The following is a 57,671-nucleotide window of genomic DNA, read 5'->3' as shown; positions in this document are numbered from 1 at the left end:
ACGGCGGTGGCGATGAGGGGGTGGACGAATTCCAGTGGGTCGTCGCCGACGAGGATGCGGGCGAGCCGGAGCCGTTCGGCGCAGTCGGCGGCCTCCGCGGGGCCCATCCCGGCGAGAGACACGACGAGTTCGAGGGAGATGTCGGTGCCGAGGATCGCCGCGGCCCAGGCGAAGCGGGTCGTGGTGGTGCCGAGCCCCTCCAGCCTGGCGATGAGGCCGGTGCCTCGGGTCGCGGCGCCGAGCGCGCTGAGGACGTCGGCGGATCTGCCGACGGGGTCGAGGGCTTCGTCCCGTGCCTTGGCGAGCAGTTCGACGGTCTCGTAGGCGTTGCCGCCGGTGACTTCCCACACCTCGCGGCAGAACGGGTCGTCCGCGTGCTCGCCGAGGGTGGCGCGGGCGAGTTTGGCGGTGGCCTCGGAGGTCAGCGCCTTGAGAGTGACGAGCAGTCTGGCGCTCTCGCCGAGGGCCCGCAGGAGGTGGGCGCATTCGCCGATCGCGTCCTCGCTGCGGTACGCGACGACGACCAGGATCGGCGGGCCGCCCGTACGCCGGGCGAAGGACGCGAGCCAGGCGAGGGATTCCAGGTCGGACCAGTGCGCGTCGTCGACGACCACGACGAGCGGGGGCAGTGTCTCGGCGAGCCTGCGGAACAGGGCCTCCAGGCCGTCCCTGACTCCCTGCGGGTCGGCGGGCCGTGCGCCGGGCGGCGCGACTCCGAGGGCGGGACCGACGATGTCGTACCCGTCACCGAGCAGGTCCCGTACGTCGTCGGGTCCGCGCTCCGTCAGGGCGGGCTGGAGCAACTGGCGTACGACATGGAACGGCACGGAGGTCACGGTCTCGCCGCCGCGCGCCGACCACACCGTGCAGCGCCCGGCCGCCATGCGCCGGACCTCGGCGAGCAGCGCGGTCTTGCCGAGTCCCGCGGCGCCCCGGTAGACGAGCAGTCCGCCGGACGGTGTGTCTCCGAAGAGCCCCTCGACGGCGTGCGCGGCCGCGGCGATCTCGGGCTCGCGTTCGAGAAGCGGGAGGCCGGCCGACTCCTCCGGCGGGGGCATCTTCACCCTCCTTAGGGGAACGGGCATGCAGGTCAGGTCACGACCCTAGCCCGCCGGTCCCGCCGGTGGGCAGGGATCGGCGTGGATCCGGACGATTCAGTCCGGCATCGATCGATCGTGTGTACGGGTGTCCGGAGTCTCTATGGTCGCACCATGCGAGACGAACCCACAGAGCGCGCCGCGCCGTTGGTCTGGAAGGGCGTCAACTACGACGCGGGGACGGACTATTCGGGCGTCGGCTCGTCCTCACCGCCCTGGCCGGACGATGTCGTACGGCGCCATATGACCCTCATCCGGGACGAGTTGCACGCGAACTCGGTCACCGTCCTCGGCACGGACATCGACCGGCTGACGGCGTACGCGGGCTTCGCCGCCGAGGCGGGCCTGCATGTCTGGTTACAGCCCCGGCTCATCGAGGGCGACGCGGAGGCGACGCTGACGCATCTGTCGGCGGCGGCCGACGCGGCGGAGGAACTGCGCCGGCGCCACGGGGCGGTGGATCTCAACGTCGGCTGCGAACTGACGGTCTTCGGGGCGGGCCTCATCCCCGGTGACACCTACGGCGACCGCCTGGCCAAGCTGGCGCTCCCGGAGTGGTGGCCGCGGATGCCGGAGTTCAGCGAGAAGCTCAACATGATGCTCGCCCGCGCGGTGGAGGTCGCCCGCGCGCGCTTCGGCGGCCGGCTGACGTACGGCGGCGCGCTGTGGGAGCAGGTCGACTGGTCGGGCTTCGACTTCGTGGGCCAGAACTACTACCGGATGTCGTACAACACCGAGCACTACACCGACGGTCTGCGCGCGCACCTGGACCACGGAAAGCCGCTGCTGATCACCGAGTTCGGCTGCTGCACCTTCGAGGGCGCGGCGGCGGCCGGCCCGTCAGGCTACGACATCATCGACTGGACGGCGGATCCCCCGGTCCTGAACGGCCCCCACGTCCGCGCGGAAGGGGAACAGGCCGACTACCTGACGGACCTGCTCGACCTCTACGAGGCCCACGGCGTCCACGGCGCGTACGTCTACGAGTTCGCCTCGTCGAAGCCGCACTCCCCCGACCCGGCACGGGACTTGGACATGGCGAGCTTCGGCCTGCTGAAGGCGGTCGGCGGCGGCTGGGAGCCGAAGGAGTCGTTCCGGGCGGTGGCGCGGCGCTTCGCCTAACCGCGCTCGTGGGGCCTCCCGCCGCCACGGAGGGAGGAGAGGACCAGACGGCCGTAGCGGGTGGTGAGCGCCGCGGCCGTCGCGGCGATCGACAGACCGAGCGCGACGAGGAGATGGGACACCGATTCGTCGCCGAGCACCTGAAGCACCCCGAGCGCGGTCCCGAGCGGCAGGCCGAGGACGGTCAGGACTCCGAGGGCCCCGCTGATCTGCTGGCTCTCCAGGGTCTGCACCAGCCGGCTGTAGTCGGCGGCCTCCGCGAGGATCTCGGCGAAGCGCTCGGGCAGCCGGTGCTGGTGCTGGAAGGCGAGCAGCAGCCCGTTGGCGGGGCCGTGGGCGGTGAGGTGCTGACGCCAGTAGGTACTGCGGAAGCGGGCGATGTTCTTCTCCAGCGCGGTCACCCGCCGGGTGAGCCGTTCGGAGTCGAAGACCTCGGAGAGCTCCTCGGTCAGTTCATCGATGTGATCGCGCTGGAGCGAACCGAGAAGCAGTGCGTCGAGGTAGACGGTCCGGGCGTGCAGGGCGGCGAAGTCGTAGAAGTCACCGTCACCGGTATCGACACGATGCCCGAGGAAGGCGGCACCGTGCCGCAGTACGAGGGCGCTCCAGTCGGCGGATATCCGCACGGTGGAGGCGTCGTGGTGCGGGGCGCTCTCGGGCGCCACGGGAAAGTCCCCCGGCGCGGACCGAGAGGCGAGCTGCCAGAGCCACCGGTCGGCCGTGGGCGGCAGCAGCGCTTCGGGGTCCGGGCGCAGCGCCGGTGTGTGGTGGGCCTCGGGGGTCACGAACGCCACGGTGTAGGGGCGGGCGAGGGCGAAGGTGCCGGTCCCGTCGCGTACGTCGGCGATCCCGTCGAGGAGCGCCGTGGGGTCCAGGGGGCCGGTGAGCGGTTCGGGTCCGGCGGTGGGGCGGTGGCCGATGGCACGCAGGACCGGGAGTAGTGGCCCGTCGAGGGCGAAGTGCAGTACGGCGAGGGCGTGTTGGGCGTCGCGCGCGGTGGCGGTGCGCAGGATCTCCATACCGACGAGGTGCAGTCCGTCGTGACTGACGGAGAGCGGCCGGTGCCAGCGGCAGGGGCGGTCCGGTGTCCCGTAGAGGACGCGGGCGGCGGCCGGGGCGAAGTACCGGGACCGGGTGGCGGTGTCGGTACGACGGCTGCCGAGTTCGAACGGGTACGGGCCCTGGACCCAGCCGGACCGGGCGCCGGGGGTGCGGCTGAGCCGGATCGGGACGACGACGGTAAGCGTCCCGCGTGCGCCGGTGACGGTTTCGAGGGCGGGGTCGGGGGCGCTCACCGCTGCCGCCGTCCCCTGTCGTGGCATCGCTCCACGGTCCTCCTCGTGTCCTCGGGCCTGACCGGCTCATCGGCAGGTTACCGCGCGGCAGTTGGCGCGCCGGAGCCGATGGGAACCGGTCGCGGGGCTACGGCCGGTCTCGTGGGCGAGCATGTTCTCGTAACCGGCCGTGGTGGGCCGTGTATTCGGTGGGCCGCCGAACGCCTCGCTGATCCGGAGCGCGACAGGGTGCGGATGATTCTCACTCATGCCGGCGAAGAGGGGTGACGGCGATTCGTCATCGACGACCTTTTCGTAGAAGCGGCCGAAAAGACGCTCGAAGGCATCACTGCCACCGTCCCATTCATAAAGGCTCGGCGGTTGTGGTGCGCCGGCGCTGATTCCGACGGCATCCGGCAGGGAGTAGTGGCGCATCTCTTCGATGGCGTCGACGCAGGGGCGGATCTCCGCGAAGTAGGCACGGAATTCCTCGCTGGATCTGAAGTCCCGCAGAAGTTTGTCGACGGACTCCCAGCGGATCCGCAGGATGTAGTGGCCGGGCTCCTCGACGCGGCGGGGGAGCTCGTGGCGTGGCGGACGGACGACCGGGCCGGGAGGCCCGCCGCGCGAGCGTGGGACGCTTCGAATTCGGCCGCGCCGTTCTCGGGAATTCGTTAGCGAATATATTCGAGGATCATGTGGCCCCGACCTCCGGCAGCGAGAACGCACAGAGCATTCCGGCTCCGGGGTACCCGCTTTGGGGTGCGTATCATCGGTGTCGCGGGGGTGTACGGCCGCCAGAGGCGGAAGGGATCGATGCCGGAGCGCGGTCAGCGGTGTGCCGTCGAGGTCACCGCGGAGGTGACCGGCGGCAAATGGACGCCGATGGTGCCGGCGCACCTCAAAGAGAATGAGAGCCTCCGCTTTTCTCGATTCGCCGGTGGTGGCCGGCATCACCGAGAAGATGCTGACGCAGCGGCTCCGCGAGCTGGAGCGACAGGGCATCGTCGCGCGCATGGCGGTCATCGCCACTTCCCGGCACGACGAGTACTCACTCACGCCCGAGGGGCGCTCGCCGGCGCCGGTGCTCCAGACGAGCCGGTCCTCCAGACGATGTGGGACCGGGGACGGGAGCGGGCCGTGGCCGACCAGCTGACGATCCGGCCCCGGGGACAGACATGAACGGCGATCCCTCGCACTGAGCGCACCGCACGACAAACAGGCCCAATCGCGTCGAACCGTAGGGCGACCGGCCGGAAAGCGGCCATTTCCCCCGCGTCCGGCGCAACGCCGTTATGCGTTTATGTTGCCTTCTCCTGGAAGCCGCGCGGTTTCCCCGGAAATACCATGACCAAGCAATCCGCGCGGTCGGCGCCGGGCTTCCCGCCGTCCTCTCCTCCGCCTGTCTCCTTCGACGAATCTGCACACCGAATACGCAGGCGGACACAGTCGGCCGCCAGGTCCGTACCTGTGACGGTGTACACGTACGGCCTTGGTGCGGGAATGTCCACTTCAGGGCGTTCGATCGCGTGAAGAAGCTGCCACGAAGCGATGGACGCCCAGGCACTTGTAGGGGCTCCAACGCACACGTGGGGCCTGATCGTTGGGCGTTCGAGTGGCTACCCGGTCGGCCCCCGTGCTTTGATCCTTCGCACTGCGGGAGTCACCCCGGCGCCATTCGGCGGATTTCCGAATCCTGATACTCGGAAATCCGAAGGAGTCGCCCCGACGACCGCTGCGACGGCAGGTGCGCCAGTACGGCGAGGCCGGTCGTGGCCATTTGAATAGCCATGCGAAGGGAATCTCATATCATGAACCACTCTCCCCAGGTTGAGACCCAGGAAATCTCCGACAGCGACCTCGACAACGTGTCGGGCGGTCTCGTCGGGGGCCTCGTCGGCACCGTCACGGGCACCGTGGACTCCATCGTCCCCGTCTCCAGCACGGTCGGCGGCGTCGTCGGCACCGTCGAGGGTGTCACCGGCATCAACACGTCGGGTGTGACGGGCCTCGCCACGGGCCTGGTCTCCAGCCTCTGAGTTGAGACCCCAGTTCCGCCGCGTCGGCCGTGTGCCCCGGGTCCCGGGCACACGGCCGACGCGGCGGTGGTCGTGGCGGTGGTCGAGGTGAGCCACGGTGTCCGAACACTGAGCAATGAGGGAAGAGCGTCGTGCAGTTCCGCCAACAGGCCCTCTCCAGACTGCAGTCGCCCGAGGAGATCGATCTGCCGGTGCGCTTCGCCCGGCCCCAGGGCTGTCTCGTCCTGGGGGTCACGGTCGTCGTGATGATCGCCGCGGCCGTCTGGGCGGTGACCGGCAGCGTCTCGTCCACTCTCGGCGCCCCCGGCATCCTCACCCACGCGCAGGGCAGTTACGTCATCCAGAGCCCCGTCGCCGGCCAGGTCACGGACGTACTCGCCGAGGAGGGCCGGCGGGTGTCCGCCGACGCCCCCCTCGTCAAGGTCCGTACCGCCGAGGGCAGCACCGTCGTCCGCACCATCGGCGCCGGCCGGCTGACGACCCTGGTCGCCGCCGTCGGCTCCGTGATCACCACCGGCGCCGACGTCGCGGCGGTGGAGCGGGTCGAGAAGGAGGACGATCCGCTGAGGGTGATGCTGTACGCCCCCGCCGAGAGCGGCGGAGGCGTACCCGTGGGCGCGTCCGTGGACGTCACCGTCCAGTCGGTGCCCAAGCAGCGGTACGGCGTGCTGCGCGGCCGGGTCGAAGCGGTCGGCCGCGTCGCCGAGACCAGCAGGCGCATCACGGGGTTCCTCGGCAGTACGCAGCTGGGCGAGCAGTTCTCGCGCGAGGGCCCACCCGTCGCCGTACTGGTGCGACTTGACGAGTCGTCAGCAACCAAGTCCGGTTACACCTGGTCGTCGCCGGACGGTCCGCCGTACGCCGTCGAGTCCATGACCCTGGCCACCGGCTCCATCCGGCTGGCCGAACAGCACCCGATCGATTGGCTGCTCCCGTGAGCCCGCGGCGCCATCAGCTTCCTCCGGCCCCGCGGAAGCACCAGCAACTGCCGCCCGCCGGACGCGGCAGGCACCGGCCCGACGAAGCACCGGCCGCCGGCACCCCTTCCACCGGCGGACGGCGCCGGGCCGCCAAACGCGGCCGCCCGGCCGCCGGAAGCCCCAGGCCCAGGGCTGTCCGCACCCCCACCATCCTCCAGATGGAGGCCCTGGAGTGCGGCGCGGCCTCCCTCGCCATGGTGCTCGCCCACTACGGCCGCCATGTCCCCCTGGAGGAGCTGCGCATCGCCTGCGGTGTCTCGCGCGACGGCTCGCGCGCCTCCAACCTCCTCAAAGCGGCGCGTAGTTACGGCCTCCAGGCCAAGGGCATGCAGATGGAGGCGGAAGCCCTCGCCGAGGTACGGGCGCCCGCGATCCTGTTCTGGGAGTTCAACCACTACGTCGTGTACGACGGGATGCGCCGCGGGCCCGGCCGCCGGGGCGTGCACATCAACGACCCCGACAAGGGCCGCCGTTTCGTCCCGGCGGAGGATTTCGACACCAGTTTCACGGGCGTGGTCCTCGTCTTCGAGCCCACCGACGCCTTCCGAAAGGGCGGCCGGAAGCCCGGAATCATGAGCGCCATGCCCGCGCGGATGCGCGGCACGGCAGCCACTCTGCTGACCGCGCTGCTCGCCAGCCTGCTGCTGGTGGCGGTCGGCGCGGCAGTGCCCGCGCTGAGCCGTACGTACATCGACGTGTTCCTGATCGGCGGCCAGACCTCCCTGCTGGGACCGCTGTTCGCGTCCATGGCCACGATGGTGCTGCTCACCGCCGTACTGACCGGGCTCCAGCAGGCGAACCTGCTGCGCGGGCGCGTCATCTCCTCCACGCTGAGCGGCGCCCGCTTCCTGCGGCATCTGCTGAAGCTGCCGGTCACGTTCTTCGCGCAGCGCAGCCCGGCCGATCTCGTCCAACGGCTCCAGTCCAACGACGCGGTGGCCGAGACACTGGCGCGGGATCTGGCGGCGGCGGGTGTGGACGGGGTCGTGGTGATCCTGTACGCCGCGCTGCTGTGGTCGTACGACCCCCAACTGACCCTGTTCGGCGTGCTGATGGCGCTGCTCAACGTGGTCGCGATGCGGATCGTGATCCGGCTGCGCTCCACCGGTACGCGCAAACTGCGGGCGGACAGCGCGCGGCTCACCAACACCTCGTACACCGGCCTTCAGCTGATCGAGACGATGAAGGCGACCGGCGGCGAGAACGGCTACTTCCGGCGGTGGGCCGGGCAGCACGCGACGACGCTGGAGGAGCAGCAGAAGCTCGGCGTGCCGAGCGCGGCGCTGACGGTCGTCGCTCCCACGCTGGCCACGCTCAACAGCGCGCTGATTCTGTGGATCGGCGGGCTGCGCGCGGTGGAGGGGGCCATCTCGATCGGTCTGCTCGTCGCGTTCCAGGCGCTGGTGGTGCGCTTCACCGCGCCGATCACCCGGCTGAACGGGGTGGCGGGCCGGATCCAGGACTTCGCCGCCGACGTGGCCCGCCTCAAGGATGTCGAGAGCTTCCCCGTCGACCCGCTCTACTCGCGGCAGCAGCCGGACTCCAGTACGCGCCGGCTGCTGGGCCATGTGGAGCTGGAGAGCGTGGTGTTCGGCTACAGCCCGCTGGACGCGCCGCTGCTCGACGGCTTCTCGCTGTCGGTGGGTCCGGGGCAGCAGGTCGCGCTGGTCGGCGGGTCCGGGAGTGGCAAGTCGACCGTCTCCAGGCTCATTTCGGGTCTCTACAGTCCGTGGGAGGGGACGATCCGCATCGACGGGCAGCGGCTGGAGGACATCTCCCGCAGCGCGCTCGCCGCCTCGGTGTCCTTCGTCGACCAGGACGTCTTCCTCTTCGAGGGCACGGTCCGGGACAACGTGGCGCTGTGGGACCCGTCGATACCGGACGACGCGGTCGTCACCGCCCTCAGGGACGCCGCGCTGTACGACGACGTGATCGCGCGCCGCCCCGAGGGCATCCACGGCAGGGTCGAGCAGGACGGGCGCAACTTCTCCGGCGGTCAGCGGCAGCGGCTGGAGATCGCCCGCGCGCTGGTCAGGCGGCCGAGCATTCTGGTGCTCGACGAGGTGACGAGCGCGCTGGACGCGGAGACCGAACGCCTGATCATCGACAACCTCCGGCGGCGCGGCTGCGCGTGCGTGGTGATCGCGCACCGGCTGAGCACGGTGCGCGACAGCGACGAGATCGTGGTCCTCGACCACGGCACGGTCGTGGAGCGCGGCAGGCACGAGGAACTGGTCGCCGCCGAGGGTCCGTACGCGCGACTGGTCAGGGAGCACTGACATGACCTCCACGACGGCGGGAGCGGGGACGGGCGCGACGGCGGGCGTCGACCCGGTGATCCATGCGCTGGGCGCCCTGGGGACACCGGTCGACTGCGCCGGTGTGCGCAATGTGCCGCTGGAGGGCCCGCACGTGCTGTGGCTGGTCGTCGGCGGCACGCTCGACCTCTTCGCCGTGGACGCGGTGGGGCAGGGGCACTGGCACTTCCTCGGGCGCCTGGAAGCCGGAACGCTGCTCCTCGGTCCGGTCGAGGGGCCCCGGCACACGTTGCTGAGCAGGCCGTCGCAGGACTGCGCGCTGCGCCGGATCGCCCTGCGGGAGCTGTACGCTCCGCCGCCCGAGTCCGGGGACCCGTACGCCCAGCCGTACGGCCCCGATCCGTACGGCCCGGACGCGTACGGCGCCGCCCACACGTCGTCGTCCGCACCCCCGGTCCCGACCGCTCTGGAGCACGCCTTCGCCCTCGGCGCCGCGCGCGGACTCGGCGCGCTCTTCCAGACGCCCCTCGATGCCCGCCCGTCCACGGACGGCGCCGTCTCGGACGACGACGTGCTGTGGATGCCGGTCTCCCCCGGCAGCGTCCAGTACGGCGCCTCGTACAGCGCGGACGCGGCCGGCGACCTGCTCGTCGACGGCGCGATGTGGCAGCGGATGGTCAACCAGCAGCACCGGCTGCTGTCGGCCGTCGACCACTGGATCGAGCGGCAGGAGCGCGCGCACGAGGACCGGACGGCCGCCGGAATCAAGGCCGGCGAGGCGGTACGGGCGCGGGCCGACGAGGCGTTGGTGGCGTCGATCGGCCGCCCCGGCACCGGCGCCGACGAGGGCGGCGCGGCCGAGGGCGCGACCGGCGACGCCGCCCGGGACGCGACGTTCGCGGTCTGCCGCCTGGTCGCGGCGGCCTCCGGCATCACCCTGTCCGACCACTCGCGCAGCGCGGGCACCCCGCTCGACGACCGCGTCGGCCCGGTCGAGCGCATCGCGATCGCCTCACGGGTCCGCACCCGCGCCGTCCGGCTCGGCGGCCCCTGGTGGCGGACCGACGCGGGCCCGCTCGTGGGCCACCGGGCCAAGTCCGGCGCCCCGGTCGCGCTGCTCTGGCGGCGCGGCCGTTACGAGGCGGTCAACCCGGCCACCCAGGCACGGCTCCGTGTCGGCGCGCACAACGCCGACGACTTCGAACCGCGCGCGGTGATGTTCTACCGCCCGCTCCCCGAAGAGCCCCTGACCCCTTGGCGGTTGCTCCGCTTCGGCCTGCGCGGCAACGGTGTGGATCTGCGTAATCTGGCCCTGACCTGCCTCGTCACGGTGGGGCTCGGAGCGCTGGTGCCGATCGCGACCGGACAGGTGCTCGGCGAGTACGTACCGAGCGCCCGGACGGGGCTGATCGCCCAGGTCTCCATCGCCGTCATGATCACCGGCATCGTCTCGGCCGCCTTCATGCTGACGCAGAGCCTGACCATCCTGCGGATGGAGGGCCGTATCGAGAGCACGCTCCAACCGGCCGTGTGGGACCGGCTGTTGAGACTGCCCACGAAGTTCTTCGCCGAACGCTCCACCGGTGAACTCGCGAGCGCGGCGATGGGCGTGAGCGCGATCCGCCGGGTGCTGTCGGGCATCGGTCCTGTGATCGTGCAGTCGGCGGCGGTCGGCGCGATGAGTCTGGTGCTGCTGCTCGTCCACAGTGTCCCGCTCGCGCTGGCGGCGATGGGGATGCTCGTCGTGATCGCCGCCGTGTTCCTCGGGCTGGGACTGTGGCAGCTGCGCTGGCAGCGGCAGTTGGTCGAACTCGGCAACAAGCTCAACAACCAGGCGTTCCAGACGCTGCGCGGGCTGCCGAAACTGCGGGTCGCGGCGGCCGAGGGCTTCGCGTACGCGGCCTGGGCGCGCGGCTTCGCCCGCTCGCGCGAGCTCCAGCAGCGGGCGGGCCGGATCAAGAATGTGGCGACGGTGCTGGACGCGGTCTATCTGCCGTTCTGCTCCCTGGTGATGTTCATGCTGCTGGCCGGACCGGCGCGCGGCAGCATGACGGCCGGCGAGTTCCTGACCTTCAACACCGCCGTGACCATGCTGCTGACCTCCGTCACCCAGCTCACCGGCGCGCTCGTGTCGGTCGCCGCCGTGCTGCCCATGTTCGAGCAGATCAAGCCGGTCCTGGACGAGGCGCCGGAGGGCGGCGACACGGGCGCCCAGCCGGGTGTGCTGACCGGCCGGATCGAGGCCCGGAAGCTCTCTTTCCGGTACACCGACGACGGCCCGCTCGTGCTCGACGACGTGTCGCTGCGGATGGAGCCCGGCGAGTTCGTGGCGGTCGTCGGGCCGAGCGGCTGCGGCAAATCGACGCTGCTGCGGCTGCTGATCGGCTTCGACCGGCCGGTCACGGGCGGCGTGCTGTACGACGGCCAGGACCTGGCGGCCCTCGACCGCGCGGCCGTACGGCGGCAGTGCGGTGTCGTCCTGCAGAACGCGCAGCCGCTCACCGGTTCCATCTGGGACTGCGTCTGCGGCGCCGAGACGTTCTCGCAGGAGGAGGTCTGGGAGGCCGTCGAGATGGCCGGGCTGGCGGAGGACATCAAGCGCATGCCGATGGGTCTGCACACCATGATCGCCGGAGGCGGCGCCATCTCCGGCGGCCAGCGCCAGCGCCTCATGATCGCCCAGGCGCTGGTCCGCCGCCCGCGCCTGCTCTTCCTGGACGAGGCGACGAGCGCGCTGGACAACGAGACCCAGCGCATAGTGATCGAGAGCACCCGGGGGCTGAACGCGGGCCGTCTGGTGATCGCCCACCGCCTCTCCACGGTCCTCGACGCGGACCGCGTGCTGGTCATGGACGCGGGACGCATCGTCGAACAGGGGCCGCCGGCCGACCTGTTGGCGGACAAGGGCGGCAGGCTGCACGAACTCGTACGGCGTCAGCTGGCGTGAGTCCGACCACGGCTCCGGGGGGTGCTGTTGAGGATCACCGTGCGACCGGCGCATACTCCAGACTCGGAGCGGACTCGGACACCGCCGTACCAGGTCACAGCGGGAAGAGGGCGGACAGTTGACGGAGACGGTGGCCGACGGGCCGGTGGCCGGCGGCGCGGGGACCAACTGGGCCGGGAACATCGTCTTCTCGGCCGACCGGGTGCACCGCCCGGCCACGCTCGACGAGCTGCGCGCGATCGTCGCGGGCAGCCCGCGCGTACGGGCGCTCGGCAGCGGGCACTCGTTCAACCGCATCGCCGACACCGACGGCGCCCTGGTCTCGCTCGCCGGGCTGCCCCGGACCGTGGACGTCGACACGGCGGCCGGTACGGTCCGCGTCGCGGGCGGCGTACGGTACGCGGAACTCGCCCGGAAGGTGCACGACCAGGGGCTTGCCCTGCACACCATGGCGTCCCTCCCGCACATCTCGGTGGCCGGGTCGGTCGCCACCGGCACGCACGGTTCCGGTGACACCTCCGGTTCGCTCGCGACCGCCGTACGGGCGGTGGAGATGGTCACCGCGGACGGCGACCCGGTGACGTTGGACCGCGAGAAGGACGGCGGGCGTTTCGCCGGTTCGGTGGTGGCGCTCGGCGCGCTGGGCGTGGTCACCTCGCTCACCCTGGACCTCGTTCCGGACTTCGACGTAGCGCAGTTCGTCCGCACCGGGCTGCCCCTGGCGGTGCTGGAGGAGCACTTCGACGCGATCACCTCGGCGGCGTACAGCGTGAGCCTGTTCACCGACTGGCGCGCCCCGCGCTTCGGGCAGGTCTGGCTCAAGCACCGTGCCGGCCCCGCGTCGGGCCCGGCCGAGCCGGACTTCCCCTGGGGCGCCCCGGCCGGTGAGCCCATGCATCCCGTGCCCGGCATGCCCGCGACGCACTGCACCGAGCAGGGAGGGGTGCCGGGGCCCTGGCACGCCCGACTGCCGCACTTCCGGGCCGAGTTCACCCCCAGCAACGGGGAGGAGCTCCAGTCGGAGTATCTGGTCCCGCGCCACCACGCCGTCGCGGCGCTGCGGGCGGTGGCCGCGCTGGGGCCGGTGATGGCGCCCGTGCTCCAGATCTGCGAGGTGCGCACGGTGGCCGCCGACGGGCTGTGGCTGAGCCCGGCCGAGGGACGGGACACGGTCGCGCTGCACTTCACCTGGGTCAAGGACCCGGCGTCGGTCGTGCCGGTGATCGCCCGGCTGGAGGCGGCGCTGGAGGGGCTCGACGCACGGCCGCACTGGGGCAAGGTGTTCACGACGGCGCCGGCCGAACTGCGGGGCCGTTATCCGCGTATGGCGGACTTCCTGGAGCTGCGGGAGTCCCTGGACCCGGCGGGCAAGTTCACCAACGGCTTCCTGCGGCGCCTTCTGTACGAGGACTGACCCCGACAGGGCCCGTCCGGCGGTTGTTCCTGGCCCAAAGCCCGTCGGACCGTGGCCGGAACAGCGTCATTTCGCCGACTCCGCCGCGCGATGCCTCGCCGGGAGGACCGGCCGGTGGTATCTACAACATGGCCGCCACTCACCCCCCGCACCTCCCTCCACGCGCGCACGCATCACCGGACACATGACGCGCTCCCCCCATTCCCCGGCGGCCCCTAGGAAGGACCCGTCTTGCGAAGAACTGCCTCACGCCGTGCGCAAGCTCTCCTCAGCCTCCTGGTGTTCGCCGTCACGGCGGCCCTCATGACGCTCACCCAGACCGCCGCGAACGCGGCGACCGCCGCTCCCGCCGAGTCCAACGGCGGAGTCCGGATCATGCCTCTCGGCGACTCGATCACCGACGGCCACAACATCCCCGGCGGCTACCGCGTCAACCTCTGGCAGCACCTCACCACCGGCGGCTACACCGTCGACTTCGTCGGTTCACAGTTCAACGGCCCGCCGGAGCTGGGCGACCACGACCACCAGGGCCACTCGGGCTGGCGTATCGACCAGCTCCGTTCGAACATCGACGGCTGGCTGGCCGCCAGTGACCCGCGCACGATCATGCTCCAGATCGGCACGAACGACGTGAACCAGAACTACGACCTGGCGAACGCCCCGGCCCGGCTCTCCGACCTCATCGACCGCATTCTCCAACAGAAGCCGCAGATCGAGCTGTTCGTCACGACGATCACGCCCGAGGCGAGCCCCGGCCTCGAAGCCCGGGTCAAGACGTTCAACGCGGCGGTGCCCGGAATCGTCAGCAGCAAGGGTCCGCGCGTCCATTTGGTTGACATGTACAAGGCATTGACGGTGGCCGACCTCGCCGACGGCGTCCACCCCAACGCCGCGGGCTACGCCAAGATGGCGGCCGTCTGGTACAACGCGCTGCGCTCGGTGCCCGCCAGCCTCGTCCCGCTCGGCGGCGCCGCTCAGGGCACACTCGTCAACGCGCGGTCGGGCCGCTGCCTCGACGTCGACGGGGCCGTGGCGACCGCGGGCACCCGGACGATCGTCTACGACTGCCACCGCGAGGCGAACCAGCAGTGGGCCCGTACGGCCTCCAACGAGCTGCGCGTGTACGGCAACCGCTGCCTGGACGCGAGCGGCGCCGCCACCGCCGACGGCACCCCCGTCATCATCTGGGACTGCCGCGGCACGGCCAACCAGCAGTGGCGCGTCAACGCGGACGGCACCGTCGTCGGCGTCGCTTCCGGTAAGTGCCTGACGCCGGTGGCCGGCGGAACGGCCAACGGTACGAAGCTCGAACTCCGCACCTGCGACGGCGCCTCCGGCCAGCGCTGGACCATGGCGGCGTAGTTCACGGGGGGTCCCCGGCCCGGGACCGACCGACCCCGATATCGCCGGGCGCGCCGAAAACGGCCGCCCGGCGATGTCGTACCCCCGTGGAATCATGTCGCTCGACCGGATGTGATGGACCACGAGAGGCGTCATGGGCGAGGGAGCGGGGCCTGAGCGGAGACCGGTGCCGGTGGGCGGCGTCGCGCGCGCCGTGCTCGACCGGGCCGACAGGCTTCTCGCCACGGCGCGCCGCGTGACCGCCGATCACGCCGAGGTGCGGGGCGGTGTCCTCAAAGCCATCACCCCGCTGCGCGACGCGCTGGTCCGACAGGAGTTGGAGGGCATCCCCCTCTCGCGGCTCGCCGACGTCACCGAGGGCCGGCTCCGGCTGGGCGCGCTCGAACAGGCCGGGTACACGAACGTCAGGAAGGTGCTCGACGCGACGGCGTACGAGCTCCGCCACATCCCCGGCATCGGCACACAGAGCGCCGGTCACGCCATCGCCGCCGCGCGGCGGCTCGCGGAGGCGATGGAGGAGCACGTGGCCGTCCGCCTCGACGCCGACGACATCGGCGATCCCCACGCCACCGCCCTGGTCGTCGCGTTGAACCGGATGGTGAACGCGGGCCCCGACATGCCCCGCGCCCTCGCCGCGGCGGCCGGGACCGACGCGGACCTCGCCCCGCTGCTGCCTCCGGCGCGCCCGGCCGGGGACCGGCTGCGCATGCTGCTCACCGGGAAGCGGCGCCGGCAGCAGGCGCGGCGGGCGGTCCGGTCGGTCGACGCGTTCCTCGACGACGCCGCCGATCGCGAGGTCCCGCTGCTGCTCGCCCAGGCGGCCACGGATCTGCTGCGGCCCGCCGTTTCCGAGGACGAGGCGTGGCTCGACTTCCAGGTCCGCCCCGCCGACTACCTGGTCCTCCTCGCCGAACTCTCCGACGTCACCCCGGACGTGGACGCGGCCGAGGGCTTTCTGCCCGGCGACATCTCCGAGCGTGTCCGTACGCAGCGGCTGGACGACACCCACCGGCGGGTGTCGCTCCGTGGCTACCAGGCGTTCGGCGCCCGGTTCGCGCTGGCCCAGCGCCGGGTGATCCTGGGTGACGAGATGGGTCTGGGCAAGACCATCCAGGCCATCGCCGCCCTCGCACACCTCAAGTCCGAGGGCCGTACCCACTTCCTGGTGGTCTGCCCGGCCAGCGTCGTCATCAACTGGATCCGGGAGATCGAGTCCCGCAGCACACTGCGCGCGTACCGGGTGCACGGCCAGGACCGGACGGTGGCCCTGGGGCAGTGGACGCGGCACGGGGACGTCGCGGTGACCACGTACGACATACTCGGCTCGCTCGCCGTGCCGGACGACGTGAGCGTCGGCATGCTCGTCGTGGACGAGGCGCACTATGTGAAGAATCCTCAGACCCGGCGCTCCCGGACCGTGCGGAGCTGGGTGGAACGCACCGACCATGTCCTGTTCCTGACCGGGACCCCCATGGAGAACCGGGTCGAGGAGTTCCGCAGCCTGGTGCGCCATCTCCAGCCCGCGCTCCTTCCCGCCGTCCGCCACGGCGACGCGGCCATCGGCTCGGAAGCCTTCCGCAGGGCCGTCGCGCCCACGTATCTGCGCCGTAACCAGCAGGACGTCCTCACCGAGCTGCCGGAGCTGCAACAGGTGGACGAGTGGGAGGAGTTCAGCCCCGCCGCGCGCGCCGCCTACCGGCAGGCGGTCGCGGCAGGGAATTTCATGGCCATGCGCCGGGCCGCGTACGCCGATCCCGCCACGTCCGCCAAGCTCCGGCGGCTGCGCGAACTCGTGGGCGAGGCCGCGTCGAACGGTCTGAAGGTGGTCGTCTTCTCCTTCTTCCACGACGTGCTGGCGGCCGCCGAGGAGGCGCTCGGCCCGGCCTCCGGGGCGGGCACCGATCCGCGTACCGTCTTCGGTCCGCTCACCGGCCGGGTGCCCGCGGCCCGACGGCAGGAGTTGGTGGACGGCTTCGCCGAGGCGTCCGGACACGCGGTCCTGCTGAGCCAGATCCAGTCGGGCGGCACCGGCCTCAATCTCCAGGCCGCGTCGGTGGTCATCCTGTGCGAGCCGCAGGTCAAACCCACGCTGGAGACCCAGGCGATCGCCCGCGCGCACCGGATGGGGCAGATACGCCATGTCCAGGTCCACCGGCTGCTGACCGCCGACAGTGTCGACCAGCGCGTTCTGCGCCTGCTGGGTACGAAGAAGCGTCTCTTCGACGCGTACGCCCGCCACAGCGACGTCGCGGAGTCGACGCCGGACGCGGTCGACATCTCGGAGCAGTCGCTGGCCCGGCAGATCGTCGCGGAGGAGCAGGAGCGCATGGCGCTCCTGCCGGGACCCGCCGCTCCGGCTCTCTGACGCGCCGTCAACAGCCGTTCCGCGCCCCTGCCGTGACCGGCAGGGGCGTCTGCCGTGCCCCGCACGGCTCCCGTGATAGCTGTGCGAAAACCGTTGACAAGCCGTTGACATGATTGCAACCTGTGAATCGCAAAAAAGTAAGCAAGTGGCTCAATTTCTTAAGGCTCTTCTCGCAACTTCATGGCAGCGCACGGCCTGCCCCCTCGTTCCAACCGAACAGAGGACCATATGAGACGGAAGCAGCTCAGACCCCCACAGCCCACGCGGCTCAGGCGCGGACAGCTCCGCCGGCGGCTGATCACCGGCATCGTCATGGCCGCCCTGACCGTCGTCGGGCTCACCCCCCTCTCGGCCACGGCGGCCGAGCGCCCCAACCAGGCGACAGGCAAGAGCGTGTCGGCGAGCGGATCCGAGGGGAGCCACCCGGCCTCCAACGTCACCGACGGCAATCAGGCGTCGTACTGGGAGGGACCGAACAACGCGTTCCCGCAGACGCTCCGGGTCGACCTCGGCACGAACGTCGCCGTCGACCAGGTGGTGCTCAAGCTCCCGACCACCTGGGAGGCGCGCACCCAGGCCCTCAGCGTCCAGGGCAGCACCGACGGGAACACCTACAGCACCCTCTCCGCCTCGCAGGGGCGGCTGTTCACCCCCGCGTCGGCGAACACCGTCACCATCGACTTCCCCTCCACCGGTGTCCGTTACGTACGGCTGAACATCACCGGCAACACGGGCTGGCCGGCGGCGCAGATATCCGAGTTCGGGATCTTCGGCCCCGCGGGCGAGGACCCCGACCCGGACCCGGGTGACGACGGCACCGACCTGGCACGGGGCAAGGCGATCGAGGCGTCGTCGACGATCCACACGTTCGTCGCGGCGAACGCCAACGACAACAACGTCAACACGTACTGGGAGTCCGCGGGCCACCCGTCGAACCTGACGGTCAAGCTCGGGGCCGAGGCCGACATCACCTCCGTCGTGGTCAAGCTCAACCCCGACTCGGCGTGGGGCCCCCGGACCCAGAACATCCAGGTGCTCGGCCGCGCCCAGGGCGCCACCGGGTTCACCTCGCTGAAGGCACGCGCCGATTACGGCTTCAACCCGGCGACGAACCAGAACACGGTCCGCATCCCGGTCACCGGGCGCGTCGCCGACGTACAGCTCCAGATCTTCTCCAACACCGGTGCGCAGGGCGGCCAGGTCGCCGAACTCCAGGTCATCGGGCGCCCCGCGCCCAACCCGGACCTCACCGTCACCGCGCTCTCGTGGTCCCCCACCGCCCCGGTGGAGACCGACGCGACCACCGTGAGCGCGACGGTGCGCAACGCCGGGACGGCCGCGTCAGGCCCGACGACCGTGAACGTCAGCATCGGCGGAGTGGTCGCGGGCAGTGCCTCCGTGGGCGGTCTCGCCGCAGGCGCCTCGGGGACGGTCCAGGTCGCCGCGGGCAAGCGCGCCCAAGGCACCTACACGGTGACGGCGGTGGTGGACCCGACCGACACGATCGTCGAGCAGGACAACGACAACAACAGCTTCACCGCGGCCGGATCACTGGTCGTGGGGCAGGCCCCCGGGCCCGACCTCCAGGTGCTGAGCGTCAGTTCGACGCCGCAGAACCCGGCCGTCGGCGCGCAGGTCCAGTTCAGCGTGGCGGTGCAGAACCGCGGGACGACCGCGAGCGGCGCCACCACGGTCACCCGGGTGGCGGTGGGCGGCACGACGCTGAACACCAACACCCCGTCGATCGCGGCCGGCGCGACGACGAACGTGAGTGTCAACGGCAGTTGGACCGCCACCAGCGGCGGCGCCAACATCGTCGCCACGGCCGACGCGACCAATGTCGTGACGGAGACCAACGAGACCAACAACTCGTTCTCCCGCTCCATCGTGGTCGGGCGCGGCGCGGCCGACCCGTACGTGGAGTACGAGGCCGAGGCAGGCCGGTACTCGGGCACCCTGGTGGAGGCCGACGCCGTTCGCACCTTCGGGCACACCAACTTCGGCTCCGAGTCCTCGGGCCGCAAGTCGGTACGGCTCAACACCCAGGGCCAGTTCGTGGAGTTCACCTCCACCAACCCGGCCAACTCGATCGTGGTACGCAACTCGATCCCCGACGCCCCGGGCGGCGGCGGCACCGAGGCCACGATCAGTCTGTACGCCAACGACACCTTCGTGAAGAAGCTGAATCTCTCCTCGAAGCACAGCTGGCTGTACGGCAACACGGACGGCCCCGAGGCCCTGACGAACACGCCCCAGGCGGACGCCCGGCGGCTCTTCGACGAGGCCAACTCGCTACTGTCCACGACCTATCCGGCGGGCACCAAGTTCAAGCTCCAGCGCGACGCCGGTGACAGCGCGTCCTTCTACTACATCGACCTGATCGACCTGGAGCAGGTCGCGCCCCCGGCGGCCAAGCCCGCCGAGTGCACCTCGATCACCGAGTACGGCGCGGTCCCGGGCGACGGGATCGACGACACGACCGCCATCCAGTCGGCGGTCACCGCCGACCAGAACGGCACCATCGCCTGCGTCTGGATCCCGGCGGGCCAGTGGCGTCAGGAGAAGAAGATCCTGACCGACGACCCGCTGAACCAGGGGCAGTTCAACCAGATCGGCATCAAGAACGTCACCATCCGCGGCGCGGGCATGTGGCACTCACAGCTCTACACCCTGACCGAGCCGCAGAACGCGGGCGGGATCAACCACCCGCACGAGGGCAACTTCGGTTTCGACATCGACGACAACACCAAGATCTCGGACATCGCCATCTTCGGCTCCGGCCGGATCCGCGGCGGCGACGGCAACGCCGAGGGCGGAGTCGGCCTGAACGGCCGGTTCGGCAAGAACACCAAGATCTCCAACGTATGGATCGAGCACGCCAACGTGGGTGCCTGGGTCGGCCGCGACTACGACAACATCCCGTCCCTCTGGGGTCCCGCGGACGGCCTTGAGTTCACCGGCATGCGGATCCGCAACACGTACGCCGACGGCATCAACTTCACCAACGGCACGCGGAATTCAAAGGTCTTCAACTCCTCGTTCCGCACCACCGGCGACGACTCCCTGGCGGTCTGGGCCAACCGGTACGTCAAGGACACCTCCGTCGACGTCGCGCACGACAACTCGTTCACCAACAACACCATCCAGCTGCCGTGGCGGGCGACCGGCATCGCGGTCTACGGCGGTTACGGCAACAAGATCGAGAACAACATCGTCTCCGACACGGCGAACTACCCGGGCATCATGCTGGCGACCGACCACGATCCGCTGCCCTTCTCGGGGCAGACCCTGATCGCCAACAACGCGCTCCACCGCACGGGCGGTGCCTTCTGGAACGAGGACCAGGAGTTCGGTGCCATCACCCTCTTCGCGGCGAGCCGGGACATACCCGGCGTCACGATCAGGGACACCGACATCTACGACTCCACGTACGACGGCATCCAGTTCAAGACGGGCGGCGGCACCATGCCGGGTGTCGTGATCAACAACGTCAAGATCGACAAATCCAACAACGGCGCGGGCATCCTGGCCATGAGCGGGGCCCGGGGCAGCGCGACGCTGTCGAACGTCACGATCACCAACTCGGCGGACGGCGACATCGTCACACAGCCGGGATCGGGCTTCGTGATCACCGGCGGCCCGACGCCGCCGCTCGCGCCGGGCAAACTGACGGGCGGTGGCCGACGGTAACCACTGCGTGAAGGCGTGACACCACGGCAGGTGCGGATCGAGGACCCTCGGTCCGCATCTGTCGCGCCCGACACGTTCCGGACTCCCTCCGGCGCCCCGCACGTTCCCTTCTCGCCACCGGCCGCGGGCACGCTCCCCGAGTGCGGACCCCGGGCGACGAATCACATATACGCAAATGCCGGCTACTGGGGCTCACCGGTTCCACGGCCGTGGCCGTCGGCGGCGCGAGTGCCGGCGCCCTGCCGGTCGGTGAGGCCCTCGCACCGTCGTCGGGAGCGGCGGCGGTGGGACTCTTCGGCGCCTACTTCGGGCTCGTGCTGCTCGTCGCGGCCTGGGCCTGGCTGGGCCGCGCCGTGCGCGGACCGCGGCCGCCCGGTGCGCGCGGCATGGTGGTCACGCTCACGGTGTGGGCCGCACCGCTGGTGATCGCCCCACCCTTGTTCAGCCGCGACGTGTACAGCTACCTGGCGCAGGGCGCCATGGTGGACGCCCAGATCGACGTGTACGCCCATGGCCCCGACCAGCTCGGCGGTCCGCTCGCCGCGCAGGTCTCGCCCATGTGGCAGGACACGCCGACCCCGTACGGTCCGCTGTTCCTGTCGTTCGCCTCGCTGATCGCGCGCGCCACGCGGGCGGAGCTCTCGGCCGGGGTGCTCGGCATGCGGCTGGTCGCACTGCTCGGCGTGGGCCTGATGGTGGTGTCGCTGGTGCTGCTCGCCCGCCGCAGCGGAACCGCACCGGGCGCCGCGCTCTGGCTGGGGGCGCTCAATCCGCTGCTCCTGCTGCACCTGGTGGCCGGCGCGCACAACGACGCGGTGATGCTGGGGCTGCTCGGCATGGCGCTGGTGGCCGCGAAGGGCCGCTTCCCCGTGCTGGGCGCGGTCCTGATGACTCTCGCCGCGCTGGTCAAGGCGCCCGCCGCGCTGGGTCTGCTGGCCGTCGCCGCGTTCTGGGCGGGCGGACTCACCGGCCGGTACCGATGGCTCAGAGCGGCGAGCGCGGTCGCCGGGGTCTCCCTCGCGACGACCGCCGTGGTGACCGCGGTCACCGGCACCGGCTACGGCTGGATCGGCGCCCTCAACACCCCGGTGTCCCAGCACAATTGGGCGCTCACCTCCCTCCTCGGCCGGATGACCGCCTCGGCGCTGCACAGCGCGGGCAGCGACCTGGCACCGTTCGCCCTGGACGCCTGGCGCGCGGTCGGCCTGGCGTCGACAGCCGTCGCCGTGCTGCTGGTGTGGCTGCGCCGCCCCCGGCACAGCCCTGTGTACGCGCTGGGCCTCAGCCTGATCGCGGTCGCCGTCCTGGGTCCGGCCATCCGCCCCTGGTACGTGCTGTGGGGCCTGTTCCCGCTGGCGGCGGCCGCCCCACCGGGACCGGCGCGCCGGGTGGTGGCCGTCGCCAGCGGGGTGCTCGCGCTGGCCCAGCTGCCCAGCGGACTCGCCGCGGACGGCCTCCAGTTGGCGCTCGCGACGTGCGGCGGGCTGTTCGCGGTGGTCGCGCTCTTCTGGGCGCGCGAGATGTCGGGCGACGAAGTGACGCTGACCGCGCGGGAACCAGGGAGGGTGGCATGACGGGCCGGGGCATGAGGGGGCGGGGCATGACGGGCCGGGGCATGACGGGCCGGTGGCAGGCGGGGTGGCGGCAGGCGGGGTGGCGGCCCATGTCGCGGCGCCGAAGGCATCTGCTCCTGGGCGTGCTGTGCGCGGGCGTGACGGCTTTCGTCGCGACCGTCCCGTACCACCGCGACTGGTTCGATCTGTGGGTCTACTACGACGCGGTGCGCCACTGGACCGACGCCGGGGGCGGGGTGCGCGGCGCCGGGCTCTACGACTACCGGGTACCCGGCCAGACGTACGGATTCACCTACCCGCCCTTCGCCGCGCTGTGCGTGCTGCCGCTGTCCCTGCTCAGCTGGCCCGTCGCGCTCACCGCGGGCATCGTGGCGAACCTCGGCGCCCTGGCCCTGATCCTGCGCCGGCTCGCCGAGCCGGTGATCCGCCGTCACGGCCTGGACCGGTGGACCTCGTACACCCTGATCCTGTGCATGCTCGCACTGCTGGAACCGGTCTACGACAGCATCAGCTTCGGCCAGGTCAACCTTCTCCTGCTGGCTCTCGTCCTCACCGACGCCCGTCTGCTGTCCACCGGCAGCCGGTGGGCGGGCATCGGCATCGGGCTCGCCGCGGCGGTCAAGCTCACCCCCGCGATCTTCATCGGCTACCTCGTCGTCACCCGCCGCCGGCGTGCCGCCGGCACGGCCGCCGCCGTCGCCGTGGGCACGACCCTGGTCGCTCTGTGGCTCTCACCGGGTGCCTCGCACGCGTACTGGACATCGGCCCTCTGGGACACGAGCCGCATCGGCGACCTGAGTTACGTCTCCAACCAGTCCTGGCAGGGCGTCCTCGCCCGGCTCTCCGCACCGGCCGAACCGGAGCGGCTCTGGTGGGCGTGCGGCGTCGTCGCCGTCGTCGGCGCCTGGGCGTACCGGGTCGACAAGGCCCGAGCGGTGGGCGACGTGCGCGGCGGCATCGCGCTGACCGGCGCCGCCGCGTGCCTCGTCAGCCCGGTCACCTGGGTGCACCACCTGGTCTGGCTGCTCCCGGCGCTCGCGGTCCTCGCGGACCGGGCCCTCGAACCGCCGCGCCGTGGCCGCCCGTTGATCGTGGCGGTAGCGGTGTACCTGATCCTGTGCAGCTACGTCGTATGGCTGTGGCGGTACGACGCGAGCGGCGTCGGCGGCTTCATCGGTAGCAACACGTTCGTCTGGACGGAGCTGGTACTGCTCCTGGCTCTCCCCCTCCGGCCGCCGCACCCGGCGCTCAGAGGACCTTCCGGCGGACCAGGGCGGCCAGCACCAGAGCCCCGGGAAGCAGCGGCAGCCAGACCGTGACGATGCGGAACCCGAGGACCGCGGCGGTCGCCACGGAGACCGGGGAGCCCGCGCCGACGAGCGCGATGAGCAGCGCGGCCTCGACGGAGCCGATGCCGCCCGGGGTCGGCACGATCCCGGCCACGATGCTGGCGGCCAGGTAGGCGATCATGATGTCGACGGTGGGCACCGGCATCTGGAGCGCGCGGGCCACCGTGACCATGACCGCGGCCTGGAGCGCGGGGAAGGCGAGTGTCCCGGTCCACAGGGCGATCACCCGGGCGGGCCGGGTGTGCAGGGCGCGCGCGTCGGTCAGCGCGGTCCGCAGAAAGTCCTGGACGAAGCCGCGCAGCGGCCGTACCGACCACAGCACCAGCGCCGCCAGCGTGAGCCCGCCGGCCAGCAGGAGCAGCGCGAGCATCCCGTACTCCGCCGGCAGCAGTCCGCCCGTCGGGATGGCCCCCGGCCAGGCGGCCATGAGCGTGAGCAGCAGGGTGTACCGGCCGATGGGCTGGGCCAGCGAGTAGAGGGCGAGCGCGGCGCAGGACCGCGCGGTGGATATCCCGCAGCCCTGGAGGAACCGCAGCGTCACCACGTGCGCGCCGAGCCCGGCGGGCAGCAGATGGTTCGCCGACCCGGCGGCGATCTGGGAGGCCAGCAGCCGCCCCGCGGGCAGCCGTTCCATGACGGTGCCCTGGCGCAGCAGGCAGACCGGTATCCAGCACGCCCCGGTCAGGACGACCGCGGCCAGCAGCCAGCTCCGGTCCGCGCCGCGCAGTTCCCCGATGCCCGAGAGGATCACCGGCCAGTTCCCGGCCACCCAGGCGGCCACGAGGAGAAGCGGAACGAGACAGACCAACTGCCGCAGCGGCACTCGCCGCAGAGCGGAGGGCAGGGTCATCGACACGGCGCAGCCGTCCTTCCATGACGCGCCAGGGCGCGGGCGGGGGTTCCTCCTGGGGATTCCCGCTCCGCGCGACCGTGCGGTGTCGTCCGCCCGACGGCCGGTGGAACGGACCGGGCCATGTACCGGTTCCGGCCGTGGACACACCTTCGGTCCTGGTGGATCGGAGCGCGCTCAGCCCAGTCAAGCAAGATCGTCTATTCCGGAACAGGAATAGTCCGGAGTCGGCATAGAGCTGGGGCGACGGGTCAACGGGCCCAATTGTGACGACGACGATTGCCGAACGTCCACCGGCGCGAGGGGCGCGGTTCCCTCGTCGTGCGGGGTGATGTCTTCAACGGCTTCACGCGCCGGAGGGGGAAGGTCCCGTGGAGATCCCGGAGCACGTCCTGAGGGAGGCCGTCCGTGCGCTTGGACGGTGCCGCGTGGCGGAAGGGTGTCGGCGCACCGCCGCGATTACGCCGGCTGACGCCGTACGAGTTCGCGCAGTCCCGCCCTCGTTCGCCAACAGGGCGGCCGGCGGGCCCTGTTCGACGACGCGTCCCGCGTCCATGACCAGCACGCGGTCCGCGTCGAGGACCGTGGATCAGCCCACGATGTCCGCCGGCGATTCCTGACGTCGGGGGCGTCGGTGACGACGACTTCGGGCAGCGGCCGGGCGGAACGTCGCGGGTGTCGCCACCACTTGGTGATCGTGGACGCTTCGACGCCGGTAGGTCGCCGACGGCCTCCGGAACTCGTCCACAGGAGGTGTCACTCCGGGTGGCCGCCCCAGGAGGGATCGATCTTGTTCAGGAGCAGTTCACCGGAGCGATCTTCAGAAGAACCTGTCATGGACACTCCCGTCAGGGGATGCTGTCGGCAGCCATCACTCGGCCGTGTCGGCACCGCGTCGACTGCTCGCCGAGTCATCCGAGAGGACGCACATGGATAATCTGCCGTCGCGTGGAGCGAGTAGGTCGGCTCTGGCGTTTTTCAAGCAGAAGCGGTCCTGGCTGGGGGCGCTGGTCGGCGCCACGGTCCTGAGTGTGGTGTTGCCGTCGTCAGTGGCTCACGCCGAGAATCTGCCGAACCTGCCCCAGAACGCCGGAGGTTATGAGGCGTCGTTCTCGCCTGCGTACGACTACGACGGCGACGGCTGCTACCCCGTTGCCGCCGTCGCACCCGACGGAACGCTCAATCCCGGTCTGAACACCTCGGGCGCGGTCAACGGCAGCTGCCGTGATCAGTCCGACTTGGACCGGACCCAGACCTATGCCCGCTCGAAGTGCAACAACGGATGGTGTGCAGTCGTATACGCCAGCTATTTCGAGAAGGACCAGGCCCTGGCCGGCAGCGGACTCGGTGGTCACCGCCATGACTTCGAGCATGTGATCTCATGGATCAACCAGGGGTCCAACCAGGTGGAATACCTCACGACCACGCAACATTCCAGCCAGCAGACCTATCCGCGTTCGCAGGTACGCTTCGAGGGTTCCCACCCCAAGGTCGTCTACCACAAGGACGGTATAGGCACCCACTTCTTCCGGCTTGCCAACGGTAACGACGAGCCGGCGGAGAACCACTACCACAACTGGCGCCAGCCCCCCATCGTGGACTGGAACGGGTGGCCCAGCACTTCCCTGCGAGACCGCCTGATGAACGCGGACTTCGGATCGGCCACCATCAAGACCACCGACAAGGACGACCGCTTCCGGAACCTCCTGAATGCCTCCAAGCCGTCTGGCATCCCCTTCGACCCCTGGGCCTGACAGCAGGACTCCGGAACCGCGGAGGCCGTCGGACAGCGCGAGGTACGACGACGACGCGCATGGTTCGGAGCCCCGGAAAACATCAGGTCCGGATAGAGGCGACCCTCTGTCCGGACCTGATCACTTCTCCCGCACCACCCCATGGGGCAATGATTTGTGTCCGAGGGGGGACTTGAACCCCCACGCCCGATAAAGGGCACTAGCACCTCAAGCTAGCGCGTCTGCCATTCCGCCACCCGGACGAGTGGTCGAACCTCGGCGTTTCCGCCGGGCGACGTAGTGAACGATACCAGGGCCCAGGGGTGCTCTTCACCCGCATATCCCATGGTCCGGGGCGCACGGGGCCCGGTGCGGGCGCGGTTCGGACGGCACCGTACGCTCCTGCGGGACGCGGCGGAGCGTACGGTGCCGACAGCGCGCCGCGGCTACGCCGCCTTCGCTTCCTGGGAGATTCGTACCGTGTTGCCCGAGGGGTCGCGGAAGGCGCAGTCGCGCGGGCCCCACGGCTGGTCGATGGGCTCTTGGAGCACTTCGGCGCCGGCCGCCCGTACCTTCTCGAAGGTCGCGTCGACATCGTCGGTGCTGAACACGACCTGAGTCAGGACGCCCTTGGTGAGCAGCTCCTGGAGAGCGTCGCCGTCGGCCTGGGAGCGGCCCGCGTGCGGTTCCGAGAGGACGATCTCAAGGCCGGGCTGGGTCGGGCTGCCGAGGGTGACCCAGCGGAATCCGCCGGAGGCGACATCGTTGCGGACCTCCAGGCCGAGCGCGTCACGGTAGAAGGTGAGCGCCTCGTCGGGGTCGTTGACAGTGATGTGGGAGTACTGGAGTGCGATGGTCATGTCGTCAACGCTAGGCGGCGGCCTCGGGGCCCGCTTCTCGAATCCTGCTCGGTGTCTCTCTGGTGGGCCGGGTGACCACCTTCGCCAGACAGGAGGGCATCGCGGTGACGGCTCCGTGCTCGCGGGCGGCGTACGCGCTCGGCGTCTGCCCCAGGATCTCGGTGAACCGGGAGCTGAACGAGCCGAGGGACGTACAGCCCACCGCCATGCACGCGTCGGTCACGCTCGTGCCCGCGCGCAGCAGCGCCATCGCGCGTTCGATACGGCGGGTCATGAGATAGCTGTACGGCGTCTCGCCGTAGGCGGCACGGAACTGCCGCGAGAAGTGCGCGGGCGACATGAACGCGTGCCGGGCCATCGTGGGCACGTCGAGCGGACGCGCGTACTCGCGGTCGATCAGATCGCGCGCCCGACGCAGATGCGCGAGGTTGGCGAGATCCTTCGGGTCCATGGGCGCCACGTTACCACCGGGCCCTGGAAAGCACGCCTGACCTGCGAGAACGCACGTTGGATGAGAGGAATCGGCTGAGGAGGGGTTCCGTGCGACCTCAGCCGATTCCGGCTCATGGTGAGGGTGGGAGTCGGGGTGACCGCACCGTCACGGCATCAGGTGGTAGTCCGGGAAGTTGCCCGGCGGGCGCTCCCCGTCGGGTCCGTTGGTGACGGCCTTCACGAGCAGTTCGCCGCCGACGAAGGCGCCCCGCCAGGAGTGCCCGAAGCCGCCGAAGAGCTCGTCACGGTCGCCGCGTGAACGCGGCCGGCCGTGGCCGACCTTGAACGCGCGGATCTGCGGGGACAGCCGGGCGTACGTCTCCGCGTCGTCGGTCGCCAGCGTGGCGGCCAGCGCCCCGTTGGAGGCGTTCATCGCGGCGAGGAGTTCCGCCTCGGTGTCGACCAGGACGATGGTGTCGACCGGGCCGAAGGGCTCCGCGTGGTGCAGCGGCGAGGACGGCGGCGGGTTCAGCAACGTCACCGGTGCGAGATAGGCCGAGGTGTCCTGGCCGGCCAGGAAACGCCCGTCCGCGAGCGATCCGTGGTGGATGGGGACCGCGCCGCGGTCGATGGCCTCGGCCACCTGGTCGTCCAGCTCCTTGGCCTTGGCCGCGTTGATGAGCGGGCCGAAGTCCAGTTCGGGCAGCGGGTCGTCGGGGTGCTCGACGGCCAGCGGGTGGCCGAGCCGGATGGAGCGGACGGCGGGCAGATAGGCCCCGAGGAAGTCGGCGAAGAGCGAGCGCTGGACGACGAAGCGCGGGTACGCGGTGCACCGCTGCTTGCCGTAGTCGAACAGCTTGGGGATGACGGCGTTGAGCGCGTCCCAGTCGGAGTGGTTCCAGACGCCCCAGGTGTTGAGGCCCTCCTGTTCGAGGATGTGGCGCTTGCCGAGGTCGGCGACGGTGGTGGCGATGCGCGCGCCGGTGTCGCGGCCTCCTACGAAGGAGACACAGCCGATCTCCGGGGAGCGGACCAGCGCCTCGGAGAGTTCCCCGCCGCTGCCGCTGACCAGGGTGAAGGGCAGCCCTTCGCGGACGGCGAGTGCGGAGGCCAGGGTGAGACAGGCGACTCCGCCGTCGGTGGGCGCCTTGGCGATCACCGCGTTGCCGGCCAGGGCCTGCACGAGCATGGCGTGGACCAGGACGGACATCGGGTAGTTCCAGCTGGCGATGTTGGAGACCGGGCCCGGCAGCGGGGAGCGGCCCTCCAGCATGGGTTCGACGCCGTCCACGTACCAGCGCACGCCGTCGATGGCGCGGTCGACGTCGGCCTGGGCGAGCCGCCAGGGCTTGCCGATCTCCCAGACGAGGAGGAGGGCGAGCAGCTCGCGGTGCTCGGTCAGGGCGTCGAGGGTGGCGCCGACGCGGGCGCGGCGCTCGGCCAGCGGGACGTGCCGCCAGGCGCGGTGCTGGTCGAGCGAGGCGCGTACGGCCTGCTGGGCGGCTTCGGCGTCGAGCCGGGGCGGCCCGACGATGGGGCTGCCGTCGACGGCGCTGTAGGCGGGGAGGGTACGGCCGCCGGACTGCCAGGAGGCGTCCCAGAGGTTGAGGACGTGGTCCTCCCGGAAGGCCTCGGGCGCGATGGCGAGGCACTGCTGCCAGGCGTCGGACCACGCGGTGCCCGGCTTGAGGATGAGGGTGGGTGCCATTGAGGGTTCTCCGCTCGAAAGGGGGCGGGAGTTGCATGGCTGGCGGAAGGCGCGAGCGCGGTTGCCGGACGAGATGCACGGGTCGTCCGCCGAGGGCGCGTGGTGCGGGGGCGGGTGTTCGGTTGTCGGGCTCCGCCCGGTGGGCGGTTCGTGCTCACACGCCGGACGGGCCGAGGTGCTGGCGCGACGGCGTCGCCGGACAGCCCGGTACTGACGACGTCGCCCGGCCGGCCGGTGAGGTCCGCCCGGCCGGGCGTCGCATCAGGCCGTGACCGCTATGCGGTCCAGCACCAGGCGGGCCGTTTCCGAAGGCGTCGAGCCGACGCGGACGCCGACCGCTTCGAGTGCCTTCTTCTTCGCCTCCGCCGTGCCCGAGGAGCCCGAGACGATCGCCCCCGCGTGGCCCATCGTCTTGCCCTCGGGCGCGGTGAAGCCCGCGATGTAGCCGACCACCGGCTTCGTCACGTGGTCGGCGATGTACGCCGCCGCACGCTCCTCCGCGTCGCCGCCGATCTCGCCGATGAGCACGATGAGTTCGGTGTCCGGGTCGGCCTCGAACGCGGCGAGGCAGTCGATGTGCGTCGTGCCGACGACGGGGTCTCCCCCGATGCCGACCGCCGACGAGAAGCCGATCTCGCGCAGCTCGTACATCAACTGGTACGTCAGCGTGCCCGACTTGGAGACCAGTCCGATCCTGCCGGGCTTGGTCGCGATGTCCGCCGGGATGATGCCGGCGTTGGACTGTCCGGGGCTGATGAGCCCGGGACAGTTGGGCCCGATGATCCGGGTGTCGCTTTTCCCAGCGTACGCCTGGAAGACGACCGCGTCATGGACGGGAATGCCCTCGGTGATCACGACGGCGAGGCCGATGCCCGCGTCGACGGCCTCCAGGACCGCCGCCTTGGCGAACGGCGGCGGTACGAAGACGACGGTGACGTCCGCGCCGGTCGCCGCGATGCCGTCGGCGACGGAACCGAAGACCGGGACCGCCCGGCCGTCGAAGTCGACGCTCTGGCCCGCCTTGCGCGGGTTGACGCCGCCGACGACGTCGGTTCCGGCCTCCAGCATCCGGCGGGTGTGCTTCATGCCCTCGGCACCGGTCATGCCCTGGACGAGGACCTTGCTCTCCTTGGTCAGGAAAATCGCCATGGTCTCTGCTTCCTCTTCTCCGTTGTCCGCGTTGTCCGTGTCGTTCGCGTACTCCCGGACTTAGCCGGCGTTCGCGAGTACGGCGGCCTGGCGCGCGGCGCCGTCCATCGTCGTGGCCTGCTCCACGAGGGGATGCGCACGGTCGTCGAGGATGGCGCGGCCCCGCGCGGCGCTGTTGCCGTCGAGGCGTACGACGAGCGGCTTGGTCAGCCGGACCGATTCCAGGGCCTGGACGATGCCTTCGGCGACGGCGTCGCAGGCCGTGATGCCGCCGAACACGTTGACGAACACGGACTTGACGTCGGGGTCGGACAGGATGACGGAGAGCCCGTCGGCCATGACCTGCGCCGAGGCGCCACCGCCGATGTCGAGGAAGTTGGCGGGGCGGGCGCCGCAGCCGGCGACGACGTCGAGGGTCGACATGACGAGCCCCGCGCCGTTGCCGATGATGCCGACCTCGCCGTCGAGCTTGACGTAGTTGAGGCCCTTGGCGGCTGCCGCCGCCTCCAGCGGGTCGGCGCCGGGGTCCTGCTGGTCGTCGCCCCAACGGCTCTGGCGGAACTGGGCGTTGTCGTCGAGGGTCACTTTTCCGTCAAGTGCGAGGATGCGGCCCTCCGTTGTCCTGACGAGCGGGTTGACCTCGACCAGCAGGGCGTCCTCCTTGATCAGGACCTGCCAGAGCGACTGGAGTACGAAGGCGGTCTCCGGCGGCAGCGCAGCCGCCGCCGCGATCTCCGCCGCCTTGGCCGCCGTAACGCCTTCGGCCGGGTCGATGGGGATCCTGGCCACCGCCTCGGGGCGGGTCGCCGCCACCTCCTCGATGTCCATCCCGCCCTCGGCGGACGCGATCGCGAGGAAGGTCCCCGCGGCGCGGTCGAGCACATAGCTGACGTAGAACTCGGTCTCGATGTCCACCGGTTGGGCCAGCATCACCGTGCGGACGGTGTGGCCCTTGATGTCCATCCCGAGGATCTGGCGAGCGGTCAGTTCCGCGGCGGCCGGATCGGCCGCGAGCTTCACCCCGCCGGCCTTGCCCCGGCCTCCGGTCTTCACCTGTGCCTTGACGACGACCCGGCCGCCGAGCCGTTCGGCCGCGAGCGCGGCCTCCCTCGCGAACTCGACGGTTTCGGCCTCCGGCACGGCGATGCCGTACTCCGCGAACAGGTCTCTGGCTTGGTGCTCGTACAGATCCATGCCGGCTCCCACTGCAACAGAAAGGAATGAAAGTGCCGCACGCCCCCTGGACACCACCCACCGAATGCGGGATAACAAGCTTCATACAGTATTCGTCGACTGTATGCAATCCATCGCGGGAGCACTCGGGAGCACCCCCAAGAGCCCCCCGGCTCCCCTACGAAGGGACAGGACAACCTCATGCCCGACGACAGCCAGGAACTCATCTCCGGTGGTCATCTGGTCGCCAAGGCACTCAAGGCAGAAGGTGTCGAGGTCATCTACACCCTCTGCGGCGGCCACATCATCGACATCTACGACGGCTGCGTCGACGAGGGCATCGAAGTCGTCGACGTACGTCACGAGCAGGTCGCCGCCCACGCCGCCGACGGTTACGCGCGCATCACCGGCAAGCCCGGCTGCGCCGTCGTCACCGCCGGACCGGGCACGACCGACGCCGTCACCGGTGTCGCCAACGCGTTCCGTGCCGAGTCACCCATGCTGCTCATCGGCGGCCAGGGCGCACTCACCCAGCACAAGATGGGTTCGCTGCAGGACCTGCCGCACGTGGACATGATGACGCCGATCACCAAGTTCGCGGCGACCGTCCCCGACACGGCCCGCGCGGCCGACATGGTCTCCATGGCTTTCCGGGAGTGCTACAACGGCGCTCCCGGCCCGTCCTTCCTGGAGATTCCGCGCGATGTCCTCGACGCGAAGGTCCCGGTCGACAAAGCACGCGTACCCAAGGCCGGCCAGTACCGGGCCTCGACCCGTTCGCCCGGTGACCCCGCGGCCATCGAGAAGCTCGCCGATCTGCTGGTGCACGCCGAGAAGCCGGCGATCCTGCTCGGCAGCCAGGTGTGGACCACGCGGGCCACGGACGACGCGATCGAGCTCGTACGGACGCTGAATGTCCCGGCCTACATGAACGGTGCGGGGCGAGGCACCCTGCCTCCCGGCGACCCGCACCACTTCCAGCTCTCCCGCCGCTACGCCTTCACCAACGCCGACCTCATCATCATCGTCGGCACGCCCTTCGACTTCCGGATGGGTTACGGCAAGCGGCTCTCGCCCGACGCGACGGTCGTCCAGATCGACCTCGACTACCGCACGGTCGGCAAGAACCGCGACATCGACCTCGGCATCGTCGGCGACGCCGGTCTCGTGCTGAAGTCGGTCACCGAGGCGGCGAGCGGCCGGATCAACGGCGGTTCGGTCAAGCGCAAGGCATGGCTGGAGGAGCTGCGGGCCGCCGAGCAGACGGCGATCGAGAAGCGGCTGCCGTCGCTCAAGAAGGACAGCTCGCCGATCCACCCCTACCGGCTGGTCAGCGAGATCAACGAATTCCTCACCGAGGACTCGATCTACATCGGCGACGGCGGCGACATCGTCACCTTCTCCGGCCAGGTCGTGCAGCCCAAGTCACCGGGCCACTGGATGGACCCGGGCCCGCTCGGCACGCTCGGTGTCGGCGTCCCCTTCGTCCTCGCGGCGAAGAAGGCGCGGCCTGACAAGGAGGTCGTGGCTCTCTTCGGCGACGGAGCCTTCTCGCTGACGGGCTGGGACTTCGAGACGCTCGTCCGCTACAACCTGCCGTTCGTGGGCATCGTCGGCAACAACTCGTCGATGAACCAGATCCGTTACGGCCAGAAGGCCAAGTACGGCGACGAGCGCGAGCGGGTCGGCAACACCCTCGGCGACGTCCACTACGACAAGTTCGCCCAGATGCTGGGCGGTTACGGCGAAGAGGTCAGGGACCCGGCCGACATCGCACCCGCCCTCCAGCGGGCCCGCGAGTCCGGGCTGCCGTCGCTGATCAACGTCTGGGTCGACCCCGACGCGTACGCCCCCGGAACCATGAACCAGACCATGTACAAGTAAGGGAGGCCATGATGACCCAGGCTCTCGAAGCCCCGGAGAACTCCCCCGACACACCGAGCCCCCAGGCGCTGAGCGGCGTCCGTGTCCTCGACATGACGCATGTGCAGTCCGGCCCCTCGGCCACCCAGATCCTCGCCTGGCTCGGTGCGGACGTGGTGAAGGTGGAAGCGCCGACGGGAGACATCACCCGTAAGCAGCTGCGCGACATCCCCGATGTCGACTCGCTGTACTTCACGATGCTCAACTGCAACAAGCGCAGCGTCACCCTCAACACCAAGAGCGAGCGCGGCAAGGAGATCCTCACCGAACTCATCCGCCGCTCCGACGTGATGGTCGAGAACTTCGGCCCCGGCGCGGTCGACCGGATGGGATTCACCTGGGACAAGATCCAGGAGATCAACCCGAAGATCGTGTACGCCTCGATCAAGGGCTTCGGCGAAGGCCCGTACACCAACTTCAAGGCGTACGAGGTCGTCGCGCAGGCGATGGGCGGCTCGATGTCGACCACCGGCTTCGAGGACGGCCCGCCGATGGCGACCGGCTCGCAGATCGGCGACTCCGGCACCGGTATGCACGCGGTGGCCGCCATCCTGGCCGCGCTCTACCAGCGCACCGCCACCGGGCGCGGGCAGCGCGTGAACGTCGCGATGCAGCACGCCGTGCTCAACCTCTGCCGGGTCAAGCTCCGCGACCAGCAGCGTCTGTCGCACGGCCCGCTGGCCGAGTACCCGAACGAGGACTTCGGCGACGCGGTCCCGCGCTCGGGCAACGCCAGCGGCGGCGGTCAGCCGGGCTGGGCGGTCAAGTGCGCGCCGGGCGGCCCCAACGACTACGTGTATGTGATCGTGCAGCCGGTCGGCTGGAAGCCCGTCAGCGAGCTGATCGGCCGGCCCGAACTGGCCGACGACCCGGACTGGGCGACTCCCGAGGCCCGCCTCACCAAGCTGGGCAAGATGTTCCAGCTCATCGAGGAGTGGACCGCGACGCTTCCCAAGTGGGAGGTGCTGGAGAAGCTCAACGCGCACAACATCCCGTGCGGCCCGATCCTCTCCACCAAGGAGATCATCGAGGACCCCTCGCTCGCGGCCAACGAGATGGTCGTCGAGGTCGAGCACCCGCAGCGCGGGAGCTTCACCACGGTCGGGAGCCCGCTGAAGCTCTCCGACTCCCCCGTCCACATCACCGCGTCCCCGCTGCTCGGTGAGCACAACGCGGAGGTGTACGTCGGCGAGCTCGGTCTCGGCGACGAGGAACTGCGCCTGTTGAAAACGAACGGAGTCATCTAGTGGCGGACAGCATTGCCTTCAAGCCCGACAAGGACAACGTCGACGCGATCATCAAGGCCGCGCTGGCGCAGGGGCGTACGTCGCTGACCGCGCCCGAGGGCAAGGCGATCACGGACGCGTACGGCATCCCGACGCCGGGCGAGGCGCTCGCGGAGTCGGCCGACGACGCGGTGGCCGCGGCCGCCCGGATCGGGTTCCCGGTCGCGATGAAGATCGTGTCGCCGGAGATCCTCCACAAGACGGACGCGGGCGGCGTGCAGATCGGCGTCAACTCGGCGGCCGAGGTACGGGCGGCCTTCACCACGATCGTGTCGAACGCGCGGGCGTACGATCCGAACGCGCAGATCCTCGGTGTGCAGGTGCAGCAGATGGTGCCCGCGGGCACCGAGATCCTGATCGGTACGGTCACCGACCCCACCTTCGGCAAGGTCGTGGCCTTCGGTCTCGGCGGCGTCCTGGTGGAGGTGCTGAAGGACGTCACCTTCCGGCTCGCGCCGGCCACCAAGGACGACGCGCTGTCCATGCTGGACGGCATCCGGGCCGCGGAGATCCTGCGCGGGGTACGGGGCGGCGCGGCGGTCGACCGCGACGCGCTGGCCGATCTCGTGGTGCGGGTCTCGCAGTTGGCCGCCGACTTCCCCAATATCGCGGAGGTGGACCTCAACCCGGTCTTCGCCTCGGCGAGCGGGGTCATGGCGGCCGACGTACGGATCCTGCTCACCGAGGAGGTGCCGGTCCCCCGCCGCACCTACACGCGCGAGGAGATCCTCATCTCCATGCGCCGGCTCATGGAGCCGCGTTCGGTGGCGGTCATCGGTGCCTCCAACGAGGACGGCAAGATCGGCAATTCGGTCATGCGGAACCTCATCGACGGAGGTTTCGCGGGCGAGATCTACCCGGTCAATCCCAAAGCCGATGACATACTCGGCCGTAAGGCGTACAAGAGCGTGATGGATGTTCCCGGTGAGCCTGACGTGGCGATATTCGCGATCCCCGCGAAGTTCGTCGCCAACGCGCTCACCGAGGTCGGCCGCAAGAACATCCCCAACGCCGTCCTGATCCCCTCCGGTTTCGCCGAGACCGGTGAGCACGAACTCCAGCAGCAGATCGTGACGATCGGCGAGGAGAGCGGGATCCGGCTGCTCGGGCCGAACATCTACGGCTACTACTCCACCTGGCAGGACCTCTGCGCCACGTTCTGCACCCCGTACGACGTCAAGGGCGGCGTGGCACTGACCTCGCAGTCCGGCGGCATCGGTATGGCGATCCTCGGCTTCGCGAGGACCACCAGGACCGGTGTGTCGGCCATCGTCGGACTCGGCAACAAGTCGGACCTCGACGAGGACGACCTGCTGACCTGGTTCGGTGAGGACGACAACACCGACTGCATCGCGATGCACCTGGAGGACCTCAAAGACGGCCGCGCCTTCGTCGAGGCGGCGCGCGCGACCGTACCGAAGAAGCCCGTGGTCGTCCTCAAGGCCGGGCGTACGGCGGCCGGTGCCAAGGCGGCGGGCTCGCACACCGGGGCCCTCGCGGGCGACGACGCGGTGTACGAGGACATCCTGCGGCAGTCCGGCGTCATCAGGGCGCCGGGGCTGAGCGAGATGCTGGAGTTCGCGCGCGGGCTGCCCGTACTCCCCACCCCCAAGGGCGACAACGTCGTGATCATCACGGGCGCCGGCGGGTCGGGTGTGCTGCTGTCGGACGCGATCGTCGACAACGGCCTGTCGCTGATGGAGATTCCGCCGGACCTGGACGAGGCGTTCCGCGCCTTCATCCCGCCCTTCGGGGCGGCGGGCAACCCGGTGGACATCACGGGCGGCGAGCCGCCGTCCACGTACGAGGCCACGATCCGGCTCGGGTTGGAGGATCCCCGGATCCACTCCCTCGTCCTGGGCTACTGGCACACAATCGTCACCCCGCCGATGGTCTTCGCCGAGCTGACGGCGCGGGTGGTGGCCGAGTTCAAGGAACGCGGCATCGAGAAGCCGGTGGTGGCTTCGCTCGCGGGCGACGTCGAGGTGGAGGCCGCGTGCCAGTACCTCTACGAACGGGGCGTCGTGGCGTACCCGTACACCACCGAGAAGCCTGTCGAGGTGCTCGGCGCGAAGTACCGCTGGGCACGGGCGGCGGGGCTGCTGTGAGCAACGGGCAGCGGCCGTACAACGGTCGGCCGGCGGGAGCCGAGGAGCTGTGGGGAGGCACCGCATGAGCTGACGGTGCGACCCAGGGGGCCTGTGGATTCCGCTCATCGCAGGCCCCCCGCACGAAGAGAACGGACAGGGGGCGCTGGCCTGACTTCTTCGACGCAAGGGGTTCGATCGACAATGGCGACAACCGACATCTCCGCATCCGTCCCCTACAGGGAGGTGACCGACAAGAACGGTCGCATCTACCGGATCGGCCAGTCCGACCTGCAGATCATGGGCAGGCCGCGATGGACGATGGTGCTCTTCCCGTGGATCGGCATGATGGGGATCAGCTCCTCGGAATACGCGTTCACCGCGGCCGAGGACACCCTGCACACGGCACACATGTGGGACAGCGGGCACATCTTCTGGCTGCTGGGTGTCTGGATCTTCTTCCAGGCCGCCGTGGCCTTCCCCGCGGGACAGCTCCGTGAGAGCGGCAAGCTGCCCGCCCGCTACGCGATGATGCTCGGCGCGCTCGGCACCATACTGGGATACATCTCCCTGGCCTACGCGCCGCACGTGATCGTGGCGTACATCGGCTTCGGAATGTTCAGCGGTATCGGCGCGGGTCTGGTCTACGCGACCTGCGTGAACATGGTCGGCAAGTGGTATCCGGAGCGCAAGGGAGGCAAGACCGGCCTCGTCAACGGCGGTTTCGCCTACGGTTCGGTGCCGTTCGTCTTCCTGTTCACCTCGTACATGGACCTGAGCAACTACAAGAACGTGCTGGTCTTCACCGGAGTGGTCTGCTGTGCGATGGTGGCCGCCGCCGGATGGTTCTTCAAGGACCCGCCGAAGTTCTGGTGGCCCGAGGGCGCCGACCCGCTGAAGGTCTCCGACGACCCGAGGATCCGGCGCGCGCTGGAGAAGAACCCGCCGGCCGTCCGGCAGTACACACCGAAGGAAGCGGCACGGGTCCCGGTCCTGTGGATGATGTGGTTCTGCCTGCTCTGCACGGCGGGCATCAACATCTTCGGTATCTCGATGCAGGTGCCCTTCGGTAAGGAAATGGGCTTCGCCGGCGGAATCGTGGCCACGGCGATGTCGCTGAAGGCCATCGTGAACGGCACGGGACGCGGCGTCATCGGCTGGATATCCGACAAGGTGGGACGCCGCCAGACACTGATCTTCGTCTGTCTGGTCCTGGGCATGTCGCAGTTCGGCGTGCTGGCCTCCGGATCAGCGGGCAGCATGCCGCTGTTCCTGATCTGCTCGATGATCTCCGGCTTCGGCGGTGGCGCGATCTTCCCGCTGTTCGCGGCCATGACGGCGGACTACTTCGGCGAGAACAACAACGCGTCGAACTACGGCATGGTCTACAGCTCCAAGCTCATCTCCGGCCTGGTCGGTGCCGGTGTGGGTGGAGTCGTGGTGAGCAACTGGGGCTATGAGACCGCGTTCATCATCGCGGGTGGCGTCGGATTGTTCTCGGCGTGCCTCGCGACCTTCCTGAAGGCTCCGGGCCGGCCGGACATCAAGAAGATCCAGGCGAATCCGAACCCGATCGGGCGGGAGGACGCCTGAGCGGATCCGGATCACGGGATCGCGAACACACGCACGAGGCCCCCTGTGCGGCTCCGGAAGGAGTCGCGCAGGGGGCCTCGTCGTGGGCGTGTCAGCAGCGCTTCTCGCGCAGCGAGTGCAGGTGGTCCGCCGACTTCTCGGCGAACAGGATCGAGTCGACGGGGTTGTCGTGCTCGGCCTGCCAGTGGTGGTCCCTGCGGCCGTTGTGGGTCTTGTTCACGGCCGAGATGAACTTCTTGTAGTCGATGTCGCCGTCGCCGACGTCGACCATGTCGTAACCGTCGCGCGCCTCCTCGTTCTTCACGCCGTCCTTGACGTGGAAGAGCGGGTAGCGGTCGGGCTGCTTGAGCACGTAGCGCAGCGGGTCGAAGGGAGCGGGCTTGCCGTCACCGGTCTTGCTGAAGCGGTGCACGGCGGCGAAGGCCCAGTAGATGTCCATCTCCAGATAGACCAGCTTGGGGTCGGTCTCCGCGAGCAGGACGTCGTAGAGGCGGACGCCCGGCTTGTCGCTGGCGAAGGAGAACTCCTCGGCGTGGTTGTGCTGGTAGAACTTCATGCCGCGCTTGCGGGCGGCGGCGCCGTAGGTGTTGAAGTCATCGGCCGCCCGCTTCCAGGCGTCGACGGTGTCGCCGTGGCGGAAGGGGCCGGAGGCCGTTCCGATGTGGTCGAGGCCCAGCGCCTGGGCGTCGTCCAGCACCTTCTCCAGGTTCTGGGCGAAGCTGTACGCGTCCGGGTTGTTGTCGTCGGCGTAGTTGACGTGGCTGCCGATCGGGCGCAGACCGTGGTCCCGGGCGAGCTTGCGCAGCTGGGGGATGGTGATGTCGCCGGCGCTGCCCTGGGTGTAGCCCGCGTACTCGATCTCGTCGTAGCCGAAGCGCTCCAGCTCCTCGAAGACCTTCGCGAAGCCGAGGGAGTTGACCTTGTCACGCAGCGAGTAGAGCTGGATGCCGAGGTGGCCCGGGGTGAGGACCGGCTCGGTCTTTCCGTGGCCGTGACCGTGACCCCGATCGTGTTGTCCGGCCGCCGCGGCGGCGGGGGTGGCCGCCGAGAGACCGAGGATGGCGGCGGCACCCGTGCCCGCGGCGACACCCAGCATGTTGCGCCGGCTGAGCTTGGCTGCGAGCTCCGGGTCGACTGACTTCTTGCGGCTCATGCGTGGAACTCCTTATGTCAGTGCAGTCCTGCGAGATTGAGGAGCAGGGATTTCACGTCGGTGGCCTCGGTGCGGCCGGTGACGGCTTCGGGGGTGGAGCACAGGATGAGCGGACCTTCGTCGTCGCTCGTGGGAAGGCGGCCGTGGCTGCCGCGGATGGGTGAGGGGTCCAGGGGGACCACGGCGAGCCGGTAGCGCATGCCGAGCTTCTTGCGGGCGATGGCCTTGGCCGCCTTGACCTTCACGTACGGGTCGAGGGGGTCCATGAACAGCTCGACGGGGTCGTAGCCCGGCTTGCGGTGGATCTCGACGAGCTGGGCGAAGTCGGGCGCCTTGGCGTCGTCGAGCCAGTAGTAGTACGTGAACCAGGCGTCCGGTTCGGCGACGGCGACCAGTTCGCCGGAGCGCGGATGGTCCAGGCCGTAGTTCTTCTTACCCTCGTCGTCGAGGATCTCCTCGATGCCCTTGAGGTCCTTCAGCGCCTCGCGGGTCGCGTCCATGTCCTCGGGGCGGCGGACGTAGATGTGCGAGATCTGGTGGTCCGAGACGGCGAAGGCACGGGACGCCATCGGGTCCAGATACTCCATGCCGTCCTGGGTGTGGACCTCCAGAAGTCCGGCGCGGCGCAGGGCCCGGTTGATGTCGACGGGCCGGGAGACGTTGGTGATGCCGTACTCGGACAGGGCGACGACGGTGCGGCCTTCGCGGCGCGCGTCGTCCAGCAGGGGGCCCATGGCCGCGTCGAGGTCGCGGGCCGCCTGGTGGGAGCGGGGGTCGTCGGGGCCGAAGCGCTGGAGGTCGTAGTCCAGGTGCGGGAGGTAGCACAGCGCAAGGTCGGGGTGGCGGGTGTCGATGATGTGGCGGGTGGCGTCGATGATCCACTGCGAGGAGACGAGGTCGGCGCCGGGGCCCCAGAAGTGGAAGAGGGGAAACGTGCCGAGTTTGTCGTGCAGTTCGTCGTGCAGGGCCGGCGGCCGGGTGTAGCAGTCGGGCTCCTTGCGGCCGTCGGCGTAGTACACGGGGCGGGGCGTGACGGTGTAGTCGGTGTCGGCGCCCATCGCGTACCACCAGCAGATGTTGGCGACGGTGTAGCCCGGGTGGACGCGGCGGGCGGCGTCCCAGAGCTTGTCGCCGGAGACGAGTCCGTTGTGCTGGCGCCACAGCAGCACGTCGCCGAGTTCGCGGAAGTACCAGCCGTTGCCGACGATGCCGTGCTCGGACGGCAGGGTGCCGGTGAGGAACGTGGACTGCGCGCTGCACGTGACGGCGGGCAGCACGGTGGTCAGCGGGCCCTGCGAGCCCGCGGCGGCGAGCTTCTGGAGGTTCGGCATATGGGCCAGGAGCTGGGGGGTGAGGCCGACGACGTCCAGGACCAGCAGCGGGGTGGGGCTCGTCGGGGCCTCGCCGGGCTCAGTCTTCGGCTCGGGTGCGGGGTCGGCGGTCATGGCAGCTCCTTGAGACCCAGGTCGACCAGGAGGTCGCGGGCCAGCGTCAGTTCGGCGGCGATGCCCTCGGCGAGCCGGCCGCGTGAGCGGGGGCGAAGCTCGGGCGGGAGCGCCTGCCAGGTGTACGTCTCGACCTCCAGGTGGCGGGTCAGCGGTTCGGCGCCGCCGACGAGCCGGGCGAGGGTTTCCTGGAGTACGGGGAGGGTCGAGGTCAGGGGCGGGGCGGGTGGTGCGTGCAGCGGGACGTGGAAGTGGGAGCGCCAGGGGGCGCCGTCGGGCAGCGCCTGGCCGGCCAGGGCCTCTTCGAGGTCGTCGGTGCCGCGCAGGCCGGCCGCCGTACGGGTGCGGGTCTGGTGCAGGAAGCGCGGCTCGGCGAAGGCGGCGAGGGCTTCCCGTACCTCGGGCAGATGGGGGTGTTCGGCGTGCAGCGCGGCGGAGAGCTGCGCCTTGGGGATGGTGACTCCGGCCTCGGCGAGGGCCTCCAGCGCCGTCGCCGGGTCCTCGAAGGAGGTGGCGAGATGGCAGGTGTCGACGCAGATGCCGATACGGGAGCTGGCGACGTCGGTGAGCGGCCCGATCGCGTCGGCGGTGGTCTCGACGGTGCAGCCGGGCTCGGGTTCCAGCGCGATGCGGATGGACTTGCCGGTCAGCTCCTCCAGCGCGTCCAGTCGTTCGGCGAGGGTGGTGAGCGCGGCGTGGGCGGTGCGGGCCGCGGCGTCGTCGAAGTCGGTGCGCCAGGCGAGCGGCAGGGTCGAGACGGAGCCCTCCGTGACGTCGTCGGGCAGCAGAGCGGCGAGGAGCCGGGCGAGGTCGGTGGTGTGTTCCAGACGCTCGGGGTCGGCCCAGTCCGGTTTGTAGACGCGGTACTTGACCTCCTCGGCGCCGAAGCCCTCGTACGGGAATCCGTTGAGGGTGACGACCTCCAGGCCGCGGCGCTCCAACTCACCCTTCAGACCGCGCAGTTGGGCGGGATCGTTGATCAGCGAGCGGGCCGCTCCGCGGGCCAGCCACAGACCGATCCCGAGCCGGTCGCGGCCGAGGCGTTTGCGTACCGGCTCGCAGTGGTCGCGCAGTTGGGCCAGTACGCCTTCGAGGCTCTCGGCGGGGTGGACGTTGGTGCAGTACGAGAGATGGACGGTGGAGCCGTCGGGGTGGCGGAAGCGCATGGCTCACTCACCGCCGCGGAGGATGGAGTTCCCCTCGTGGAGGGCTTCCGGCGCGGGGACGTCGAGCTGGAGTCTGCCGCTGAGGCCGTAGAACGCGACGGGGTTGCGCCACAGCACCTTGTCGACGTCGTCCTCGGAGAAGCCGGCGGCGAGCATCGCGTCGCCGACCTTCCGGGTCTTGAGCGGGTCGCTCTTGCCCCAGTCCGCGGCGGAGTTGACGAGGACCCGGTCGGTGCCGTGGGAGCGCAGGACGGAGACCATCCGGCCCTCGTCCATCTTGGTGTCGGGGTAGATGGAGAAGCCGAGCCAACTGCCGCTGTCCGCCGCGTCCTTGACGGTCGTCTCGTTGAGGTGGTCGAGCAGGACGTGCTCGGGGTCGAGATTGGACTCGGCGACGACGTCGATGGTGCGGCGCAGACCGGCGAGCTTGTCGCGGTGCGGGGTGTGGACCATCGCGGGCAGCGCGTACTCGGCGGCGAGCTGGAGCTGGGTGGCGAGCGCCACGTCCTCGGCGGGGGTCATCGAGTCGTAGCCGATCTCGCCGACGGCGACGACGCCGTCCTTGACGAGATAGCGCGGCAGCTCCTCCAGGACGGGTGTGCAGCGCGGGTCGTTCGCCTCTTTGGGGTTGAGGGCGAGCGTGCAGTGGTGCGCGATGCCGTACTGCGCGGCGCGGAAGGGCTCCCAGCCGAGCAGCGCGTCGAAGTAGTCGAAGAAGCTCGCGGGCGAGGTACGGGGCTGGCCGAGCCAGAAGGACGGCTCGACGAGCGCACGGACTCCGGAGGCGTACATGGCCTGGTAGTCGTCCGTGGTGCGGGAGGTCATGTGGATGTGGGGGTCGAAGATGCGCATCAGGACTCCTCGCCGGTCATGATCAGTACGCGGTGCAGGTCGGCGGGTACCGACCGGCCCGCCGCGGTGCGCTCGGACGCGTAGTCGGCGAGCATCCGGGCGAGTTCGGCGTCGCCGTGGGCGCGGCGTTCCGCGTCGGCGACCGCGGCGACGGGCACGCCGGTGAAGAGGCACTTCAGCACGGCGTGCCGCCAGGCGTGCGGGTCGAGATGGCCGGCGGCGTACGGGCCGACGGCCGCCTCGACGAGCCTGGTGTCGTTGGTGCGCAGGGCGTCCTCGACGAGCGGCAGGGCCTCGGGTCCTGGCACGAGGTCGGGCAGGGCGAGGAGTACGGCGCGGCGCTCGGCGGCGGCGCCCTGCTGGTAGAGCCGGGTCAGGGTGCCGACGTCGGCGGCGGCGCGCCGGAGCAGGAGTGTCCGGACGGCGTCGGCGTTCTCCTGGCCGCAGTGGCGGCCGGCGGCGGCGAAGCGCAGCTGCCAGCGGGGAACGGCAACGTTGTCGGGCTTCTCGGCCGCTTCCGCGGCTTCGGCGAGTGCCTGGTCCAGCCAGGCGACGGCGGCGCTGTCGAGGCGCCCGTCGATGGACTCGCGGTTCATGCCGATGCTCCCTTCGAGCGCAGGAAATCCAGGGAGGTGCGGGCCATTTCGGGGCCGGCGTGCGAGTGGCGGGGCAACTCCACGACGGTCAGGCCCTGGTAGCCGGTGGCGTCGAGGGCGGCCAGCACGGGCGGGAAGTCGATCTCGCCGTCCCCGAACGGCAGATGTTCGTGCACACCGCGCCGCATGTCCTCGATCTGTACGTGCCGGAGCCAGGGACCGGCGTCTCGGACGCAGTCGGCGGGCGACGCGGGCTCCAGGCACTGGCAGTGGCCGATGTCGAGCGTCAGACCGAGGGGTTCGGGGTCGCCGAGGAGCGTTCTGAGGCGGTGGAAGCCGGCGATGTCGGCGAGGAGATGGCCGGGTTCGGGCTCGATGGCGACGGGGACGCCGGCGGCCTGTGCGGCGTCGACGACCGGGGTGATCGACTCCTCCAGCCGCTTCCAGGCGGTGTCCGGGTCGGTGCCCGCGGGTGTGATGCCGCTGAAGCAGTGCACGGCGTGCGCGCCGAGGTCGGCGGCGACCTGGACGGCGGTGACGAGCAGATCGGTGCGGGCGGCGCGCGCGTCGGGGTCGGCGTCGAGGAGGGTGGGCCCGTGCTTACGGCGCGGGTCGAGCACGTAGCGGGCACCGGTCTCGACGGTGACGTCGAGACCGAGCTCGCTCAGCCGGGCGGCCACCTTGGCGGTACGGGCGGCGAGTTCGGGGGCGAGCGGATCCAGATGCATATGGTCGAGGGTCAGTCCGACCCCGTCGTACCCGAGGTCGGCGAGCAGCCCGAGCGCGTCGTCCAGACGCAGATCGGTGAGCCCGTTGGTGCCGTATCCGTAGCGGATGGTCATGTCACACTCACCTTTTTCCCGAACTTCCTCGCCAGCGGCACGAGTGCCATGACGGCGAGCCCGACCACCGGCGACCCGCCGCGTGCCGCGAGCGCGGCCTGGAACGGGATCATGGCCCGGATCCCGCCACCGACGGCGCGCTGGGTGAGCTGCGGGGACGGATTGAGCGCGGCGTGCAGGAAGGGCCGCCCGGCGGTCAGGGCGTAGGCGACGGCGAGCCCGCCGCTGACGAGCGCGCCGACGCCCTGATCCCGGGACCGCCCGACGACCCCGCCGAGCACCCCGGTGACGACGAACGCGGCCAGCGGCGCCCCGACGGACCCGCCGTACACCTCACCGCGCGAGACGCCGGTGACGGCGACGGTGTGCGCACCGAGGAGGGCGGCGGGGAGAAGGGCACCCCGTGGCACGGCGTACAGCGGCGCGCCCCCGCGCCACCCGGGCGGGGCCGCGGGCCGCCCCGTCGAACCGCCCGGCGTGATCCAGCCGTTTCCGGCCGCGGGGCGGCGCGGGGCGGCGGAGTTGTCGGCCCAGGCCGCCAGCCGGGCGAGCGGCCCCTGCGGCGCGGGCGGCGTACGGGACGTGGAGACGGCGGAGCCGCCCGCCCACGCCGAGGGAAGCGGTGACGCGGAGCGGGCCGTCGGGAGCGCCGCCCAGCCGTGACCGGGCGCCGGTGCGGCGCTCCTGGAGGCCAGAGGCTCCGCGGGGCCGCCCGCCTGGATCGTCGTACGCCCGTGCCGGGCCGGTCCGCCCGGCGGCGCCGGGAAGCGGGCCGTCGACGCGCCGGGCTCCAGCGCGGGGCGGGGAGCCGACCCGGCGAGCTTGCTCGCGATGGCCCCCACCGGCGGAGTCGTACGGCCCTGACCGTCCGGGCCGCCCGCCCAGGCCGACAGACGCGCCAGTACGCCCCGCCGAGCGGGCGGTGAGGGCCGGTGCGTCGGGGTTCGGCGAGACGCCGAGGCCGTCGCCGTCGCGCCCAGCAGGACGTCCAGCGCGCGCGCCGCGCCCATCGCCGCCGGGCCCGCCGCCGTGTGTTTGAGGCGGAGGTCGTACGCCCACACCGTGGCCGCCAGCGCCGTCGTCAGGGCGAGGGCCGGGCGGCCGGCGCGGGAGGCCAGGAGGAGGCCCGTGGCCGTCAGGCCGCCCGCCGCCGCCAGTGCCGCGTTCGGGGTGATCCGGCCCGAGGGGATCGGGCGGTGCGGGCGTTCCACGGCGTCCTCGTCGCGGTCGGCCCAGTCGTTGAGCGCCATCCCCGCCTCGTACATGCACAGGGAGGCGCCGACGGCCAGCGCGGTGCCGCGGTTGGGCCGTACGCCCGCGGACGCCGCGCCGGCCAGGGCGTCGCCCGGGACCGTGAAGAGCGCGGACACCCGCAGGAGTTCGGCCCAGGCGCGCAGTGTCACTTGCTCTCCTTCAGGCGCTCGGCGAAGGAGAGGAGCGCGTCGAACTGTTCGGCCAGCGCGGCGGGCCCGCCGTCCGGGTCCTTGAAGTAGAAGCCCAGCTCCGGCAGCGGCCCGCTCAGTCCGGCCTCGTGGGCGCGGGAGACCAGCCGGGCCAGGTCCAGTACGAGCGGCGCGGCGAGCGCCGAGTCGCAGCCCTGCCAGATGGTCTGGAGGATCATGCGGGAGCCGAGGAACCCGTCGAAGGCGATGTGGTCCCAGGCGGTCTTCCACTCGCCGAGCGCGGGCACGTCGTCGATGTGCACCTCGCCCTCGGGCGCCGTCCCGAGCGTGTCGGCGAGGACCCGCTCCTTGCCCGCGTTCTTGGCGGCGGCGGCCGCCGGGTCGGCCAGCGCCGCTCCGTCCCCGCCGCCCAGCAGGTTGGTGCCCGACCAGGCCCTGACGTCGAGGGCACGCTGGACGAACATCGGGGCGAGCACGGAACGGAGCAGCGTCTGGCCTGTCTTGCCGTCACGGCCCGCGTGGGGAAGTCCGCTGGCCTCGACGGCGTCCGTGAGGGCCGCGGTGCGCAGCCCGGTCGACGGGGTGAAGTTCACATAGGAGCAGCCGGCCTTGATGGCGGCGGCCGCGTAGAGGGAGCTGGCCGGCAGCCGCGGGTCGTCCGCGGCGGGCTCGGGCTCGGTGGAGGAGACGTTGACGACGACGGCGCGCGCGACGCCGGTGCGCCGGACGAAGGAGGTGATGTCGTCGGCGAACGCGGCGATCAGTTCGTCGTCGTCACGGGTGTCGCCGGGCATCGGCCCGCCGATGCGGATCTCCGCGTCGGCCGCTTCGAGTTCGGCGGCGATCGTGTTGGGCAGACCGTGCGGCAGGACTCCCGCCGCGGTGAGCGCCTCGGCCCGTTTGGGCAGGGGGCAGCTCGCGGTGTCGTGTCCGCCGAAGACCAGCGACGACAGGGCGGGGAGGCCCGACTCCGCGAAGGGCGGCGTCTCGGCGACCATGCCGGTCGCGGGGTGGAGCCCGGCGGTGACCGCCGCGCATCCCGCGACGGCTGTCGTCGCGACGGAGCCGCGTGCTCCGACGAACCAGACTCCGGTACGTCCTGCAGTCGAATCGTTGGTGGTCACGGGCTGCCTCCCTGCCGGGTGGGTGGGTTGGTGGACGGCGGGCGGGGGGTACGGCGCCTCCCCGCCCGCCGCCGGCTGGCGGCGGCCTCCTGGACTGGGCCAGGAGGCCGGTCGGTCCTCCTGGTGCTAGGAGGCCAGTTCCTTCAGTTGGATGTTGCGGAACGCGACCTGGTCGCCGGCACCGTGGTTCTGGATGCCGAAGTAGCCGTCCTTCAGGCTGCGTGCCGGGTCCTTGTTGGTGAAGTCGTTGATCTTGACTCCGTTGAGGATGACCTGTACCCGCTCACCCTGGACCTTGATCTCGTAGCTGTTCCACTGGCCCGGAGGCCGCAGAACCTGGTCCCTGGCCTTGATGTTGGCCGACTTGAAGGTGTAGATCGCACCGGTGGTGCGGTCCACCGCGTCCGTGGCGTCGATCTGGATCTCGTAGCCGTTGTTGACGGCCGACCAGGGGTCGTCGGACTCCGGGAAGCCGATGAAGACACCGGAGTTGTCGTCCCCGTCCATCTTCCAGTCCATCTTCAGCGAGTACGCGCCGAGCTGCTTGGGCTGGTACCAGAGCATGCCCATGCCGCCCTCGGTGTGCAGCTCGCCGCCACCGATGTTGAACTTGCCCGGACCGGCCTGCTTCCAGCCTTCCAGGGTCTTGCCGTTGAAGATGGTGCGGTAGTCGGTGTTCGGCTTGCAGTCGGCCTTCACCTGGCCGGCCGCGTAGCGCAGACCGCCCAGCAGGTGCTCACGGAAGGCCGGTTCGGTGTACGACTCCTTGGTGTGGCCGCCTCCGGTGTAGAAGGACCGGCCGCCCTCGAAGGTCTGGCACCAGGCGATCGGGTGGTCGCCCTTCATGGTGCCGCCCTGGTAGGTGGTCTCGTCGAGGGTGGCGAGGACACGTACGTCCGAGCGCGGGTTGTCGCGGTAGTTGTACCACTCGTCCGTGCGCTGCCACTCGTCGTCCAGATGACCGGTGGCCGGGTGGTCGTGGTCCTCGACCCGGACGGTGGCCTGCTGGATCTGCGGGTGACCGGAGAAGTAGGCGCCGACCAGCTTGCCGTAGTAGGCCCAGTCGTACTCGGTGTCCGACGCGGCGTGGACGCCCATGTAGGCACCGCCGGTGGAGATGTAGTACTCGAAGGCCTTCTGCTGCTCGGGGTTGAGGACGTCACCGGTGGTGGAGAGGAAGACCACCGCGTCGTACCGGGCGAGGTTGTTGGTGGTGAACTGCGCCCCGGTCTCTGTGGAGTCGACCGTGATGTTGCTGGTCTTGCCCAGCTCCTTCAGGGCCGCTGTGCCGGCCGCGATGGAGTCGTGACGGAACCCGGCGGTCTTGGAGAAGACGAGGACCCGCTTCTCGGTGCGGCCGGCCGCCTGGTCGCTGATCTCGAAGTCGTCGAGGTCGTAGAGCGCGCCCTCACCGCCCTTGAAGACGAGGAACAGCTCGGTGGTGGCCTTCGGCACCGCGCGCAGCGGTACGTCGATGTCCTGGAAGGTGTCCCAGCTGCCGGTCACCGGGATCGGCGCGGAGCCGAGGAGCTTGCCGGTGGCGGAGCCCGTACGCACTTCGAGGAATCCGCCCGCGCCGCCGGAGGAGACCCGGGCGGTGAGGGTCTTGGACCCGGTCAGGTTGTACGGCTTGAAGGAGATCCAGTCGTCGTTGCTGATGTCACCGACGGTCTTGCCGCCGTTGGCCGACGCCTTGTCGTAGGTCTGGATGCCCGACGAGCCGGTGAAGTGCTCGGCCTGCCGGTGGCGGGGCTGGAGCTGCACCTGGTCGTGCGTGGTGAGCGCGGCCTGGCCGCCGCCTCCGCCGTCGGTGTACTCGGCGTCGATGACACCGAAGATGTCGGCGTTGGGGTCGTGCTCGCCGTCCGCCGGGGCGGTGATGGTGCCTTCGCAGCCCTTGGCCGAGGTGATCGGGTGGCCGTGGCTGTCGTGGCCGAGGATGTAGTTGACGGTGATCTTGTCACAGTCGATCGGGCCGTCCTCCGGGTCGGTGACGGTGACCTTGAAGGGCAGCTTGTCGCCGAACTTGAAGAGGGCGCCGTCGGCGGGCACGGTGAGCGTCACCTTGGGCGCGGTGTTGCCGACGACCACGCGGACGGACGCGCTGCCGGTGTGACCCTTGGGGTCGGTGGCGGTCAGCGTCGCGGTGTAGGTGCCGTTCTTCTTGTACACATGGCTGGGGTTGGCCTCGGTGGACTTGCCGCCGTCGCCGAAGTCCCAGGCGTACGTGAGCTCGTCACCGTCCGGGTCCACGGTGCCCGCGGAGGAGAAGTTCGCCCGCAGGGGCGCCACTCCCGACGTCTTGTTGGCGGTAGCGGCGGCGACCGGTGCCCGGCCGTCGGCGATGTTCTCGATGCGGTAGACCGCCGAGTTCTCGTCACCGCCGAACCAGGCGCGGCCGTAGTCCAGGACGTAGAGCGCGCCGTCTGGGCCGAACTCCATGTCCATGACCTGGGTGCCGGTCCACGGGAAGTCGTGGATGGCGGTGACCGTGCCGTCCGCTTCCTTCTCGATGCGCTTGATCCACTCACGGCCGAACTCGCCGGCGAAGAAGTCGCCGTCGTACTCCTCGGGGAACTTCGCCGGGGAGTCGAGCTCCGGGTCGAAGTTGTAGACCGGGCCGCCCATCGGGGACTCGGAGCCGTCGCCCAGCTCGGGGACGCTGTTGCCGTTGTAGGGGATCCACGCGGCCTGGGCCGGCGGCAGGTCGGTGAGACCCGTGTTGTGCGGCGAGTCGTTCTTCGGGGCCGCGCAGTCGAAGGCCGGGCCGGAGGTGCCGGTCGCGAAGTCGAAGTCGCGGTAGGCGTCGTTGTCGCCGGTACAGAAGGGCCAGCCGAAGTTGCCGGCCTCGGTCATACGGGCGAACTCGACCTGGCCGGCCGGGCCGCGGGCCTCTGACGCGGCGCCGGCGTCGGGTCCGTACTCACCGACGTAGACGATGCCGGTCTTCTGGTCGACGTTGATACGGAAGGGGTTGCGGAAACCCATCCCGTAGATCTCGGGGCGGGTCTTCGCGGTTCCGGGGGCGAAGAGGTTGCCCTCGGGGACGGTGTACGAACCGTCCTCGGCGACCTTGATCCGCAGGACCTTGCCGCGCAGGTCGTTGGTGTTGCCCGAGGAACGCCGGGCGTCGAACGCCGGGTTGCGGTTGGAGCGTTCGTCGATCGGCGTGTAGCCGTCGGAAGCGAAGGGGTTGGTGTCGTCACCCGTCGAGAGGTAGAGGTTGCCGTCCGCGTCGAAGGCGATGTCACCGCCGACGTGGCAGCAGAGACCGCGGTCGGTCTCGATGTCGAGGACCTTCTTCTCGCTGGCCTTGTCGAGGGTTCCGTCCTCGTTCAGCGTGAAGCGGGAGAGCCGGTTGTACCCGTCGAAGGGGGCGAAGTCGGCAGCCGTGCCCGTCTCGGGTGCGTCACCGGCGGGGGTGTCGAGCACCGGGGAGTAGTAGAGGTAGATCGCGCGGTTCTCCGCGAAGTCGGGGTCGATCCCGACGCCTTGGAGACCTTCCTCGTCGTGCGTGTATACGTCGAGCTTGCCCGCGACCTTGGTGTCGCCGGCGGCGTCGGTGATCCGCAGCGTTCCGTCGCGCGAGGTGTGCAGGACGCGGCGGTCCGGCAGGACGGCGAGCGACATGGGCTCGCCCACCTCGTCGACACCCTTGGCGAGGGCGACCTGCTGGAAGGTGTCCGCCGGGTGCGGGTCGTCCGGGTGTGCGGCGGCGGGTACGGCGGAGACAAGGCCGGCGATCAGTGCGCCGGCCATGAGTGCGAGGAGGGATCTGGATCTATGACGTCTTCTGGGCACGAAAGTCCTCCAGGGGTGGGGCTGTTCGTACGTGCGGGTGTCGGGGGACGCCGAAGCGCCGGTCCCGACGGGTGGGGATACGTCCTGTGACGGCAACGTGTCCCCTACATCTCGCTGGACGTTAGCCCGGTTGGTCCGCGCCGGAAAGACCTTGCGCAGCAATTGGGTTCAACTTTTTCCCAGTTGAGGACAAAGGCAGAAATGGCAGACCGGACGGCCCGGCGATGGCTTCTGACCACCGCCGGGCACGTCCCTGTCACCACACCGTGCCGCTTACACAGGCCCCTCCTTGAGCTGGATGTTCGAGAAGGAGACCTGGTCGTCGGCGCCGTGGTTCTGCAGGCCGATGTAACCGTCCTTCAGGCTCCGGGCCGGGTCGGTGTTGGTGAAGTCGTTGATCGCGACTCCGTTGAGGAACACCTGGAGGCGCTCCCCGTCGACCCTGAGCTCGTAGCTGTTCCACTCACCCGGCGGCTTGAGCTCCTTGTCCCTCGCCTCGATGTCGGCGGCCTGGAATCCGTACACCGATCCCGTGGTGCGGTCGTCGGCGTCCGTGGCGTCGATCTGGACCTCGTAACCGTTGTTCACGGCCGAGTTGACGTCGTCGGAGGCCGGGAAGCCCACGAAGACACCGGAGTTGTCGTCGCCGTCCATCTTCCAGTCGAGCTTGAGCGAGTACGAGGACAGTTCCTTCGCCTCGTACCAGAGCAGGCCCATGCCGCCCTCGGAGCGCAGTTCACCGTCGACGACCGCGAACCGACCGGGCCCGGCCTGCTTCCAGCCGTCCAGCGTCTCGCCGTCGAAGATGGGCGTGTACCCGGGGTCGGGGTCGGTGCCGGCCGGTGTGCAGTCCGCCTCGACCTGTCCGGTGGCGTACTTCAGGCCGCCGAGCAGATGGTCACGGAAGGCCGGTTCGGCGTACGACTCCTTGGTGTGGCCGCCTCCGGTGTAGAAGGACCGGCCGCCCTCGTACGTCTGGCACCAGGCGATGGGGTGGTCGCCGCCCATGTTCCCGCCCTCGTAGCTCGACTCGTCCAGCGAGGCGAGTACCCGGGCCTGTTCACGGGGGTTGGTGCGGTAGTTGTACCACTCGTCCGTACGGTCCCAGGTGTCCTCCAGATGGGCCGTGGCAGGGTGCTCGTGGTCCTCGACCTTCACGGTGGCGGGCTGGATCGCCGGGTGGGAGTCGAAGTAGGCCCCCACCAGGCCCCCGTAGAATTCCCAGTCGTACTCGGTGTCGGCGGCGGCGTGGACGCCCATGTAGGCGCCACCTCCGGCCACGTACTCCTCGAACGCCGTCTGCTGCTCGGCGCTCAGTACGTCACCGGTGGTGGACAGGAACGCCACCGCGTCGTAGTCGGCCAGGTTCTCGGCCGTGAACGCGCCCGCGTCCTCCGTGGACTCGACCGTGATGTCGGTGGACTCCCCCAGCTCCTTCAGGGCCGCTGTACCGGCCTCGATGGAGTCGTGGCGGAAGCCCGCGGTCTTGGAGAAGACCAGGACACGCTCGCCCGCCTCGGCGGGTGCCTCCCCGGTGATCTCGAAGTCGTCCACGTCGAAGAGGTCGCCCTCGCCGCCCTTGAAGGTCAGGACGAGATCGGTCGTCCCGGCCGGGGCGCCGGTGAGCGGTACCTCGACGTCCTCGAACGTGGTCCATCCGCCGGTGACGGGCACCTCGGCCGTGCCGAGGACGTCCCCGTCGGCCGCGCCCGCCCGCACCTCCAGGGTGCCGCCGGCGCCGCCGGAGGAGACCCGGGCGGTGAGCTTGGAGGCGCCCGCCAGGTGGTACGGCTCGAAGGAGATCCAGTCGCCGTTCGAGATGCCGCCGACGGTCTTGCCGCCGTTGGCGCCCTCACGGTCGGTGACGGTGGTGCCGGACGAGTCGTTGGCGTGCTCCGCCTGACGGTGCCTCGGCTGGATCTCGGACTGGCCGTGACCGGTGAGCGCGGCCTGGCCGCCGCCCCCGCCGTCGGTGTACTCGGCGTCGATCACTCCGAAGATGTTCGCGTTGGGATCGTGTTCGGCGTCGGCGGGCGCCGTGATGGTGCCCTCGCAGCCGGTCTTCGAGGTGATCGGGTGACCGTGGCTGTCATGACCGAGGATGTAGCGGACTGTGACCCTGGAGCAGTCGATGTCCTCCCCGTCCTCAGGGTCGGTCACGGTGACCTTGAACGGCAGCTCGTCACCGAAGTTGAAGAGCGTGCCCGCCGCGGGCAGGTCCAGCTTCACCACGGGTGCGGTGTTGCCGACGACGACCTGGACGGAGGCGGTGCCGGTGAGCCCGCCCGGGTCCTTCGCGGTGACGGTCGCCGAGTAGGTGCCGTTCTCCTCGAAGGTGTGGGTCGGGTTCGGGTCGGTGGAGGTTCCGCCGTCGCCGAAGTCCCAGGCGTACGTCAGCTCGTCACCGTCCGCGTCCTCGGTGCCCTCCGACGAGAAGGCCACCTCCAGCGGTCCGGTGCCCGACGTCTTGTCCGCGGCGGCTACGGCGACCGGTGCGTAGCCCTCGGTGGCGTTCTCGATGCGGTAGAGCGCCGAGTTCTCGTCGCCGCCGAAGTAGCCGGTGCCGTAGTCCAGGACGTAGAGCGCGCCGTCTGGGCCGAACTCCTGGTCCATGACCTGGGTGCCGGCCCAGGGGAAGTCGTTGATCGAGTTGACGGTGCCGTCGGCGCCCTGGTCGATGCGCTTGATCCACTTGCGGCCGAACTCGCCGGCGAAGAAGTTCCCGTCGTACTCCTCGGGGAACTTGACCTGCGAGTCGAGGTCCGCGTCGTAGTTGTAGACGGGACCGCCCATCGGGGACTCGGAGCCGTCGCCGAACTCCGGAACGCTGTTCCCGTTGTACGGGATCCAGGCGGCCTGGGACGGCGGCAGTTCGGACAGCCCCGTGTTGTGCGGCGAGTCGTTCTTCGGCGCCGCGCAGTCGAAGGCCGCACCGGAGGTGTTGGTGGCGAAGTCGAAGTCCTTGAAGGGCTCGTTGTCGCCGGTGCAGTACGGCCAGCCGAAGTTGCCCGCCTCGGTGACACGGGCGAACTCGACCTGACCGGCCGGACCGCGGTCCGGGTCGGCCGCGCCCGCGTCGGGACCGTAGTCACCGACGTAGACGACGCCCGTCTCCTTGTCGACGGAGATCCGGAACGGGTTGCGGAAACCCATGGCGTAGATCTCGGGCTTCGTCTTCTCCGTGCCGGGGGCGAAGAGATTGCCCTCGGGGACGGTGTACGAACCGTCCTCGGCGACCTTGATACGGAGCACCTTGCCACGCAGGTCGTTGGAGTTGCCGGCCGAACGGCGGGCGTCGAACGCCGGGTTGCGGTTCGGGCGGTCGTCGATCGGGCTGTAGCCGTCGGAGGCGAACGGGTTGGTGTCGTCGCCGGTCGACAGATACAGGTTGCCCTCCGCGTCGAAGGCGATGTCACCGCCGACATGACAGCAGGTGCCACGCGAGGCGGGAACGTCGAGGACCTTCTTCTCGCTCGCCTTGTCGAGGGTTCCGTCCTCGTTCAGCGTGAAGCGCGAGAGCCTGTTGACCCCGTCGAAGGGGGCGAAGTCGGCTGCGGAGCCCGTCTCGGGCGCGTCGCCCGCGGGGGTGTCGAGTGTGGGCGCGTAGTAGAGGTAGATCGCCCGGTTCTGGGCGAAGCCGGGGTCGACCCCGACTCCTTGCAGACCTTCCTCGTCATGGCTGTAGACGTCGAGGGTGCCGGACACCTTGGTGGTGCCCCCCTCGTCGGTGATACGGAGTGTGCCGTCGCGCGAGGTGTGCAATACCTGACGGTCCGGCAGGACCGCGAGGGTCATGGGCTCGCCTGCTTCTTCGGCACCCTTGGCCAGGGTCACCTGCTGAAACGTGGGGGCGGCGGCCTGTCTTCCAGGGTCGGCGGCGGTGGCCGGAACGGCGCTGAGGGTCGACCCCGCGAGCAGGGCGCCGGTCAGCGTTACGAGAAATGTCCGGCCTCTGGGACGTCGTTGACTGTGCACGAGAGTCCTCCGGAAATGCCTGTGGTACGTGCGGGTCTCCGAGGAGAAAAGGAGCGATTCGCTCGCCTCGGGGTGGGGGGATGGGGGGAGTGCTCGTCCAAGCACCCGTGGTCCCGCATCTGTTGCTCTCGGTCCGCTGTCTCGCCGGAGCGCGCCGTCGCACCGGAGATCAACATGTCCTGTACATCTCAGTGACCGTAACCCTGTTCGTCCGAGACGGAAAGCCCTTGCGCAGCGGTGAAGTTCAACTTTTTCCCGCCTCAGGACAAAGAGCGTTCCGGGCATGCCGGACGGCCCGGCGGGGAACTCATCCCCGCCGGGCCGTGCTGACAAGCTACTCGCCGCCGCCGAAGGCCGCGTCGAAGGACGCGGTCGGCCGGTCGAAGTCGAACCGCTTCAGATCGGCGAGCGCCTCGGGGGCGCCGGCGAGCCGGTCCATACCGGCGTCCTCCCACTCCACCGAGATCGGACCCTCGTAGTTGATCGCCCCCAGCATGCGGAAGACGTCCTCCCACGGCACATCGCCATGCCCGGCCGAGACGAAGTCCCAGCCGCGCCGCGGGTCGCCCCAGGGCAGGTGCGAACCGAGCCTGCCGTTGCGGCCGTCGAGACGCTTGCGCGCCTCCTTGCAGTCGACGTGGTAGATCCGGTCCCGGAAGTCGTACAGGAATCCGGTCGGGTCCAGGTCCTGCCAGACGAAGTGGCTCGGGTCGAAGTTCAGCCCGAACGCGGGCCGGTGGTCGACCGCTTCGAGCGCGCGGTGCGTCGTCCAGTAGTCGTAGGCGATCTCGCCCGGGTGGACCTCGTGGGCGAAGCGCACTCCCTCGGTGTCGAAGACGTCGAGGATCGGGTTCCACCGCTCCGCGAAGTCGTCGTAGCCCCGCTCGATCATGGCGGGCGGCACGGGCGGGAACATCGCCAGCAGATGCCAGATCGACGAACCGGTGAAGCCGATGACCGTGTTGACACCGAAGGCCGCGGCGGCGCGCGCGGTGTCCTTGATCTCGGCGGCGGCCCGCTGACGTACGCCCTCGGCCTCCCCGTCGCCCCAGATACGGGAGGGCAGGATGCCCTGGTGGCGCTCGTCGATGATGCTGTCGCAGACCGCCTGGCCCACCAGGTGGTTGGAGATCGCCCAGCACTTGAGGCCGTACTTGTCGAGCAGCTGGTGGCGGCTCTCCAGATAGCCCGGGTCGGTGAGCGCCTTGTCGACCTCGAAGTGGTCGCCCCAGCAGGCCAGTTCCAGTCCGTCGTAACCGAAGTCACGGGCGAGCCGGCAGACCTCTTCCAGTGGCAGATCGGCCCACTGGCCGGTGAACAGCGTGAACGGGCGTGACATACGGACCTTCCCTCAGGACTCGATTCCGGACGGGGCCGGCACGGGTGTGTAGATGGCGTTCTTCTCCGCGCTGTCCTCCACGGCGGCGAGGACCCGCTGCACCTGAAGACCGTCGGCGAAGGAGGGCGCGGGATCGGTTCCGGCGGCGATCGCCTCGACCAGATCCTTGGCCTGGTGCACGAAGGTGTGCTCGTAGCCGAGCCCGTGGCCCGGCGGCCACCAGGCCTCCAGGTACGGGTGCTCGGACTCGGTGACCAGGATGCGCCGGAATCCCGCGGTGACCGCGGGCTCCGACTGGTCGTGGAACGACAGCTCGTTGAGCCGCTCCAGATCGAAGGCGAGCGAACCGCGCTCGCCGTTGATCTCCAGCCGCAGCGCGTTCTTGCGTCCCGCCGCCATCCGGGTGGCCTCGAAGGACGCCAGCGCCCCCGAGGCGAGCCGCCCCGTGAACAGGGCGGCGTCGTCCACCGTGACCGGGCCGAGCTCCGCGCCGCCGGACGCCGAGAGACCGGCCGACGCCCCGGAGAGCAGTGGCCGTTCCCGTACGAACGTCTCGGTCATCGCCGAGACCCCGACCAGCGGCTCCCCCGCGAGGAACTGTGCGAGGTCCACGATGTGCGCGCCCAGGTCGCCGAGCGCCCCCGACCCCGCGTGCTCACGCTTGAGCCGCCAGGTGAGGGGGAACTCGGCGTCGACCAGCCAGTCCTGGAGGTAGGTGACCCGCACGTGCCGGAGCGCGCCGAGCCTGCCCTCCTCGATCAGCTTGCGGGCGTACGCGATGGCGGGCACCCGCCGGTAGTTGAAGCCCACCATGGCCAACTGGCCGCGGGACCGGGCCGCTTCGGCGGCCCGGACCATGGCCTCGGCCTCGGCGACCGAGTTGGCCAGCGGCTTCTCGCACAGGACGTGCTTGCCCGCTTCCAGCGCGGCGATGGCGATCTCCGCGTGGCTGTCCCCCGGCGTGCAGATGTCGACCAGCTGCACGTCGTCACGCGCGATGAGGTCCCGCCAGTCGGTCTCGGCGGCGGCCCAGCCGAGTTTGTCGGCCGCCTTGGCGACGGCCGCCTCGTCCCGCCCGCAGATGGCGGCGAGCTCCGGCCGCATCGGCAGGTCGAAGACATGTCCCGCCGTACGCCAGCCCTGGGAGTGGGCGGCACCCATGAACGAGTATCCGATCATGCCGATACCGAGTGGCGGCGGTGCGCCGGCTTCCTTCTCCGACGCTTCCCTACTGGTCATAAGGGAGTACTCCTCGTCTCTCGCGCGTGTGGGGGCTCGGGCCTGGCGTGTGGATCAGGCCGGATCAGGGAGCGGGGTCTGGTGCGTGCGATCGCACGGCGGAGGGGAGGCATGGCGGAGCCATGCCGACCGACGACAGCACGGCGAGTGCGGCACCAGGGACCGCGAGCCCGGCAAGATCCACACGCCAGGCCCTGACAGGGCGAGCCGGTCAGCTGAATCCCTGGGGCAGGTACTCGTCGATGTTCTCCTTGTCGACGACGGCCGAGAACAGGGTGACCTGGGCCGGGATCTCCAGACCGGCCATACCGCTCACGCCCTTGCCCTGGCCCAGCGCACGGGCGAGGTCGATCGCCGACGAAGCCATGATCGGCGGGTAGAGCACGGTCGCCTTCAGGACACTGTTGTCGGCCTTGATCGCGTCCATCGCCGCCTTGGCACCGGCGCCGCCGACCATCAGGAAGCCGTCAC

At 70.3% G+C, this 57,671-nt stretch carries 39 protein-coding genes and 1 tRNA gene (2 of these 40 cut by a window edge); 17 read left to right on the top strand and 23 right to left on the bottom strand.

Translation table 11 applies throughout. The features are described 5' to 3' along the window. On the bottom strand, nt 1–1,058 hold the 5' end (the start) of the coding sequence (locus ACIBBB_RS02370; RefSeq protein ID WP_398977849.1) for an ATP-binding protein. It extends 1,609 nt beyond the left edge of the window; only the first 1,058 of its 2,667 coding nucleotides appear in the window; its start codon is at nt 1,056–1,058; its stop codon lies beyond the left edge, outside the window. Nucleotides 1,059–1,211: 153 nt separating this feature from the next. Here ACIBBB_RS02370 and ACIBBB_RS02365 point away from each other — a divergent pair, with 153 nt between their 5' ends. Beyond that, nucleotides 1,212–2,219: an abortive infection protein gene (locus tag ACIBBB_RS02365; RefSeq protein ID WP_398977847.1), complete on the top strand. Its 1,008-nt coding sequence runs from the start codon at nt 1,212–1,214 to the stop codon at nt 2,217–2,219. On the opposite strand, the gene ACIBBB_RS02360 is transcribed toward ACIBBB_RS02365, so the two are convergent. Together ACIBBB_RS02360 and ACIBBB_RS02355 are read right to left on the bottom strand one after the other, a co-directional pair. After that, entirely contained in the window at nt 2,216–3,541 is a 1,326-nt protein-coding gene (locus ACIBBB_RS02360) for a hypothetical protein (protein ID WP_398977846.1), read from the bottom strand. The two genes, ACIBBB_RS02365 and ACIBBB_RS02360, sit on opposite strands and share 4 nt — an antisense overlap. Before the next feature lie 39 nt (nt 3,542–3,580). Beyond that, nucleotides 3,581–3,928 carry a hypothetical protein gene (locus ACIBBB_RS02355; protein WP_398977844.1) on the bottom strand — a complete coding sequence of 116 codons (348 nt, stop codon included), beginning with the start codon at nt 3,926–3,928 and terminating at the stop codon, nt 3,581–3,583. A 475-nt stretch (nt 3,929–4,403) separates the two neighbouring features. Here ACIBBB_RS02355 and ACIBBB_RS02350 point away from each other — a divergent pair, with 475 nt between their 5' ends. The 11 genes from ACIBBB_RS02350 (at nt 4,404) to ACIBBB_RS02300 (ending at nt 23,441) form a co-directional block, all read left to right on the top strand. Continuing rightward, nucleotides 4,404–4,649 carry a winged helix-turn-helix transcriptional regulator gene (locus ACIBBB_RS02350; protein ID WP_398977842.1) on the top strand — a complete coding sequence of 82 codons (246 nt, stop codon included), beginning with the start codon at nt 4,404–4,406 and terminating at the stop codon, nt 4,647–4,649. 655 nt (nt 4,650–5,304) lie between these two features. Next, the gene (locus ACIBBB_RS02345; RefSeq protein WP_398977840.1) at nt 5,305–5,532 is read left to right on the top strand and encodes a type A2 lantipeptide; all 228 of its coding nucleotides are present in this window, start codon (nt 5,305–5,307) and stop codon (nt 5,530–5,532) included. A 131-nt stretch (nt 5,533–5,663) separates the two neighbouring features. After that, entirely contained in the window at nt 5,664–6,470 is an 807-nt protein-coding gene (locus tag ACIBBB_RS02340; RefSeq protein WP_398977837.1) for a hypothetical protein, read from the top strand. Continuing rightward, entirely contained in the window at nt 6,467–8,791 is a 2,325-nt protein-coding gene (locus ACIBBB_RS02335; protein ID WP_398977835.1) for an NHLP family bacteriocin export ABC transporter peptidase/permease/ATPase subunit, read from the top strand. The genes ACIBBB_RS02340 and ACIBBB_RS02335 overlap by 4 nt, the downstream gene beginning before the upstream one ends. A gap of 1 nt (nt 8,792) precedes the next feature. Beyond that, nucleotides 8,793–11,717 carry an NHLP bacteriocin export ABC transporter permease/ATPase subunit gene (locus ACIBBB_RS02330; protein ID WP_398977833.1) on the top strand — a complete coding sequence of 975 codons (2,925 nt, stop codon included), beginning with the start codon at nt 8,793–8,795 and terminating at the stop codon, nt 11,715–11,717. Nucleotides 11,718–11,835: 118 nt separating this feature from the next. Next, on the top strand, nt 11,836–13,131 hold the full coding sequence (locus tag ACIBBB_RS02325; protein WP_398977831.1) for a D-arabinono-1,4-lactone oxidase: 1,296 nt from the start codon (nt 11,836–11,838) through the stop codon (nt 13,129–13,131). 231 nt (nt 13,132–13,362) lie between these two features. Continuing rightward, nucleotides 13,363–14,493: a ricin-type beta-trefoil lectin domain protein gene (locus tag ACIBBB_RS02320; protein ID WP_398977829.1), complete on the top strand. Its 1,131-nt coding sequence runs from the start codon at nt 13,363–13,365 to the stop codon at nt 14,491–14,493. A 133-nt stretch (nt 14,494–14,626) separates the two neighbouring features. Next, entirely contained in the window at nt 14,627–16,858 is a 2,232-nt protein-coding gene (locus ACIBBB_RS02315; RefSeq protein ID WP_398977828.1) for a DEAD/DEAH box helicase, read from the top strand. Between the two features lie 228 nt (nt 16,859–17,086). Continuing rightward, nucleotides 17,087–20,548, top strand: coding sequence for a CARDB domain-containing protein (locus ACIBBB_RS02310; RefSeq protein WP_398977826.1), 3,462 nt, complete (start codon nt 17,087–17,089; stop codon nt 20,546–20,548). A gap of 140 nt (nt 20,549–20,688) precedes the next feature. After that, on the top strand, nt 20,689–22,122 hold the full coding sequence (gene mptB, locus ACIBBB_RS02305; protein ID WP_398977825.1) for a polyprenol phosphomannose-dependent alpha 1,6 mannosyltransferase MptB: 1,434 nt from the start codon (nt 20,689–20,691) through the stop codon (nt 22,120–22,122). Between the two features lie 89 nt (nt 22,123–22,211). Continuing rightward, a complete protein-coding gene (locus tag ACIBBB_RS02300; protein ID WP_398977824.1) occupies nt 22,212–23,441 on the top strand; it encodes a glycosyltransferase 87 family protein in 1,230 nt (409 codons plus the stop codon). On the opposite strand, the gene ACIBBB_RS02295 is transcribed toward ACIBBB_RS02300, so the two are convergent. Beyond that, nucleotides 23,371–24,321, bottom strand: coding sequence for a YbhN family protein (locus ACIBBB_RS02295; protein WP_398978785.1), 951 nt, complete (start codon nt 24,319–24,321; stop codon nt 23,371–23,373). The two genes, ACIBBB_RS02300 and ACIBBB_RS02295, sit on opposite strands and share 71 nt — an antisense overlap. 929 nt (nt 24,322–25,250) lie before the next feature. On the opposite strand from ACIBBB_RS02295, the gene ACIBBB_RS02290 reads away from it, so the two are divergent. Next, nucleotides 25,251–26,075, top strand: a complete 825-nt coding sequence (locus ACIBBB_RS02290) for an NPP1 family protein (protein WP_398977822.1) — start codon at nt 25,251–25,253, stop codon at nt 26,073–26,075. 157 nt (nt 26,076–26,232) lie between these two features. Here ACIBBB_RS02290 and ACIBBB_RS02285 read toward each other — a convergent pair. The 6 genes from ACIBBB_RS02285 to sucC all read right to left on the bottom strand — a co-directional run bounded on the left by ACIBBB_RS02285 (nt 26,233) and on the right by sucC (nt 31,397). Then, nucleotides 26,233–26,317: transfer RNA gene (locus tag ACIBBB_RS02285), tRNA-Leu, on the bottom strand. Nucleotides 26,318–26,500: 183 nt separating this feature from the next. Then, on the bottom strand, nt 26,501–26,914 hold the full coding sequence (locus ACIBBB_RS02280; protein WP_398977820.1) for a VOC family protein: 414 nt from the start codon (nt 26,912–26,914) through the stop codon (nt 26,501–26,503). 10 nt (nt 26,915–26,924) lie between these two features. Beyond that, complete coding sequence (locus ACIBBB_RS02275) at nt 26,925–27,365, bottom strand: helix-turn-helix transcriptional regulator (protein WP_398977818.1); 441 nt, start codon at nt 27,363–27,365, stop codon at nt 26,925–26,927. A 147-nt stretch (nt 27,366–27,512) separates the two neighbouring features. Continuing rightward, nucleotides 27,513–29,054, bottom strand: a complete 1,542-nt coding sequence (locus ACIBBB_RS02270) for an aldehyde dehydrogenase family protein (protein ID WP_398977816.1) — start codon at nt 29,052–29,054, stop codon at nt 27,513–27,515. A 261-nt stretch (nt 29,055–29,315) separates the two neighbouring features. After that, nucleotides 29,316–30,203 (bottom strand): succinate--CoA ligase subunit alpha, encoded by an 888-nt coding sequence (gene sucD, locus ACIBBB_RS02265; protein WP_398977814.1) that lies wholly within the window; start codon nt 30,201–30,203, stop codon nt 29,316–29,318. A gap of 60 nt (nt 30,204–30,263) precedes the next feature. After that, on the bottom strand, nt 30,264–31,397 hold the full coding sequence (gene sucC, locus ACIBBB_RS02260; protein WP_398977812.1) for an ADP-forming succinate--CoA ligase subunit beta: 1,134 nt from the start codon (nt 31,395–31,397) through the stop codon (nt 30,264–30,266). Between the two features lie 180 nt (nt 31,398–31,577). Between sucC and ACIBBB_RS02255 the strand changes: the two genes are divergently transcribed. The 4 genes from ACIBBB_RS02255 to ACIBBB_RS02240 all read left to right on the top strand — a co-directional run bounded on the left by ACIBBB_RS02255 (nt 31,578) and on the right by ACIBBB_RS02240 (nt 38,265). Continuing rightward, complete coding sequence (locus ACIBBB_RS02255) at nt 31,578–33,260, top strand: thiamine pyrophosphate-binding protein (RefSeq protein WP_398977810.1); 1,683 nt, start codon at nt 31,578–31,580, stop codon at nt 33,258–33,260. Between the two features lie 11 nt (nt 33,261–33,271). Further along, nucleotides 33,272–34,546, top strand: coding sequence for a formyl-CoA transferase (gene frc, locus ACIBBB_RS02250; RefSeq protein ID WP_398977808.1), 1,275 nt, complete (start codon nt 33,272–33,274; stop codon nt 34,544–34,546). Nucleotides 34,547–34,593: 47 nt separating this feature from the next. Next, a complete protein-coding gene (locus ACIBBB_RS02245) occupies nt 34,594–36,693 on the top strand; it encodes an acetate--CoA ligase family protein (RefSeq protein WP_398978783.1) in 2,100 nt (699 codons plus the stop codon). A gap of 183 nt (nt 36,694–36,876) precedes the next feature. Beyond that, nucleotides 36,877–38,265, top strand: coding sequence for an OFA family MFS transporter (locus ACIBBB_RS02240; RefSeq protein WP_398977806.1), 1,389 nt, complete (start codon nt 36,877–36,879; stop codon nt 38,263–38,265). 91 nt (nt 38,266–38,356) lie between these two features. Here ACIBBB_RS02240 and ACIBBB_RS02235 read toward each other — a convergent pair whose 3' ends face one another. The 13 genes from ACIBBB_RS02235 to ACIBBB_RS02175 all read right to left on the bottom strand — a co-directional run. Then, nucleotides 38,357–39,418 carry a sugar phosphate isomerase/epimerase family protein gene (locus ACIBBB_RS02235; RefSeq protein WP_398977805.1) on the bottom strand — a complete coding sequence of 354 codons (1,062 nt, stop codon included), beginning with the start codon at nt 39,416–39,418 and terminating at the stop codon, nt 38,357–38,359. 17 nt (nt 39,419–39,435) lie between these two features. After that, on the bottom strand, nt 39,436–40,863 hold the full coding sequence (locus ACIBBB_RS02230; RefSeq protein ID WP_398977803.1) for an alkaline phosphatase family protein: 1,428 nt from the start codon (nt 40,861–40,863) through the stop codon (nt 39,436–39,438). Further along, nucleotides 40,860–42,029 carry a metabolite traffic protein EboE gene (gene eboE / locus ACIBBB_RS02225; protein WP_398977802.1) on the bottom strand — a complete coding sequence of 390 codons (1,170 nt, stop codon included), beginning with the start codon at nt 42,027–42,029 and terminating at the stop codon, nt 40,860–40,862. The genes ACIBBB_RS02230 and eboE overlap by 4 nt, the downstream gene beginning before the upstream one ends. Before the next feature lie 3 nt (nt 42,030–42,032). Then, nucleotides 42,033–42,881, bottom strand: coding sequence for a TatD family hydrolase (locus ACIBBB_RS02220; RefSeq protein WP_398977801.1), 849 nt, complete (start codon nt 42,879–42,881; stop codon nt 42,033–42,035). Then, nucleotides 42,881–43,477, bottom strand: a complete 597-nt coding sequence (locus ACIBBB_RS02215) for an EboA domain-containing protein (RefSeq protein ID WP_398977799.1) — start codon at nt 43,475–43,477, stop codon at nt 42,881–42,883. Before ACIBBB_RS02215 ends, ACIBBB_RS02220 begins: the two co-directional genes overlap by 1 nt. Beyond that, nucleotides 43,474–44,319 (bottom strand): sugar phosphate isomerase/epimerase family protein, encoded by an 846-nt coding sequence (locus ACIBBB_RS02210; protein ID WP_398977797.1) that lies wholly within the window; start codon nt 44,317–44,319, stop codon nt 43,474–43,476. Before ACIBBB_RS02210 ends, ACIBBB_RS02215 begins: the two co-directional genes overlap by 4 nt. Continuing rightward, nucleotides 44,316–45,722, bottom strand: a complete 1,407-nt coding sequence (locus tag ACIBBB_RS02205; RefSeq protein WP_398977794.1) for a UbiA family prenyltransferase — start codon at nt 45,720–45,722, stop codon at nt 44,316–44,318. The genes ACIBBB_RS02210 and ACIBBB_RS02205 overlap by 4 nt, the downstream gene beginning before the upstream one ends. Further along, nucleotides 45,719–46,846, bottom strand: coding sequence for an inositol-3-phosphate synthase (locus tag ACIBBB_RS02200; RefSeq protein WP_398977792.1), 1,128 nt, complete (start codon nt 46,844–46,846; stop codon nt 45,719–45,721). The genes ACIBBB_RS02205 and ACIBBB_RS02200 overlap by 4 nt, the downstream gene beginning before the upstream one ends. A gap of 126 nt (nt 46,847–46,972) precedes the next feature. After that, on the bottom strand, nt 46,973–50,605 hold the full coding sequence (locus tag ACIBBB_RS02195) for a ThuA domain-containing protein (RefSeq protein WP_398977790.1): 3,633 nt from the start codon (nt 50,603–50,605) through the stop codon (nt 46,973–46,975). 315 nt (nt 50,606–50,920) lie between these two features. Then, complete coding sequence (locus ACIBBB_RS02190) at nt 50,921–54,622, bottom strand: ThuA domain-containing protein (RefSeq protein ID WP_398977788.1); 3,702 nt, start codon at nt 54,620–54,622, stop codon at nt 50,921–50,923. A gap of 334 nt (nt 54,623–54,956) precedes the next feature. Continuing rightward, nucleotides 54,957–55,961, bottom strand: coding sequence for a sugar phosphate isomerase/epimerase family protein (locus ACIBBB_RS02185; protein ID WP_398977786.1), 1,005 nt, complete (start codon nt 55,959–55,961; stop codon nt 54,957–54,959). Between the two features lie 12 nt (nt 55,962–55,973). Then, nucleotides 55,974–57,200, bottom strand: coding sequence for a Gfo/Idh/MocA family protein (locus tag ACIBBB_RS02180; protein ID WP_398977783.1), 1,227 nt, complete (start codon nt 57,198–57,200; stop codon nt 55,974–55,976). A 211-nt stretch (nt 57,201–57,411) separates the two neighbouring features. Beyond that, nucleotides 57,412–57,671 carry the end of a substrate-binding domain-containing protein gene (locus ACIBBB_RS02175; protein ID WP_398977781.1) on the bottom strand. It continues 775 nt past the right edge of the window, so only the last 260 of its 1,035 coding nucleotides appear in the window; its start codon lies off the right edge, out of view — the gene reads right to left on this strand; the stop codon is at nt 57,412–57,414.

Source organism: Streptomyces sp. NPDC051217 (assembly GCF_044455465.1).
Classification (GTDB): Bacteria; Actinomycetota; Actinomycetes; order Streptomycetales; family Streptomycetaceae; genus Streptomyces.
The sequence above is the reverse complement of the archived record's forward strand: the minus strand, read 5'-3'. Positions and strand labels throughout refer to the sequence as shown.

Excerpts from the sequence above, each read along its gene's own strand:
- ACIBBB_RS02210 (WP_398977797.1), bottom strand. The coding sequence starts at position 44,319 with ATGACCATCCGCTACGGATACGGCACCAACGGGCTCACCGATCTGCGT.
- ACIBBB_RS02185 (WP_398977786.1), bottom strand. The coding sequence starts at position 55,961 with ATGTCACGCCCGTTCACGCTGTTCACCGGCCAGTGGGCCGATCTGCCA.
- ACIBBB_RS02275 (WP_398977818.1), bottom strand. The coding sequence starts at position 27,365 with ATGGACCCGAAGGATCTCGCCAACCTCGCGCATCTGCGTCGGGCGCGC.
- ACIBBB_RS02235 (WP_398977805.1), bottom strand. The coding sequence starts at position 39,418 with ATGAGCCGCAAGAAGTCAGTCGACCCGGAGCTCGCAGCCAAGCTCAGC.
- ACIBBB_RS02195 (WP_398977790.1), bottom strand. The coding sequence starts at position 50,605 with ATGGCCGGCGCACTGATCGCCGGCCTTGTCTCCGCCGTACCCGCCGCC.
- frc (WP_398977808.1), top strand. The coding sequence starts at position 33,272 with ATGACCCAGGCTCTCGAAGCCCCGGAGAACTCCCCCGACACACCGAGC.
- sucC (WP_398977812.1), bottom strand. The coding sequence starts at position 31,397 with ATGGATCTGTACGAGCACCAAGCCAGAGACCTGTTCGCGGAGTACGGC.
- ACIBBB_RS02290 (WP_398977822.1), top strand. The coding sequence starts at position 25,251 with ATGGATAATCTGCCGTCGCGTGGAGCGAGTAGGTCGGCTCTGGCGTTT.
- ACIBBB_RS02300 (WP_398977824.1), top strand. The coding sequence starts at position 22,212 with ATGTCGCGGCGCCGAAGGCATCTGCTCCTGGGCGTGCTGTGCGCGGGC.
- ACIBBB_RS02270 (WP_398977816.1), bottom strand. The coding sequence starts at position 29,054 with ATGGCACCCACCCTCATCCTCAAGCCGGGCACCGCGTGGTCCGACGCC.
- ACIBBB_RS02345 (WP_398977840.1), top strand. The coding sequence starts at position 5,305 with ATGAACCACTCTCCCCAGGTTGAGACCCAGGAAATCTCCGACAGCGAC.
- ACIBBB_RS02230 (WP_398977803.1), bottom strand. The coding sequence starts at position 40,863 with ATGACCGCCGACCCCGCACCCGAGCCGAAGACTGAGCCCGGCGAGGCC.
- ACIBBB_RS02220 (WP_398977801.1), bottom strand. The coding sequence starts at position 42,881 with ATGCGCATCTTCGACCCCCACATCCACATGACCTCCCGCACCACGGAC.
- ACIBBB_RS02295 (WP_398978785.1), bottom strand. The coding sequence starts at position 24,321 with ATGACCCTGCCCTCCGCTCTGCGGCGAGTGCCGCTGCGGCAGTTGGTC.
- ACIBBB_RS02330 (WP_398977833.1), top strand. The coding sequence starts at position 8,793 with ATGACCTCCACGACGGCGGGAGCGGGGACGGGCGCGACGGCGGGCGTC.
- eboE (WP_398977802.1), bottom strand. The coding sequence starts at position 42,029 with ATGCGCTTCCGCCACCCCGACGGCTCCACCGTCCATCTCTCGTACTGC.
- ACIBBB_RS02255 (WP_398977810.1), top strand. The coding sequence starts at position 31,578 with ATGCCCGACGACAGCCAGGAACTCATCTCCGGTGGTCATCTGGTCGCC.
- ACIBBB_RS02365 (WP_398977847.1), top strand. The coding sequence starts at position 1,212 with ATGCGAGACGAACCCACAGAGCGCGCCGCGCCGTTGGTCTGGAAGGGC.
- ACIBBB_RS02315 (WP_398977828.1), top strand. The coding sequence starts at position 14,627 with ATGGGCGAGGGAGCGGGGCCTGAGCGGAGACCGGTGCCGGTGGGCGGC.
- ACIBBB_RS02360 (WP_398977846.1), bottom strand. The coding sequence starts at position 3,541 with ATGCCACGACAGGGGACGGCGGCAGCGGTGAGCGCCCCCGACCCCGCC.
- sucD (WP_398977814.1), bottom strand. The coding sequence starts at position 30,203 with ATGGCGATTTTCCTGACCAAGGAGAGCAAGGTCCTCGTCCAGGGCATG.
- ACIBBB_RS02280 (WP_398977820.1), bottom strand. The coding sequence starts at position 26,914 with ATGACCATCGCACTCCAGTACTCCCACATCACTGTCAACGACCCCGAC.
- ACIBBB_RS02350 (WP_398977842.1), top strand. The coding sequence starts at position 4,404 with ATGAGAGCCTCCGCTTTTCTCGATTCGCCGGTGGTGGCCGGCATCACC.
- ACIBBB_RS02240 (WP_398977806.1), top strand. The coding sequence starts at position 36,877 with ATGGCGACAACCGACATCTCCGCATCCGTCCCCTACAGGGAGGTGACC.
- ACIBBB_RS02355 (WP_398977844.1), bottom strand. The coding sequence starts at position 3,928 with ATGCGCCACTACTCCCTGCCGGATGCCGTCGGAATCAGCGCCGGCGCA.
- ACIBBB_RS02180 (WP_398977783.1), bottom strand. The coding sequence starts at position 57,200 with ATGACCAGTAGGGAAGCGTCGGAGAAGGAAGCCGGCGCACCGCCGCCA.
- ACIBBB_RS02310 (WP_398977826.1), top strand. The coding sequence starts at position 17,087 with ATGAGACGGAAGCAGCTCAGACCCCCACAGCCCACGCGGCTCAGGCGC.
- ACIBBB_RS02215 (WP_398977799.1), bottom strand. The coding sequence starts at position 43,477 with ATGAACCGCGAGTCCATCGACGGGCGCCTCGACAGCGCCGCCGTCGCC.